The organism is Hydrogenophaga sp. RAC07 (assembly GCF_001713375.1).
Taxonomy (GTDB): domain Bacteria; phylum Pseudomonadota; class Gammaproteobacteria; order Burkholderiales; family Burkholderiaceae_C; genus Hydrogenophaga.
This window is the reverse complement of sequence record NZ_CP016449.1, coordinates 1,400,862-1,456,206: the sequence shown is the minus strand read 5'-3', so window position 1 is coordinate 1,456,206 and position 55,345 is coordinate 1,400,862. Positions and strand designations below refer to the sequence as shown.

55 protein-coding genes (2 of these 55 only partly in view) are annotated in these 55,345 nt (G+C 67.5%); 34 read left to right on the top strand and 21 right to left on the bottom strand.

Annotation, left to right across the window (positions count from 1 at the left end):
* The 12 genes from bchZ to BSY239_RS06790 form a co-directional block, all read left to right on the top strand.
* A protein-coding gene (gene bchZ, locus BSY239_RS06840; protein ID WP_069046186.1) for a chlorophyllide a reductase subunit Z crosses the window boundary here: on the top strand, nt 1-210 show its end. It extends 1,272 nt beyond the left edge of the window; only the last 210 of its 1,482 coding nucleotides appear in the window; the start codon falls outside the window, past its left edge; it ends in the stop codon at nt 208-210.
* Complete coding sequence (locus BSY239_RS22970) at nt 207-329, top strand: hypothetical protein (protein WP_257784874.1); 123 nt, start codon at nt 207-209, stop codon at nt 327-329. The genes bchZ and BSY239_RS22970 overlap by 4 nt, the downstream gene beginning before the upstream one ends.
* 13 nt (nt 330-342) lie before the next feature.
* A complete protein-coding gene (gene pufB, locus BSY239_RS06835) occupies nt 343-486 on the top strand; it encodes a light-harvesting antenna LH1, beta subunit (RefSeq protein ID WP_069046185.1) in 144 nt (47 codons plus the stop codon).
* A 36-nt stretch (nt 487-522) separates the two neighbouring features.
* Nucleotides 523-747, top strand: a complete 225-nt coding sequence (locus BSY239_RS06830; RefSeq protein ID WP_069046184.1) for a hypothetical protein — start codon at nt 523-525, stop codon at nt 745-747.
* A 17-nt stretch (nt 748-764) separates the two neighbouring features.
* A complete protein-coding gene (gene pufA / locus BSY239_RS06825) occupies nt 765-959 on the top strand; it encodes a light-harvesting antenna LH1, alpha subunit (RefSeq protein WP_069046183.1) in 195 nt (64 codons plus the stop codon).
* A gap of 116 nt (nt 960-1,075) precedes the next feature.
* A complete protein-coding gene (pufL, locus tag BSY239_RS06820) occupies nt 1,076-1,900 on the top strand; it encodes a photosynthetic reaction center subunit L (protein WP_069046182.1) in 825 nt (274 codons plus the stop codon).
* 28 nt (nt 1,901-1,928) lie between these two features.
* Nucleotides 1,929-2,903, top strand: a complete 975-nt coding sequence (pufM, locus tag BSY239_RS06815) for a photosynthetic reaction center subunit M (protein WP_069046181.1) — start codon at nt 1,929-1,931, stop codon at nt 2,901-2,903.
* Nucleotides 2,903-4,012 (top strand): photosynthetic reaction center cytochrome PufC, encoded by a 1,110-nt coding sequence (gene pufC, locus BSY239_RS06810; RefSeq protein ID WP_069046180.1) that lies wholly within the window; start codon nt 2,903-2,905, stop codon nt 4,010-4,012. The genes pufM and pufC overlap by 1 nt, the downstream gene beginning before the upstream one ends.
* Nucleotides 4,013-4,055: 43 nt before the next feature.
* Nucleotides 4,056-5,015 carry a 4-hydroxy-3-methylbut-2-enyl diphosphate reductase gene (gene ispH / locus BSY239_RS06805; protein ID WP_069046179.1) on the top strand — a complete coding sequence of 320 codons (960 nt, stop codon included), beginning with the start codon at nt 4,056-4,058 and terminating at the stop codon, nt 5,013-5,015.
* Entirely contained in the window at nt 5,008-5,790 is a 783-nt protein-coding gene (locus BSY239_RS06800; RefSeq protein WP_069046178.1) for a hypothetical protein, read from the top strand. Before ispH ends, BSY239_RS06800 begins: the two co-directional genes overlap by 8 nt.
* Nucleotides 5,783-7,318 (top strand): 1-hydroxycarotenoid 3,4-desaturase CrtD, encoded by a 1,536-nt coding sequence (gene crtD / locus BSY239_RS06795; protein WP_069046177.1) that lies wholly within the window; start codon nt 5,783-5,785, stop codon nt 7,316-7,318. The genes BSY239_RS06800 and crtD overlap by 8 nt, the downstream gene beginning before the upstream one ends.
* Nucleotides 7,273-8,178, top strand: a complete 906-nt coding sequence (locus BSY239_RS06790; RefSeq protein WP_236944149.1) for a carotenoid 1,2-hydratase — start codon at nt 7,273-7,275, stop codon at nt 8,176-8,178. The genes crtD and BSY239_RS06790 overlap by 46 nt, the downstream gene beginning before the upstream one ends.
* A gap of 11 nt (nt 8,179-8,189) precedes the next feature.
* Here the strand turns inward: BSY239_RS06790 and BSY239_RS06785 are convergent, their stop codons facing one another.
* The 3 genes from BSY239_RS06785 to BSY239_RS06775 all read right to left on the bottom strand — a co-directional run bounded on the left by BSY239_RS06785 (nt 8,190) and on the right by BSY239_RS06775 (nt 9,917).
* Nucleotides 8,190-8,618, bottom strand: a complete 429-nt coding sequence (locus BSY239_RS06785) for a DsrE family protein (RefSeq protein WP_069046176.1) — start codon at nt 8,616-8,618, stop codon at nt 8,190-8,192.
* Nucleotides 8,619-8,756: 138 nt separating this feature from the next.
* The gene (locus BSY239_RS06780; RefSeq protein ID WP_069046175.1) at nt 8,757-9,035 is read right to left on the bottom strand and encodes a hypothetical protein; all 279 of its coding nucleotides are present in this window, start codon (nt 9,033-9,035) and stop codon (nt 8,757-8,759) included.
* A gap of 3 nt (nt 9,036-9,038) precedes the next feature.
* A complete protein-coding gene (locus BSY239_RS06775; protein WP_069046174.1) occupies nt 9,039-9,917 on the bottom strand; it encodes an NUDIX hydrolase in 879 nt (292 codons plus the stop codon).
* A gap of 206 nt (nt 9,918-10,123) precedes the next feature.
* Here BSY239_RS06775 and BSY239_RS06770 point away from each other — a divergent pair, with 206 nt between their 5' ends.
* Nucleotides 10,124-10,537: a DUF4148 domain-containing protein gene (locus BSY239_RS06770; protein WP_069046173.1), complete on the top strand. Its 414-nt coding sequence runs from the start codon at nt 10,124-10,126 to the stop codon at nt 10,535-10,537.
* Nucleotides 10,538-10,609: 72 nt separating this feature from the next.
* On the opposite strand, the gene BSY239_RS06765 is transcribed toward BSY239_RS06770, so the two are convergent.
* Nucleotides 10,610-11,611: an NAD(P)H-binding protein gene (locus BSY239_RS06765; protein WP_216637506.1), complete on the bottom strand. Its 1,002-nt coding sequence runs from the start codon at nt 11,609-11,611 to the stop codon at nt 10,610-10,612.
* A 112-nt stretch (nt 11,612-11,723) separates the two neighbouring features.
* On the opposite strand from BSY239_RS06765, the gene BSY239_RS06760 reads away from it, so the two are divergent.
* From BSY239_RS06760 to BSY239_RS06740, 5 genes are all read left to right on the top strand, one after another.
* Nucleotides 11,724-12,260: a chemotaxis protein CheW gene (locus BSY239_RS06760; RefSeq protein ID WP_083240166.1), complete on the top strand. Its 537-nt coding sequence runs from the start codon at nt 11,724-11,726 to the stop codon at nt 12,258-12,260.
* 73 nt (nt 12,261-12,333) lie between these two features.
* A complete protein-coding gene (locus BSY239_RS23010; RefSeq protein ID WP_069046172.1) occupies nt 12,334-14,103 on the top strand; it encodes a methyl-accepting chemotaxis protein in 1,770 nt (589 codons plus the stop codon).
* Between the two features lie 42 nt (nt 14,104-14,145).
* Nucleotides 14,146-14,628, top strand: coding sequence for an EVE domain-containing protein (locus tag BSY239_RS06750; protein WP_069046171.1), 483 nt, complete (start codon nt 14,146-14,148; stop codon nt 14,626-14,628).
* A gap of 95 nt (nt 14,629-14,723) precedes the next feature.
* Nucleotides 14,724-15,020: a type II toxin-antitoxin system MqsR family toxin gene (locus BSY239_RS06745; RefSeq protein ID WP_069046170.1), complete on the top strand. Its 297-nt coding sequence runs from the start codon at nt 14,724-14,726 to the stop codon at nt 15,018-15,020.
* A 2-nt stretch (nt 15,021-15,022) separates the two neighbouring features.
* Nucleotides 15,023-15,424: a type II toxin-antitoxin system MqsA family antitoxin gene (locus BSY239_RS06740; RefSeq protein ID WP_069046169.1), complete on the top strand. Its 402-nt coding sequence runs from the start codon at nt 15,023-15,025 to the stop codon at nt 15,422-15,424.
* 24 nt (nt 15,425-15,448) lie between these two features.
* On the opposite strand, the gene BSY239_RS06735 is transcribed toward BSY239_RS06740, so the two are convergent.
* The 3 genes from BSY239_RS06735 to imuA form a co-directional block, all read right to left on the bottom strand.
* Nucleotides 15,449-18,601, bottom strand: coding sequence for an error-prone DNA polymerase (locus BSY239_RS06735; RefSeq protein ID WP_069046168.1), 3,153 nt, complete (start codon nt 18,599-18,601; stop codon nt 15,449-15,451).
* Nucleotides 18,602-18,716: 115 nt separating this feature from the next.
* The gene (locus BSY239_RS06730) at nt 18,717-20,018 is read right to left on the bottom strand and encodes a Y-family DNA polymerase (protein ID WP_069046167.1); all 1,302 of its coding nucleotides are present in this window, start codon (nt 20,016-20,018) and stop codon (nt 18,717-18,719) included.
* Nucleotides 19,966-20,814 (bottom strand): translesion DNA synthesis-associated protein ImuA, encoded by an 849-nt coding sequence (gene imuA / locus BSY239_RS06725; RefSeq protein WP_069046166.1) that lies wholly within the window; start codon nt 20,812-20,814, stop codon nt 19,966-19,968. The genes BSY239_RS06730 and imuA overlap by 53 nt, the downstream gene beginning before the upstream one ends.
* 166 nt (nt 20,815-20,980) lie before the next feature.
* On the opposite strand from imuA, the gene BSY239_RS06720 reads away from it, so the two are divergent.
* Nucleotides 20,981-22,420: an NAD(P)-binding protein gene (locus BSY239_RS06720; protein ID WP_069046165.1), complete on the top strand. Its 1,440-nt coding sequence runs from the start codon at nt 20,981-20,983 to the stop codon at nt 22,418-22,420.
* Nucleotides 22,421-22,423: 3 nt separating this feature from the next.
* On the opposite strand, the gene BSY239_RS06715 is transcribed toward BSY239_RS06720, so the two are convergent.
* The 6 genes from BSY239_RS06715 to BSY239_RS06690 are packed head-to-tail and all read right to left on the bottom strand — an operon-like array spanning nt 22,424 to nt 29,619.
* The gene (locus BSY239_RS06715; RefSeq protein ID WP_069048835.1) at nt 22,424-23,386 is read right to left on the bottom strand and encodes a Bug family tripartite tricarboxylate transporter substrate binding protein; all 963 of its coding nucleotides are present in this window, start codon (nt 23,384-23,386) and stop codon (nt 22,424-22,426) included.
* A gap of 24 nt (nt 23,387-23,410) precedes the next feature.
* Entirely contained in the window at nt 23,411-24,496 is a 1,086-nt protein-coding gene (locus BSY239_RS06710) for a CobW family GTP-binding protein (RefSeq protein WP_069046164.1), read from the bottom strand.
* Nucleotides 24,497-24,504: 8 nt separating this feature from the next.
* Nucleotides 24,505-24,873: a hypothetical protein gene (locus BSY239_RS06705; protein WP_083239845.1), complete on the bottom strand. Its 369-nt coding sequence runs from the start codon at nt 24,871-24,873 to the stop codon at nt 24,505-24,507.
* Nucleotides 24,870-26,654 (bottom strand): hydantoinase B/oxoprolinase family protein, encoded by a 1,785-nt coding sequence (locus tag BSY239_RS06700; protein ID WP_069046163.1) that lies wholly within the window; start codon nt 26,652-26,654, stop codon nt 24,870-24,872. The genes BSY239_RS06705 and BSY239_RS06700 overlap by 4 nt, the downstream gene beginning before the upstream one ends.
* The gene (locus tag BSY239_RS06695; RefSeq protein ID WP_069046162.1) at nt 26,651-28,729 is read right to left on the bottom strand and encodes a hydantoinase/oxoprolinase family protein; all 2,079 of its coding nucleotides are present in this window, start codon (nt 28,727-28,729) and stop codon (nt 26,651-26,653) included. Before BSY239_RS06695 ends, BSY239_RS06700 begins: the two co-directional genes overlap by 4 nt.
* Nucleotides 28,730-28,755: 26 nt before the next feature.
* Nucleotides 28,756-29,619 (bottom strand): fumarylacetoacetate hydrolase family protein, encoded by an 864-nt coding sequence (locus BSY239_RS06690; RefSeq protein WP_069046161.1) that lies wholly within the window; start codon nt 29,617-29,619, stop codon nt 28,756-28,758.
* Between the two features lie 129 nt (nt 29,620-29,748).
* Between BSY239_RS06690 and BSY239_RS06685 the strand changes: the two genes are divergently transcribed.
* Nucleotides 29,749-30,666 carry a LysR family transcriptional regulator gene (locus BSY239_RS06685; RefSeq protein ID WP_069046160.1) on the top strand — a complete coding sequence of 306 codons (918 nt, stop codon included), beginning with the start codon at nt 29,749-29,751 and terminating at the stop codon, nt 30,664-30,666.
* A 13-nt stretch (nt 30,667-30,679) separates the two neighbouring features.
* Here BSY239_RS06685 and BSY239_RS06680 read toward each other — a convergent pair whose 3' ends face one another.
* Entirely contained in the window at nt 30,680-31,234 is a 555-nt protein-coding gene (locus tag BSY239_RS06680) for a DUF4410 domain-containing protein (RefSeq protein WP_069046159.1), read from the bottom strand.
* A gap of 321 nt (nt 31,235-31,555) precedes the next feature.
* On the opposite strand from BSY239_RS06680, the gene BSY239_RS06675 reads away from it, so the two are divergent.
* The 3 genes from BSY239_RS06675 (at nt 31,556) to BSY239_RS22005 (ending at nt 34,676) form a co-directional block, all read left to right on the top strand.
* On the top strand, nt 31,556-32,005 hold the full coding sequence (locus tag BSY239_RS06675) for a FecR family protein (RefSeq protein ID WP_069046158.1): 450 nt from the start codon (nt 31,556-31,558) through the stop codon (nt 32,003-32,005).
* Between the two features lie 110 nt (nt 32,006-32,115).
* Entirely contained in the window at nt 32,116-32,634 is a 519-nt protein-coding gene (locus BSY239_RS06670; RefSeq protein WP_172823082.1) for an OmpA family protein, read from the top strand.
* A 20-nt stretch (nt 32,635-32,654) separates the two neighbouring features.
* The gene (locus BSY239_RS22005; protein ID WP_083239843.1) at nt 32,655-34,676 is read left to right on the top strand and encodes a TonB C-terminal domain-containing protein; all 2,022 of its coding nucleotides are present in this window, start codon (nt 32,655-32,657) and stop codon (nt 34,674-34,676) included.
* Between the two features lie 136 nt (nt 34,677-34,812).
* On the opposite strand, the gene BSY239_RS06655 is transcribed toward BSY239_RS22005, so the two are convergent.
* Nucleotides 34,813-35,931, bottom strand: coding sequence for a DUF2855 family protein (locus tag BSY239_RS06655; RefSeq protein WP_069046154.1), 1,119 nt, complete (start codon nt 35,929-35,931; stop codon nt 34,813-34,815).
* A 427-nt stretch (nt 35,932-36,358) separates the two neighbouring features.
* Between BSY239_RS06655 and BSY239_RS06650 the strand changes: the two genes are divergently transcribed.
* Nucleotides 36,359-37,096 carry an SOS response-associated peptidase gene (locus tag BSY239_RS06650; RefSeq protein ID WP_069046153.1) on the top strand — a complete coding sequence of 246 codons (738 nt, stop codon included), beginning with the start codon at nt 36,359-36,361 and terminating at the stop codon, nt 37,094-37,096.
* Here the strand turns inward: BSY239_RS06650 and BSY239_RS06645 are convergent.
* Nucleotides 37,093-38,319, bottom strand: coding sequence for a multidrug effflux MFS transporter (locus BSY239_RS06645; RefSeq protein WP_069046152.1), 1,227 nt, complete (start codon nt 38,317-38,319; stop codon nt 37,093-37,095). The genes BSY239_RS06650 and BSY239_RS06645 overlap by 4 nt on opposite strands.
* 84 nt (nt 38,320-38,403) lie before the next feature.
* On the opposite strand from BSY239_RS06645, the gene BSY239_RS06640 reads away from it, so the two are divergent.
* From BSY239_RS06640 to BSY239_RS06630, 3 genes are read left to right on the top strand one after another with little or no spacing between them, the layout of a single operon-like run.
* On the top strand, nt 38,404-39,174 hold the full coding sequence (locus tag BSY239_RS06640) for an ABC transporter ATP-binding protein (RefSeq protein WP_236944148.1): 771 nt from the start codon (nt 38,404-38,406) through the stop codon (nt 39,172-39,174).
* A gap of 7 nt (nt 39,175-39,181) precedes the next feature.
* Nucleotides 39,182-41,551: an ABC transporter permease gene (locus BSY239_RS06635; protein ID WP_069046150.1), complete on the top strand. Its 2,370-nt coding sequence runs from the start codon at nt 39,182-39,184 to the stop codon at nt 41,549-41,551.
* Nucleotides 41,548-42,771, top strand: a complete 1,224-nt coding sequence (locus BSY239_RS06630; RefSeq protein WP_069046149.1) for an efflux RND transporter periplasmic adaptor subunit — start codon at nt 41,548-41,550, stop codon at nt 42,769-42,771. The genes BSY239_RS06635 and BSY239_RS06630 overlap by 4 nt, the downstream gene beginning before the upstream one ends.
* On the opposite strand, the gene garD is transcribed toward BSY239_RS06630, so the two are convergent.
* Nucleotides 42,764-44,419, bottom strand: a complete 1,656-nt coding sequence (garD, locus tag BSY239_RS06625) for a galactarate dehydratase (RefSeq protein WP_069046148.1) — start codon at nt 44,417-44,419, stop codon at nt 42,764-42,766. The genes BSY239_RS06630 and garD overlap by 8 nt on opposite strands.
* Nucleotides 44,420-44,526: 107 nt before the next feature.
* Between garD and BSY239_RS06620 the strand changes: the two genes are divergently transcribed.
* The 5 genes from BSY239_RS06620 (at nt 44,527) to BSY239_RS06600 (ending at nt 49,836) form a co-directional block, all read left to right on the top strand.
* On the top strand, nt 44,527-45,555 hold the full coding sequence (locus tag BSY239_RS06620; RefSeq protein WP_083239842.1) for a LacI family DNA-binding transcriptional regulator: 1,029 nt from the start codon (nt 44,527-44,529) through the stop codon (nt 45,553-45,555).
* A gap of 226 nt (nt 45,556-45,781) precedes the next feature.
* The gene (locus BSY239_RS06615; protein ID WP_069046146.1) at nt 45,782-46,732 is read left to right on the top strand and encodes a Bug family tripartite tricarboxylate transporter substrate binding protein; all 951 of its coding nucleotides are present in this window, start codon (nt 45,782-45,784) and stop codon (nt 46,730-46,732) included.
* A gap of 4 nt (nt 46,733-46,736) precedes the next feature.
* Nucleotides 46,737-48,083: a glucarate dehydratase gene (gene gudD / locus BSY239_RS06610; RefSeq protein ID WP_069046145.1), complete on the top strand. Its 1,347-nt coding sequence runs from the start codon at nt 46,737-46,739 to the stop codon at nt 48,081-48,083.
* Nucleotides 48,084-48,122: 39 nt separating this feature from the next.
* Nucleotides 48,123-48,911 carry an HpcH/HpaI aldolase family protein gene (locus BSY239_RS06605; RefSeq protein ID WP_069046144.1) on the top strand — a complete coding sequence of 263 codons (789 nt, stop codon included), beginning with the start codon at nt 48,123-48,125 and terminating at the stop codon, nt 48,909-48,911.
* A gap of 25 nt (nt 48,912-48,936) precedes the next feature.
* The gene (locus tag BSY239_RS06600) at nt 48,937-49,836 is read left to right on the top strand and encodes a 2-hydroxy-3-oxopropionate reductase (protein WP_069046143.1); all 900 of its coding nucleotides are present in this window, start codon (nt 48,937-48,939) and stop codon (nt 49,834-49,836) included.
* Nucleotides 49,837-49,874: 38 nt separating this feature from the next.
* On the opposite strand, the gene BSY239_RS06595 is transcribed toward BSY239_RS06600, so the two are convergent.
* Nucleotides 49,875-50,426, bottom strand: a complete 552-nt coding sequence (locus tag BSY239_RS06595) for a glycine zipper 2TM domain-containing protein (protein ID WP_069046142.1) — start codon at nt 50,424-50,426, stop codon at nt 49,875-49,877.
* A gap of 76 nt (nt 50,427-50,502) precedes the next feature.
* Nucleotides 50,503-51,222 carry a Crp/Fnr family transcriptional regulator gene (locus BSY239_RS06590; protein ID WP_069046141.1) on the bottom strand — a complete coding sequence of 240 codons (720 nt, stop codon included), beginning with the start codon at nt 51,220-51,222 and terminating at the stop codon, nt 50,503-50,505.
* A 319-nt stretch (nt 51,223-51,541) separates the two neighbouring features.
* On the opposite strand from BSY239_RS06590, the gene BSY239_RS06585 reads away from it, so the two are divergent.
* Nucleotides 51,542-52,027: an acyl-CoA thioesterase gene (locus BSY239_RS06585; RefSeq protein ID WP_069046140.1), complete on the top strand. Its 486-nt coding sequence runs from the start codon at nt 51,542-51,544 to the stop codon at nt 52,025-52,027.
* Between the two features lie 18 nt (nt 52,028-52,045).
* On the opposite strand, the gene BSY239_RS06580 is transcribed toward BSY239_RS06585, so the two are convergent.
* Nucleotides 52,046-54,229 (bottom strand): copper-transporting P-type ATPase, encoded by a 2,184-nt coding sequence (locus BSY239_RS06580; protein ID WP_069046139.1) that lies wholly within the window; start codon nt 54,227-54,229, stop codon nt 52,046-52,048.
* 67 nt (nt 54,230-54,296) lie between these two features.
* A complete protein-coding gene (locus BSY239_RS06575; protein WP_069046138.1) occupies nt 54,297-54,569 on the bottom strand; it encodes a hypothetical protein in 273 nt (90 codons plus the stop codon).
* A 175-nt stretch (nt 54,570-54,744) separates the two neighbouring features.
* Here BSY239_RS06575 and BSY239_RS06570 point away from each other — a divergent pair, with 175 nt between their 5' ends.
* Nucleotides 54,745-55,345, top strand: the 5' portion of a protein-coding gene (locus BSY239_RS06570; protein ID WP_069046137.1) for a formylglycine-generating enzyme family protein. It continues 110 nt past the right edge of the window; the window shows 601 of its 711 coding nt (coding positions 1-601); its start codon is at nt 54,745-54,747; its stop codon lies off the right edge, out of view.

Below are 55,345 nucleotides of genomic sequence, written 5' to 3'. Positions count from 1 at the left end.
GTCGCCGGTCTGTCCACCCCCTGGGACGACAAAGCCCAGGCCCGGCTGCACACGCTCATCTCCAACCAGCCGGTGCTGGTGCAGATCTCGGCCGCCAAGCGGCTGCGCGACGAGGCCGAGCGCCAGGCGCGCGAAAGCGGCGAGGCCGCCGTCAACGAATCGCATGTGAACACCGCCGGCCAGTCGATGGGCCTGGGGGAATTTGCATGACCCTGTTTTCACTCTTCGACCACGGCACGGGTGCCGGGTCCACCTCACGTTGCAGCATGTCGCTGCAGCTGCCCACGGTGCGCGGGCTGGGCGCATCGATGGCCTCACGGCCACATTGAAAAGGAGCATCCCATGTCGACACGGACATCTGTTTCCGGCCTGACGGACGATGAAGCTCAGGAGTTCCACCAGTACTACATCCAAGGCTTCATTGGGTTCACGGCCATCGCCGTTGTCGCCCACTTGCTGGTGTGGTTCTGGCGGCCCTGGCTCTGACCCACAAGGCTTTTTTGTCGTGAAAGGAAAACTGCCATGAACGATATGTCTTATGAGGCTCACAAGCCTTCCCTGAGCGGAGACAAGCTTTCGTTTGTCCTGATCTTTGCTCCCTGCTTCCTGCTGTTGCTGTCACTCGCCTTGCTCGGCCAACTGGTCGGCGTGCAGTGGCAGTTCTGGTTGCCTGGTGCGGAGCACAAGACCAGCATCTTCTCGGGCGTGCATGCCGCGGTCTACACCTTCATGTCTCACATCATCTGAAATTAGGAGATCCCATCATGTGGAGAATCTGGCGCCTTTTCGATCCTGTCCGCACCATGGTTGCGCAGGGCGTTTTTCTGTTCGGCATCGCAGTGATGATTCACCTCATCCTGCTCAGCACGAACAAGTTCAACTGGCTCGACGGCCCCAAGATGGCCCCGGCAAAAACGGCACAGGTCGTGCCTGCGGCCACACCCGCAGTGAAGTCCTGACTTCACCCGAGGTGTGCAGGTGCTGAGACTGGCGTGGGCCAGTGCAGCATCTGCTCCCCTCCCCCATTTGCATCGACGTACGAAGTCCACACCACCTGAGACAGGAGGGCCGCACCATGGCCATGCTCAATTTTGAAAAGAAATACCGGGTTCGAGGCGGAACACTGGTTGGCGGCGACCTCTTCGATTTCTGGGTGGGTCCGTTCTACGTCGGCTTCTTTGGTGTCACAACGCTGTTCTTTGCGTTTCTCGGCACCGCCATGATTCTCTGGGGCGCCTCGCAAGGCCCGACCTGGAACCTCTGGCAGATCAGCATTGCGCCCCCCGACCTCGCCTACGGCCTGCGCTTCGCGCCGCTGATGGAAGGCGGCCTGTGGCAGCTGATCACGGTCTGTGCGATCGGCTCCTTCGTGTCGTGGGCGCTGCGCGAAGTGGAGATCTGCCGCAAGCTGGGCATGGGCTACCACGTGCCCTTTGCCTTCAGCGTGGCCATCCTCGCGTACGTGACCCTGGTGGTGATCCGCCCGGTGTTGCTCGGCGCCTGGGGACACGGTTTCCCCTACGGCATCTTCAGCCACCTCGACTGGGTGTCCAACGTGGGCTACCAGTACCTGCACTTCCACTACAACCCGGCCCACATGCTGGCGGTGAGCTTCTTCTTTGCCACCACCTTCGCGCTGTCGCTGCACGGCTCGCTGATCCTCTCGGCCACCAACCCGGCAGCCGGTGAAAAGGTCAAGGCGCCCGAACACGAAGACACCTTCTTCCGCGACACCATCGGCTACTCCATCGGCACCCTGGGCATCCACCGCCTGGGCCTGTTCCTGGCGCTGGCCGCCGTGCTGTTCAGCGCCTTGTGCATCGTGATCAGCGGGCCCTTCTGGAGCCGTGGCTGGCCTGAATGGTGGGGCTGGTGGCTGAACCTGCCGATCTGGTCCTGAGCATCCGAAGAAAAAGCAGGAGCACACCATGCAATACCAAAACCTCTTCACAACGGTGCAGGCCGTCGGCCCGGTGCACCACGGCGTCGAGCTGGGGGCTGGCCAGGACGCCCGCATCGGCGACAAGCCCGCCATCGTCCATCTGCTGGGTCGCTTCGGCAACGCGCAGATCGGCCCCATCTACCTCGGCACACTCGGTGTGGCCGCGCTGTTCTTCGGCATCCTGTCGATCAACATCATGGGCCTGAACATGCTGGCCTCGGTGAACTGGGACCCGATCCAGTTCGTGCGCCAGCTCTTCTGGCTCTCGCTGGAGCCGCCGGCGGCCGGGGCGGGCCTGGGCCTGCAGCCGCTCAACGCGGGCGGGTGGTGGCAGATCGCCGGCCTCTTCCTCACCGTTTCGGTCATTCTCTGGTGGGCCCGCACCTACCGCCGCGCGCGGGCCCTGGGCATGGGCACCCACGTGGCCTGGGCCTTTGCCGCCGCCATCTGGCTCTTCCTGGTGCTCGGCCTGATTCGCCCGGTGCTCATGGGATCGTGGAGCGAAGCCGTGCCCTTCGGCATCTTCCCCCACCTCGACTGGACGGCCGCCTTCTCGCTGCGCTACGGCAACCTGTTCTACAACCCGTTCCACGCGCTCTCCATCGCCTTCCTCTACGGCTCCACGCTGCTCTTTGCCATGCACGGCGCCACCATCCTCGCGGTGAGCCGCTTCGGTGGTGAACGCGAGATCGAACAGATCGTCGACCGCGGCACCGCGAGTGAACGCGCTGCCCTGTTCTGGAGATGGACCATGGGCTTCAACGCCACGATGGAATCCATTCACCGCTGGGCCTGGTGGTTCGCCGTGCTGTGCCCGCTGGTGGGTGGCATCGGCATCCTGCTGACCGGCACCGTGGTGGACAACTGGTACCTCTGGGCCATCAAGCACGGTGTTGCACCGCCTTACCCCGACGTCTTCCCCGCCGTGATGGATCCGGCGCTTGCACCAGGAGCCAAGTGATGAAAACACCCAACTTCAAGCACCGCAACTGGCTGGGCGCACTCGCCCTGGGAACGTTGGTCTTGCTGGCCGGCTGCGAACGCCCCCCGATGGAATCGACGCAGAACGGCTACCGCGGCACCGGCATGGTCCAGGTGGTCAACCCGCGGATCCAGGCCGACGTGCTGGCAGTCAACCAGGTGCCTGCGGCACAACCACCGGCCGGTGCCGACGGCCCCAAGGCCGGGCAGATCTACCAGAACGTGAAGGTGCTGGGCGACCTGAGCGTGGGTGAGTTCACCCGCCTCATGGTCAACATGACGGCCTGGGTGGCCCCCGAGCAAGGCTGCAACTACTGCCACAACGGCGCCAACTTCGCCGACGACAGCCTCTACACCAAGGTGGTGGCGCGGCGCATGGTGCAGATGACGCAGCACATCAACACCGACTGGAAAGCCCACGTGGCCGAGACCGGCGTGACCTGTTACACCTGCCACCGCGGCAACCCGGTGCCCAAGGAGATCTGGTTCACCGCCGACAGCCAGCCCCAGGGCTCGAACTTCATCGGCAACAAGATGGGGCAGAACACACCGGCCGACAGCGTGAAGCTGGCCTCGCTGCCCTACGACCCGTTCACGTCCTACCTGCTCAAGGACGAGCCGATCCGGGTGAACGCCACCAAGGCCCTGCCCACCAGCGGCGGCCAGGGCGAGAGCATCCAGCGCACCGAAAAAACCTATGCGCTCATGACGCACATGTCGGCCTCGCTGGGCGTGAACTGCACCTTCTGCCACAACACGCAGAACTTCGGCAAGTGGGACGGCGCGCCACCCCAGCGCGTGACGGCGTACCACGGCATCCGCATGGCACGCGACCTGAACCTGGCCTACATGGAGCCGCTGACCGAGGTGTTCCCGACCAACCGCAAGGGCGAACTGGGTGACGTGGCCAAGATGAACTGCGCCACCTGCCACCAGGGCGTCAACAAGCCCCTGCTGGGTGTGCCCATGCTCAAGGACCACCCGGAGCTCGCCGCCTACCGGCCTTACACCGCTGCCGCACCGGCCGCGCCCGATGCGGCTGCCACTCCGGCAACGCCCGCGGACGCTGCGCCGAAACCGGCCCAATGACGCGTTGGCTGGCGGCGTCCCGGCAGCAACGCAAGGTCCCGCCATGCAAGCCGTTCTGGCACAACCGCGCGGCTTCTGTGCCGGGGTGACCCGGGCCATCCACATCGTCGAGCGCGCACTCGAACTGCACGGCACCCCGGTGTACGTGTTCCACGAAATCGTCCACAACCCCTGGGTCGTGGACGACCTTCGTTCGAAGGGCGCGGTGTTCGTGGACGACCTGGCGCTGGTGCCCGGCGGATCGGTGCTGGTGTTCTCGGCGCACGGCGTTTCCAACGCCGTGGTTGCGCAGGCTGAAGGCCTGGCACTGCACACGATCGACGCCACCTGCCCGCTGGTGAGCAAGGTGCACCAGCAGGCACAGCGCTTCGTGCGCCTGGGCCACACCTTGCTCATGATCGGCCACGCCGGCCACGAGGAAGTGGTGGGCACCGTGGGCCGGGTGGACGCACCGGTGCACCTGGTGGGCACGGTGGCCGACGTGGCCCGGCTTGAGTTCCCCTCTTCCACCCCGCTGGCGTATGTGACCCAGACCACGCTGAGCCTGGACGACACGCGCGAGATCATCGCGGCGCTCACAGCCCGTTTCCCGCGCATCGTCGGCCCCGATGTGGACGGCATCTGTTACGCCACCCACAACCGGCAGATCGCCGTGCGCCGGCTCGCTGCGCAGGTCGACCTGGTGCTGGTGGTCGGCGCGCGCAACAGCTCCAATTCCAACCGCCTGCGCGAAGTGGCCGAGCGCAGTGGTGTGCCGGCGCACCTGGTGCAGGACGAGCACGAACTCCAGGCCGCATGGCTTGACGGTGCTCCCCGCGTGGGCGTGACCTCGGGCGCCTCCACGCCCGAGCTGCTGGTGCAGCGCGTGGTGTGTGCATTGCAGTCACACACCGGCGCAGAGCCGCTTCAGATCGTGCACCTGGCCGGCGCGCGCGAAGACGTCACCTTCCGGTTGCCCGCCGAACTCGGTGGCGCCCGCAGCCCGGCACTTGCGCATGGCTGAGACCGTACCCGACGTGATCACCCTCTCGGGGGTGGTGGTGGTGGTGCTCGTGAACTACCTGCGCGAACACCAGGCCTGGGGCTGGATGCGCATGGTGCAGGGCTCCGCTTCGCTCAAGGGCGTGCCGGGTGTGGTGTTTGCCAAGGTCATGGGCAGCGGCCACGGTGGCGGCTTCAGCATCCGGCCCAGCGCCAGCCACCAGGGACTGATCGTCATGTTCGACCACGCCGAGCAGGCCGATGCCTTTCTCGCCGGCCCCATCGTGCAGGCCTACCGACAGCGCGCCGAGCACTTCTGGAGCGGCGTGCACGAGGTGCTCTCGTCGCGTGGCCAGTGGGACGGCGAAGCCTGGGGCCCCACACCGGCCACCCACCTCAAGCCCGACCACACGGTGCACGACGACGCCGGCGCGGCGCGGCCCCTGGCCGTGATCACGCGCGCCAGCATCCGCCCGGCCAAGGCCATGGCCTTCTGGCGCAACGCACCCGCCACGCAGGCCGCCATGCAGTCGGCGGCCGGCTGCACGCTGGCCATGGGCCTGGGCGAAGCACCGCTGGTGCGCCAGTGCACCTTCAGCTTGTGGAAAGACACCTCGTCCATGCTCGATTACGCGCACCAGGGCGCACACCAGGCCGCCATCGAAGCGGCCTACCGGCACAACTACTTCTCCGAATCGATGTTCGTGCGCATGCGCCTGCTGGAACATCACGGGCAATGGACACCTCCCAACGCGATGAACACGACCGAACCGGTCGACGGGCAGCCCCATGGCTGAACACCGCGTCGTCGTCATCGGCGCCGGCATGGCGGGCCTGGTGTCTGCCCTGCAACTGGCGCAGCAGGGACTGGACGTGACCGTGGTCGAGACCGCCGCCACACCCGGTGGCAAGGTGCGCCAGCTGGTGGTGGACGGCGCGGCCATCGACAGCGGCCCCACGGTCTTCACCATGCGCTGGGTGTTCGACCAGATCCTCGCCTCGGTGGGCACGACCCTGGAGGCCGAACTGCGCATCCGCCCACTGCCGGTGCTGGCGCGCCACTGGTGGGACGATGGCAGTTCGCTCGACCTGTTTGCCGACCCGGCGCGTTCGTTCGATGCCGTGGCGCAGTTCGCCGGGCCGGACGAAGCCAGGCGCTTCCAGGGTTTCTGCGCGCAGGCGAAGTCCGCCTACCAGTCGCTCGAAGGCCCCTACATTCGCAGTGCTTCGCCCAGCATGCTGGGCATGTCCATGGGGCTGGGCCTGCGTGGCCTGGCCACACTCGCTGCCTTGGGGCCCATGCGCAGCCTCTGGCACAGCCTGGGCCGGCACTTCACCGACCCGCGCCTGCGGCAGCTGTTTGGCCGCTACGCCACCTACACCGGCTCGTCGCCGTGGGAAGCCCCCGCCACGCTGATGCTGATCGCCCAGGTGGAGCTCGACGGCGTGTGGGCCATCGACGGCGGCATGCACGCGCTGGCGCGCTGCCTGGAGCGGCTGGCGCGCGAGCGCGGCGCCGCGTTCCGCTACCTGAGCCCTTGCGAACGCATCGCGGTGAAGAACGGCCGTGTGAGCGGTGTGACGCTGGCCAGCGGTGAAACCCTGCCCGCCGACAGCGTGGTCTTCAATGGCGACGTGGCTGCGCTGCGCACCGGACTGCTGGGACAGCCCGTGCGCCGGGCCGTGAAAAGCAAAGCGCCACCGCGCTCGCTCTCGGCCATCACCTGGTCCATCCACACGCGCACCAGCGGGCTAGCACTGGACCGCCACAACGTGTTCTTCCGCAACGACTACGCCAGCGAGTTCCGGGACATCTTCCAGCACGGTGAACTGCCGCAGCAACCCACGGTGTATGTGTGCGCGCAAGACCGCGGCACCGACCTGGCCGCGCCCTCCGGGCGCGAACGCCTGCTCTGCCTGGTGAACGCACCGGCGGAGGGCGATCTTCAAACCATCACACCCGAGGCCATCGAAACATGCGAGAACTCCAGCTTTGCCCTGCTGCGCCGCTGTGGCCTTCGGATCGAGAGCGCCGAACCCCCGTCGATCCGCACCACACCGGTGGACTTTCACCAACTCTTTCCGGCCACGGGGGGCGCCCTCTATGGACAGGCGACCCACGGCTGGACCTCGGCCTTCGCCCGCTCCAGCGCCAGCACACCGGTCACGGGCCTTTTCCTGGCGGGGGGGAGCGTCCACCCGGGCCCGGGGGTCCCGATGGCGGCTCTTTCGGGCCAGCTGGCGGCCGCGGCCGTGATGGCGAGCCCCGCTTTGACCAGGTGGTCCCCTCGGGTGGCTATCTCTGGTGGTACGTCGACGCCCTGAGCGACGACGGCCGGTTCGGCCTGTCCATCATCGCGTTCGTGGGCAGCGTGTTCTCGCCCTACTACGCGTGGGCGCGCAGACGCGGCCCCACCGATCCCGACAATTTCTGCGCGCTCAACGTGGCGCTTTACAGCGCGGGCGCGCGCCGCTGGTCCATGACCGAGCGCGGTGCCCCGCACAACCGGCGCGACGCCACGCATTTCAAGATCGGCCCGAGCCAGCTCGAATGGCACGGTGACGCACTCACCATCCACATCGACGAGGTGGGCGTACCGATTCCGCGGCGCATCCGCGGCACGGTGAAGTTGCGCACGCATCAGTTGTTCAAGTTCAGCACCGCGCTCGACGACGCCGGCCGCCACCGCTGGGGACCGATCGCGCCCCACGCGCGTGTGGAGGTGAAGCTGCAGCATCCCGAACAACGCTGGAGCGGGCACGCCTACCTGGACAGCAACGAAGGCGATGAGCCGCTGGAGCGCGCGTTCACCGAATGGGACTGGTCGCGCAGCGCCATGAAGGACGGCAGCACCGCCGTGTTGTACGACGTGGAGCCGGGCAAGGCCCGGGGCAAGCTGCTCGCCTTGCGCTTCGGGCGCCACGGCAGCGTGCAGCCCTTTGAAGCGCCGCCCCTGCAAACCCTGCCGCGCACGGCCTGGCGCATCGAGCGGCGCATGCGCAGTGACTCGCGTGTGCGGGTGACACAGCAGCTGGAAGACACGCCGTTCTACCAGCGCGCCATCCTCCAGAGCAGCCTGCTCGGGGAGAGCGTGTCGAGCTTTCATGAAACGCTGCGGGTGCCCCGGCTGGTCTCACCGCTGGTGCAAGCCATGCTGCCCTGGCGCATGCCCCGACGGGGCTGAACCGTTGCGCTTCAGGGGCGCACGTAGGCCCAGCCTTGATGCTGGCGCTGCATGATGTGGACCACACCGGCCGGCACGTAGCTGACGGCAGGGTTCATGTCGGCCTTGACGATCTTCTGGGCCGTCATGGTGTTCTCACAGGCCACGATCTTCACGCCGTTCTTCACCGCCTCGCTCACGCGGTTGGCGGTCACGGCGTCGAACTTGAGCATGTTGATGCCCGGGCCGTAGGCCACGATCTCGATGTCCACCTTGTCGGCACCCAGATCGACCTGCGCGTTGCGGGCGTTGTTCAGCGCCAGGTTCCACTTGGCCGGATCCGGGTCGCTCACCTGCAGCACCACCTGGGTTTTCTGGCGGGCGGGGGTGTAGGCACAGCCGGTGCCGAGCAAGGCGGTGGCACCGAATGCCAGCGCGAGAGCGAGGGTGCGTCGTTTCATCAAAAGTCTCCTGTGAAAGCATTCAATGCGTGAATCCGAATATTCCAGTACATGACTATCCCGCCCTGGCCGGCGCACGCCTATCGTGGTTTGCCCTGTGGTTCAGTGCAAAAAAAACCGGCGACTTCCGGCTGCGCTTCAAGGCGCGGTGGTCCTGTTCATTGGCCGCCGGGACCCACGGCGCGCGCCCAGTGCCGCCAGCAGGGCCAACAACCACAGCACCACCGCGAGCACGCCGTACGCAACCGCCGTGCCTTCGTGGTGAACCACGAGGCCGTCAAAGTGGTTGCCCTCTTCGTTGTAGGGCAGGCGGGCCTTGGCCACCGCAAGCACGGTGAGCCAGGCGGCGGGCACCGCGGCGATCACGGCCAGCGCGCCGAGCGCCCACGCTGCCCATCGGGAAGGCACGCGCTGCATGGGTCAGGCCAGCAAGGCCGCAAGGCCTCCGTCGGCCTCGAAGCGCTGGTTGCGGTAGGCCAGGCGGGTCGGGCCAGGCCACACGCGCTGCGCGATGCTGTGGGCCGGATCACCGGGGTAACAGATCACGCGCACACCGTCCTCGTCAAACGGTTCGGGCTCGATCAGCGTGGGCGGGCGGCTTTGCGCCAGGGCCATCACCTGGGCAGCGGTGTGCAGGTGGCTCAACTCGCTCAGGCTCATGATCTGCGGCGGCGCCAGATCGATCTCGCCCGCCCAGTAACGCTCCAGCCCCAGGCGCGGCGCCATCCACACGGCTTCGGTGGCTTCAAAGGTGCAATGCTCGGCCAGCTGGCCGTGGGGCGCGGCGGCCACAAAGAAGCGCGTGTCGAAACGCTTGTTGGTCACCGAGGGCACACGCGGTGTGATCCAGCGCGACCACGGCAACACGCTGGCGGTGGACACGGGACACCCGAGCTGCTGCAGGGCTGCGGCGAAACCGGTGCCCGCCGCGGTGAGCTCGCGCACGCGCTGCGCCAGCTCGGCGCGGTGCACCTGGCCGAGCAGCAGGCCGCATTCTTCAAAGGTCTCGCGCAGGGCGGCCACGTGCAAGGCCAGCGCGGTCTGGGCGTCCAGCCCCGGCTCGTTCAAGGTCAGGGCGCAATCGGCGGCCGTTCGGTCCAGTGCCGAAGGGTCCACCTCGCGGTCCGCGGCATCGAGCTTGCCGCCCGGAAACACGTGCACGCCGCCGAGCACAGCCGAGTTGCCGTGCCGGCGCACCAGCAACACCTCGAGCCCCTGCGGCGCATCGCGCACCACGATCACGGTGGCCGAGGGCACGGGGGGTGTGAGAACGGTGTCGGAGTTGATCGCAAGGGCCATGCGTGGATTGTCCGCGAGGGCCTGCGCAGCCGCTGTCGCCATCAGGGCCCGGGGTCGATCCCCCGGCGCCTGCGGGTAACCCCTCTGTAAGAAAGTGTTCTTTTTGAGGCCGGGTTGAATCCAATCGCGAACTTGCCCCGTATCCAGTGTGTCCCGATTGAAACGCCAGGCTCTCTGGCTCCAACCCATCTCACCAAGGATTCACCATGAAAAACGCTCGCAACTCCATCATCGCCCTCGCCCTGACCGCACTCTCCGCCGGCTCCGTGTTCGCCGCCGACATGACCCCCAAGACCCGCGACCAGGTGCGCGCCGAACTGGCACAAGCCCAGCGCGACGGCACGCTGATCGCCGACGGCCAGACCGGCGCCACCTTCCGCCAGCTGTTCCCGGGCAGCTACATGCAGCCTGCGGCCGCCAGCACCACCTCGCGTGACCAGGTTCGCGCCGATCTGATGGAAGCACAGCGCAACGGCACCCTGATTGCCGATGGCCAGACCGGCGCCACCTTCCGCGATCTGAACCCCAGCCGTTACCCCATGAACAACATGCAGGCGGCGAGCAACAACGGCACGACCGTGGGCATGGGTCAAAGCAACAGCACGACGAAGTCGAACTGATCGGCCCACGTTTTCTGAAACCCCCGGGGCCGCGTGTCGGCCTCGGGGGTTTTTGCGTTGTGCCGCAGGCGCTCAGAACACCGCGTGATCGCCGCGTTCGGGCGCGGCGGTGCCGTTCACCACGTCGGCGTAAAAGTCGAACAGCGTCTGGCTGCCGGTGGACGGCGTGGCCGCCGCATCAAAGCGCCCGGTGGCGGGGTCCAGCACCAGCATGGATTCGGTGGCGTAGTAGCGCCCGATGCGGGCCAGCTCGGCCTTGTCCGCCAGGGCGGGCACCACGCGCCCCGCCGCGCCCAGCACCGCAATGATCGCGTCGAGCAAACCCACGGGCACGCTCTTGAAGCGCGGCGGCCGACCGAGCAGCGCAAACAGGTGTTCGCCCTGCTGGCGCGGCGTGATCGCCTCGCCAGGTCCACCGATGGGCAACACGCGGTTGTGGCGGCTCGCGTCGGTGAGGCAGTCGGCAATGAAGGCGCCCAGGTCGTCGTCGCTGATGGGTTTGCAGGCCGTGGCCGTGCCGTCGCCAAACACCAGAAACGGCTTGCCCCGACGCACCCGCTCGATCTGCCCTGAGAGCGATTTGAAGAACGCCGTGGGCCGCACGATGGAATACGTCAGGCCCGAATCGACCAGCACCTGTTCGAACGCCAGCTTGGCTCGTTGAAATGCCAGCAGGGGCTTCTGCACGCAGATGGCCGAGAGCAGCACCACATGCGACACACCGGCCTGCCGCGCGACATCCAGCGCAGTGACATGGGCCTGGTGGTCGATGGCCCAGGCGTCTCTGGGCACACCGGTGCGCGAGGCCAGGCACGACACCAGCACGTCAAAATGTTCTCCCTGGAAACCATCGCGCGCCAGCGACACGGGGTCTTGCACGTCACCCACACGCACCACCGCACCCGGGAACAGGCGCGCCATGTCGCCGCCCTGCAGCCTGCCGCCCACACCCGCCTGCGGCCGCACAAAACACACCACCTCATGCCCCCGGGCCAACAGGGCGCGCACCGTGGCCTGGCCGATGGTGCCGGTGGCACCGAGCATGAAAACGCGTTGGGGATTCTGGCTGGGCATGGTGGCATCTTAGTAAGCGTGTCCTGGACTGGACTGTCACCGGTTGTCCAGTCCCCTCAAGAACCCCGGGCAGGTGTCGATACGCAGATATCAACCCCCAATGCACGGACCCATGGACGCCCTCAACACCCCCTCCGCCGCCATCCCCTCACCCAATCTGGCCACCCGTGGCCGAGCGCCGGCGCTGGCCAGCGCCGGTGAGTTCCTGAGCTTTCGCCTGGGCGCCGAGGAATACGGCATCGACATCCTGAGCGTGCAGGAAATCCGCTCCTACGAGGAGCCCACGCGCATCGCCAATGCGCCCGACTTCATCAAGGGGGTGGTCAACCTGCGCGGCGTGATCGTGCCGATCGTCGACATGCGCATCAAGCTGGGCTGCGCCAAGGTCGACTACAACGCGCTCACCGTGGTGATCGTGCTCAGCGTGCACGACCGCGTGGTGGGCCTGGTGGTCGACTCGGTGAGCGACGTGATCCGTCTCAGCCATGACCACATCAAGGCCGCACCGCAGATCAGCACCACCCTGGACGCCGGCTTCATCACCGGCATCGCCAGCGTGGGCGAGCGCATGCTGATCCTGGCCGACATCGAAGCCCTCATCGGCAGCGCCGACATGGGCCTGGTCACCCAGCCCCCTTCCGTTCAGTAACCCCTCCCCCCCGCTTTCCGCCGCACGCAGCCCACGAGGCCGCGCGCGGCTCAACACGCCTGTTGGAGTCACCATGAAACTCTTCCGCAACCTGTCTGTCGGCGCCCGCCTGTGGGTCGGTGTCATCGCCATCATCGTGGCCCTGTTTGTCGTGGTGGCCACCGCCGGCGCGCGCTCGGCCTCGCTCAACGCCGAGTCCGAGCGGGTGCTCTCCGCGCTGGCCCACAAGACCACCATCGCCACCGAATGGGCCGGCCTGACCGAGACCAACGTCACGCGCGTGCAGGCATCCATTGCGAGTTCGGACCCGACCATTGCCGCGATGTACAAGGACCTGATTCCCGCCGGCATCGCATCCATCTCCGCCCTGCAGAAAGAGCTGGAGACCATGGACATGAACGACGCCGAAAAGGCCCAGATGGCCAGGATTGCCGATCTGCGCAAGGGTGTGCTGGCCTCGCTGGGTGTGGCCAACGACATGAAAAAGGCCGGTGACACCGCCGGCGCTGCGCAAGAAATCGCCACCCGCTTCAACCAGGCCGTGCCACCCTACCTCGATGCCTTGCGCGGCTTCGCCCGCATGCAGGCCGACATCCGCGTGGAAGCCCAACAGCGGCTCACCGAGCAGCGCTCGACCAGCCTGACCATTGCAAGCATCCAGGTGGGCGCACTGGTTGCCGGCATCATCGCCGGCGCGTTCTTCCTGATCCGCAACATCCGCAACCCGCTGCGCGAAGCCATGGCGTTCGCCGAGCAGATCGCCAGCGGCGATCTCACGGCGCAGATCCGCAACGACCGCAAGGACGAGTTCGGCGCCATGACGGCCGCCCTGCTCGGCATGCGCGACCGACTCGTCAACGTGGTGGCAGACGTGAAGCGCGGCACCGACAACATCACCGTGGCCGCCAAGGAAATCGCCACCGGCAACAACGACCTCTCGGCCCGCACCGAACAGACCGCCTCCAACCTGCAGCAAACCGCCGCCAGCATGGAGCAGATGTCGGGCGCGATCCGCCAGTCCGCCGACTCGGCGCGCGTGGCCAACCAGTTGGCCGACGTGGCCGGCCAGAGCGCACAAAAAGGTGGCGAGGTGGTGCACCAGGTGATCACGACCATGGAAGAGATCAACCAGTCCTCGCGCAAGATCAACGACATCATCGGCGTCATCGACGGCATCGCGTTCCAGACCAACATCCTCGCGCTCAACGCCGCTGTTGAAGCGGCCCGTGCGGGCGAACAGGGCCGCGGCTTTGCGGTGGTGGCGGGCGAGGTGCGCAACCTGGCCCAGCGCAGCGCGCAGGCCGCCAAGGAAATCAAGATCCTCATCGGCACCAGCGTCGACAAGGTCACCGCCGGCACCGAGCTGGTGAACCAGGCTGGCAAGACCATGGGCGAGATCGTCGACAACGTGGTGCGCGTGCGCGACATGATCGGCGAGATCGCCAGCGCCTCGGGCGAGCAGGCCGACGGCGTGAACCAGATCAACGCAGCCGTGGCCAACCTCGACCAGCTGACCCAGCAGAACGCCGCGCTCGTGGAAGAAAGCGCGGCGGCCGCATCGAGCATGAACGACCAGGCCGACCGCCTGGCCGAAGTGGTGCGCGTGTTCCGCGTGGACGCGCACAGCACGTCGCAAAGCTCGATCACCCAGATCCGTTCGACCGACCTGCACAAGCCCGTCAGCACCGCTGTGGGCAGCACGGCGCTGAAGAAGCCTGGGGTTGCCAACGCCAAGCCGGCGTCGGTGGCGCCGAAGAAGCCGGCGCTGGCCAAGCCCGCTCCACAGCCGGTGGCCAAGGTGGCCGAGAAAGCCGGCGCTTCGGACGAGTGGGAATCGTTCTGAGGACCTTGCCCCGCCGGCGGGTCATCGTCGCAAAATAGCGCGATGACCGCATCCCCCGCACCCCGCTACTGGTTGATGAAATCCGAGCCCGACGAGTGCTCGATCGACGACGCACTCGCCGCACCCGGCGCCACCGTGCCCTGGACCGGCGTGCGCAACTACCAGGCGCGCAACTTCATGCGCGACGGCATGCGGATCGGCGACGGCGTGCTGTTCTACCACTCGAGTTGCCCGCAGCCCGGCATTGCCGGCATCGCCGAGGTCGCGTCCACCACCCGCCCCGACCCCACGCAGTTCGACCCGCAGTCGCCCTACTTCGACGCCAAGTCCCAACCCGAGGAACCGCGCTGGCTGCTGCTGGATGTGAAGGCGCTGCGCAAGACGCGGCTGCTGGGCCTGCCCGAGTTGCGCGCGAACCCCGCACTGGCCGACATGACCCTGCTGCAGCGTGGGAGCCGGTTGTCCATCACGCCGGTGAGTGAAGCGCATTGGCAGCTGATCACCGGGACCCTGCTGAAGACCTGACACGGCCGATGCTCCTCCTTGGAAGCAACAAACAACAATAACCTACTTGCCAAAATAAACCTACAAGGTTAATCTTCCGCCAGGGAGGTTCAGCCATGGAAAAAGGCAAGCCGCACTGCAAGTTGCAGACGGTCAAGACGCTGGTTGCATCCGGTCATGTGAGATCCACGTTCTCTGCGCTGGCCGGTGGTGCGGCGCTGGGGCTGGATTTCGACGGCATCGTGGCGGTGGTGATGTCGCTGACATCAAAGGACTTCCACAAAAGCATGACCACGCATGCCGACCACCGCATCTGGCAAGACGTGTACCGCCCGTCAACCCCGGTGGGCGATCTCTATCTGAAACTCACCGTCGTTGACGACGTGCTCATCGTGTCATTCAAGGAGCTCTGACCATGAAATGCCCTCACTGTGGTGCCGCGAAGCTGGTGCACGACACCCGCGACATGTCCTACACCTACAAGGGCGAAAGCACCACCATCCCCGCCGTCTCGGGCGACTTCTGCCCTTCGTGTGACGAGGTTGTTCTCAATGCTGCCGAATCCGCCCGACTGAGCGCGGCGATGCTGGATTTCAACAAACAGGTGAACGCCGCCATCGTGGATCCGGCCTTCATCGTCAACGTGCGCAAGAAGCTCGCACTGGACCAGCGCGAAGCCGCCGAGATTTTTGGCGGTGGGGTCAACGCGTTCTCCCGCTACGAGAACGGCAAGACCAAGCCACCGCTGGCGCTGGTGAAACTGCTCAGGGTGCTGGACCGGCATCCGGAATTGCTGGATGAGGTGCGCGCTGTCTGACACCCGGTTGTTTGCACCCACCCCTCAATGAAAATCCCGGCTCACCGTCGACAGCCCGTGCAACAACGGCGTGAGGTCTTCCAGGTGGCCGGCGATGAGGTTTTTGGCTTCGCCTTCGCGTTGCCACACGCCATGCACCGCCAGCAGGCGTGACTGCGTGAGCACCGTGCGCTGGCGTTCGCGCAGGTGTTTCCACACGATGACCTGCACCACGCCGGTTTCGTCTTCCAGGCTCACGAACACCACGCCCGAGGCGGTCTCGGGTTGCTGGCGCAGGGTGACGATGCCGCAGTGGCGCACCAGCCTGCCGTTGGGGGCTTTGTTCAGCTCTTCGGCGCTCATGAGCCGGCGTTTCGTGAGTTGTGGCCGCAGCAGCGCCAGCGGGTGGCGGCGCAGGGTCAGGCCCAGGCTGTCGTAGTCCCACACGATGGCTTCGCCTTCGGGCGCTTCGGGCAGGGCCAGCGGGGCTTCGTCGATCGGGGCGTCCTTCATCAGCGCGGGTGCGGTCCGGAGTGCGGCGGCGTCCCACACCTGCTGGCGGCGGTGGCCGCTCAGGCCTGTCAGCGCATCAGCAGCGGCGAGCAGTTTCATTTGCGGTTGGTCGAGGTTCGCTCGGCGGGCGAGGTCTTGTGTGGTGGTGAAGGGTTTTTTTGCTCGCGCATTCACCAGGCGATCGGCGGCTTCACGCTTCAAGCCCGAGATCAGACGCAAGCCCAGGCGGACAACAGGCATGGTTGGCGGGCGGGCCCTCACCCCAACCCTCTCCCAGAGGGAGAGGGGGTCAGACCCTTCCAGCGTGCAATCCCAGTCGCTGTGCACCACGTCCACCGGCCGCACCTCCACCCCATGGCGCTTGGCGTCCTGCACCAGCTGGCTGGGGGTGTAGAAACCCAGCGGCTGGCTGTTGAGCATGGCCACCAGGAACTCGGCGGGGTGGTGGTGCTTGATCCAGCAGCTCACGTAGACCAGCAGCGCAAAGCTGGCGGCGTGGCTCTCGGGAAAGCCGTAGCTGGAAAAGCCCTTGATCTGTTCAAACACGCTTTGGGCGAATTCGGCCTCGTAGCCGCGCGCGGTCATGCCGTCGACCAGGCGGCGTTCGTACTGCTGCAGGTTGCCGCCGCGTTTCCACGCCGCCATGGCGCGGCGCAGGGCGTCGGCCTCGCCGGGTGTAAAGCCCGCCGCCAACACCGCGATCTGCATGCACTGCTCCTGGAAGATGGGAATGCCCAGCGTGCGGCCCAGCGCTTCGCGCAGGTCGGCGCCGTCGCGCGGGCCCGGGTAGCTCACCGGCAGCTTGCCTTGCCGGCGGTCCAGATACGGGTGCACCGCGCCGCCCTGGATGGGGCCGGGGCGCACCAGCGCGACCTCGATCACCAGGTCGTAATAACAGCGCGGTTGGAGGCGCGGCAGCATGCTCATCTGCGCGCGGCTCTCGATCTGGAACACGCCCACGGTGTCGGCGGCGCAGATCATGTCGTAGGTGGGCCCGTCGCCTTCGGGAATGTCCTGCAGCGTGACGGTACGGCCCAGCTTCGCGCTGATGAGTGTCAGGGCCTTGCGGATGGCGGTGAGCATGCCCAGGGCCAGCACGTCCACCTTGAGCAAGCCCAGGGCGTCGAGGTCGTCCTTGTCCCACTCGATCACGGTGCGGTCTTTCATGCTGGCGTTCTCGATCGGCACCAGGCGCGAGAGCGGCAGCTGGGTGAGCACGAAGCCGCCGGTGTGCTGCGAGAGGTGGCGCGGAAAACCCATGAGCTGCGTGGTGAGCTGCAGCAGCTGGCGCACCGCCAGATCCTCGGGGTCGAGCCCGGCTTCCAGCAAACGCTCGGGCTCGATCGCTTGGCCGTCCCACCAGCGTGTGCTCTTGCTCAATACATCGAGCGCGCCGTCGGCAAAGCCCAGGGCCTTGCCTACGTCGCGCAGGGCGCTGCGCGGGCGGTAACTGATGACGGTGGCGGTGAGCGCGGCGCGTTCACGGCCGTACTTGCTGTAGAGGTACTGGATGACCTCCTCGCGCCGCTCGTGTTCAAAGTCCACGTCGATGTCGGGCGGCTCGTTGCGCTCGCGCGAGATGAAACGCTCGAACAGGAGGTTGGTGCGCTCGGGGTCCACCGCGGTGATGCCCAGGCAGTAACACACCACGCTGTTGGCCGCCGAGCCCCGCCCCTGGCACAAGATGTCTTTGGAGCGCGCGAAGGTCACGATGTCGTTGACCGTCAGAAAGTAGTGCTCGTACCGCATGTCGGCGATCAGTTCGAGTTCGTGCTCGATCTGCTTCGCGAACCGCGGCGGTGTGCCCTGCGGCCAGCGCCAGGCCGCACCCTCCAGGGTCAGTTGCCGCAGCCAGGACGACGGCGTCTGCACCTCGGGCACCACCTCGCTGGGGTACTGGTAGCGCAGCTCGTCGAGCGAAAACGCGCAGCGCGCCGCCACGGCGAGTGTTTCGGCCAGCAGCTCGGGCGGGTAACACCGGCCCAGCGTGAGGCGCGAGCGCAGGTGCTGCTCGGCATTGGGCTGCAGCGCCAGGCCGCAGGCGCTCAGCGGCTGGCCGATGCGCGTGGCGGTGAGCACGTCCTGCAGCGGCTTGCGCGAGCGCACGTGCATGTGCACATCGCCCACGGCCACCAGCGGCACGGCGGTGAGTGCGCTGCTCTGGCGCAGCTTGTGCAGCAGCATCTCGTCGTCGAGCCGGCGCAACTGCGTCACACCCAGCCAGCAGCGGCCGATGAAATGCTGCAGCAGCCAGCGCGCTGTGGTGTCCATCGGGTCCTGCGCGCTGTCGCGATCGGGCACGGCGATCACCACGCAATCGGCCAGCGCTTCGGCGCGGATGGCGTCCAGCGTGAGGTGGTAGCTGCCCTTGGGCGACGTGCGCCGCAGATGTGTGATGAACTCGCACAGGTTGCCGTAACCGTTGAGGTTGCAGGCCAGCACGATGAGGGTGAAGGGTGTGTCGCACTGCACCCGGAACTGGCTGCCCACCAGCAGCGGCAGGCCGTGTTTTTTGGCGGCCACGTGGGCCCGCACCACCCCCGCCAGGGAACATTCGTCCACCAGCGCGAGCGCGCGGTAGCCCAGCGCCTGGGCGCGCTCCACCAGCTCTTCGGCGTGGCTGGCGCCGCGCAGGAAGGTGAAGTTGGAGATGCAGCGCAGCTCGGCGTAGTCGGGCAGCTTCATGGCCGGGGAGCCCCCATCCCAACCTTCCCCCAGGGGGGGAAGGGGTCAGACACGCACGCCTGAGCAACGTCTTGCTCCTTCCCCCTCTGGGGGAAGGCTGGGATGGGGGCCCACCTCATGCGAAATGTCCATGCAAATACCACGCGGGCGTTTCTTCCAGCCGCGTCTGGAAGATCCACAACACCCCCGCCTTCGCCGACAGCGCCACCCAGTAATCCCGCACCACGTTGCGCGTGTTGCTCGCCCCATCCACCCGGTCCCACCAGCCGCCCTCCACCCGCTGCGGGCCCGCGAGCAGTTGCAACTCGCCCTGGTAGATCGGCCGGTTGCCGCGCACCAGCAGCCTCAAGGGCTCGGGCAACACAAAGGTGGGTTGTGGCATGCCGGTGTCGGGTGCCGGCTTGCGCGGCAGCGGCTCGGGTGCGCTCTGCCAGCGGCACATCCATTCCTGGCGGTGGTCTTGCAACACCACCGGGCGCAACACGCGCCCCGGCCCCAGGCGCGCGGCCAGGCGCTCCAGCACCAGGTGCAGCGTCTCGCCCTGGCGCACGGTGTCGGGCAGCAGCGAGGCGCTGCGCTCCACCAGCGGCTGCACGTCGGTGGCCAGCAGGTGCAGGTCGCCCACGGGCGCGAGCAGCTGCACATGGGCCAGGTGCTCGGCCAGCAGGCGGCAGAGGTGTTCGGTGTCGCGCGTGGGCTCGGCCGTGCGCACCGTGATCTCGCCGCCCTCGCCCGCGTCGCGTGCGCGCATGGCGTCGTGCGCCCAGCGCAGCGTGAAGGCCGTGACACCCGCGCGCCGCGCCGCCAGCCAGCCGCTCATGACCAGCAGCAAACGCCGCGCGCCCCACAGCAGGGCCGGCGCCTGCTCCACGCGCGCCATGAGCTCCAGCCGCTCCTCGAACCGCTCGGGCAGCGCCACCCACACATGGGCCTCGGGCTCGGCGCCGTAGGCCTGGTCGATCGCCTGCAGCAAGTGCTTGTCGAACCGCCGCCCCACCCCACCCCGCGGCAACGCGCGCACGTCGCCCAGCGTGCGGCAGCCGATGTGCGCGAGCGTGGTGAGATGCGGGTGCACCGCGCTCAACACCTGCATGGGCAAGGCATCGAGCAGCAGCGGCAGCGCTTGCCTGAAACCGTTCTCCAGCCCCGCGCGCGCCAGCGCCAGCGCGGCCAGGCTGTTGGCCGCCCAGGCCACCTGGGTCACACCCACGTCGGCGCTCTCGGCCACCACGCGGTCGCGCAACGCGCGTTTGCCGCCAAACAGGCGCACGCTCCCCGCCACCTCCATGAGCACCGCACCGTCGGCCAGCGCCACGCGGGGCGTGAACTGCAACGCCCAGGTGGCCACGGCCCGGCGCGCCGCCTCAGTGGACGGCGCGGTGGGGGCGGTCGGGAGCAGGAGTGCTGACCACAACATGGTCGGCCTCTCGGGACAGATCGGAGGGCAACAGACGGCTGGGGAAACGCAGCCGCGGCGTGAGGATGGCGCGCAGGCCGCCGGGCACCGAGCCCAGGCGCAGCGTGTCCTGCAGCGGCGGACCCTTGCGTTTGAAGATGTCCAGCTGCAGTTCCCAATCAAGCCCCACGCGGGCCTGCAGCCGCAACGGCGCGGCCGACGATTCGCGCGCCGCCGCGCTGGGGCGGCACAAAAACACCGGGCCTTCGCAACTGGCGGCCAGCACCTGCAGGCGGCGCACCTGCTCAGACCGCGCCTGCGGCAGCCACACCACCAGCGCACCGCAGGCGTTGGCCTTGATGAGTTGTTCGGCCGACCACAGGCGCTCGGCCGCCGTGTCGGCCCGCACCCAGACCAGGTGGCGCTCGTCGATGCCCTCGAAGCGCAGGCCCGGCAGGTGCGGCGCCTTGGGCGGCCCCACCACCACCACCGCGCGGCCGGCGGCACACACCTGGCGCAGCGCCGGCCCGAGCAGGCGCCACTCCAGCATGCCGCTCTGCGAGGCCAGGATTTCAATGACGCCGTGGCAGGGCCAGCCGCCGCCGGGCAGTTGCGCGTCCAGTGCCTCGAAGCCGCTGGACAGCACGGCCGAGACCGGGCCACCCAGCTGGTCGCCGCGCCAGATGGCGGCGGCCACGGCCATGGGCAATTCACCGGGCAGGCGCACTGGACGTGCCGGGCGCGGCGGGTCGGGCGGGGTTGAAAACATCAGCGCGGAAGACAGGTCGTCCTCCTGCCAGTCGAGGGCGGGATGCATGGCGGGGTGTTCGGGTGGGGTTGGGAAGGCCGATAAATACTGTATGTCTGTACAGTATATGAAAGGCCGGTCGGTGTCCAGCGGCAACACAACCCGCATGGTTTGCCCCCATTGCCGCCACCGCCCAAGCCCCTCACGATGCGGGCACCACTTCAAGGGCAGCGCCATGGCCGTGCACGACACCGACTACCTCATCGTGGGCGCAGGCGCCACCGGCCTGGCCTTTGCCGACACGCTGCTGCAGGAGAGCGATGCGCACATCACCCTGGTGGACATGCATGGTCAGCCCGGCGGCCATTGGAACGACGCCTACCCCTTTGTCTCACTGCACCAGCCCTCGGCCTTTTATGGGGTGAACTCGCTCGCGCTGGGCACCGGTCGCCAGGACACGGTGGGCCACAACGCCGGCCTGCACGAACTGGCCAGCGGCGCCGAGGTGAGCGGTTATTTCCAGCAGGTGATGCACCAGATACTGCTGCCCAGCGGCCGTGTGCGCTACCTCCCCATGAGCCGCTTCGAGGGCCTGGACGCCGGCACCGCCCGCGTGACCTCCCTGCTCTCGGGCGCGGGGTCCGGCATCAGCGTGCGCAGGAAACTGGTGGACGCGCGCCACTTCAGCCCCAGCGTGCCCGCCACCACAAAGCCGAAGTTCAGCGTGGCCGAGGGTGTTCGCCTCGTCACACCCACGCAGCTCACCCAGCTCTGGCAAAGCGCTGCCGAGCGCCCTGCCCGCTTCTGCATTCTGGGCGCCGGCAAGACGGCCATGGACACGGCCGTTTGGCTGCTCGAATGCGGTGTGCCGCAGGACGCCATCAGCTGGGTGATGCCGCGCGACTCGTGGGTGGTGAACCGGCTCACCACGCAACCCGGCGAAGCGTTCTTCAAACACTCGATGGGCGGGCAACTGGCGCAGATGAAGGCATTGGCCGAAGCCACCAGCGTGACCGACCTGTTCGAGCGCCTGGAGGCCAGCGGCCAGATGCTGCGCATCGACACGCAGCACACGCCCCGCATGTTTCACTACGCCACGCTCTCCGAAGGCGAGGTGCAGGTGCTGCGGCAGATCCAGCACGTGATCCGCAAGGGCCGTGTGTTGGCCATCGAGCGGGATGCGCTCGTGCTCGAACAAGGCCGCGAGGCCCTGGCCGACAACACGCTCTGCATCAACTGCACCGCCTCCGCCGTGGAGATGCGCGACAGCGAACCCATCTTCCAGCCTGGCAAGATCGTGCCCCAGCTCGTGCGTGCCCCGCTGGTGACCTTCAGCAGCGCCGTGTGCGCGTATGTGGAAGCGCACTACGACGACGACGCAACGAAGAACGCGCTGTGCACCCCTGTGCCCTTTCCGCGCAACGTGGGCGGCTACGTCCAGTCCACCCTGGTCAGCCTGGCCAACCAGATGCGCTGGAGCCAGGACAAGCCCCTGCGCCACTGGATGCGCGAAAGCCGCCTCGACGGCTTCGGCAAGATGACGGCCAGCATCGACCCTGCAGACACAGAAAAAAACGCCATCGTGGCCGAGCTGCGTCAGCAGGCGATGGCGGCGGTGGGCAATGTGAAACGGCTCATGGCCGGATCAGCGGCTGGACCGGACCCACGGTGCTGACGGTCATTCCGGCTTGAAGCCCGACTCCTTGAGCAGTTCGGCGCTGCGCGACACGTCGGCAGCGATGTACTTGCGGAACTGTTCCGAGCTCTCAATCACCGGCAAGATGCCCAGCGTGGTGAACGCACCCGTTTTGGCCAGCTCGGCCACCGCCTTGTTGACGGCCTTGTTCAGGAACTGCACCCGGTCTTTGGGTGTGCCCTTGGGGGCCCACACGCCGTACCAGGAGTTGTAGACCATGCCCGGGTAGCCGCTTTCAACGGCCGTGGGCACGTCGGGCGCCACGCCGCTGCGCTGGGCCGAAGTGGTGGCGATGGGCTTGACCTTGCCGCTGCGGGCCATGCCTTGCAGCGAAATGATGGAGTCCATGAGGACCTGCACATGGCCGCCCGCCACATCGGCCAGCGCGGGCGCGGTGCCCCGGTATGGCGTCATGGTGATCTTGACGTTGCCCTGCTTGGCCAGCAGCAGCGTGGCCAGGTGGCTGGGTGCGCCCAGAGCTGGCAAAGCGGCGGTCCACTTCTCGGGGCTCTGACGGGCTGCGTCCAGCACTTCCTTGAGCGTTTTTTGCGGTGCATTGGGCGGGATCACCAGCAGCAGCGGCGCTTCACCCACGCGCGCGATGGGTTCAAAGTCGGTCTGCGGGTCGTAAGGCGGGTTGGCCAGCACCTGCTGGGCCAGCACGTGCGTGGCGGCGGAGAACAGCAGGGTCTGCCCGTCGGCCGGTGAGGTCTGCACCGCCTTGCCGCCGATGGTGCCGCTGGCGCCGCCCTTGTTCTCCACGATGACCGACACGCCCAGATCGGTCTGCAATTGCCGACCGAGCAAACGGGCCGCCTGGTCCACACCGCCGCCAGCGGCGAAGGGCACCACCAGCTTGACGATGCCGTCGGGGAATTTGCCTTGCGCCAGCGCGGGCGAAAGGCTGCAGGCACCGAGCACGGCGCAGGCGATCAGTTGTTTCATCATGGTGTTGTCTCCTTGTGTGATTCAAACGGGTTGGGAGGGGCGTGGGCCGCGGCTGCGGCGTCTTTCAAAAATGCTCAGGGTCGCGTCGATCTCTTCGGCGTCCATGTTTCGGGTGATGAACACGATGCGGGTGCGCCGGTCCTCGCTGGGCCATCGCGCCAGCGTCTCGGGTGGATGGAACAGGTGCTGCACGCCGTGGATCACCATCGGATGCTCCGGGTCGTCGGCCAGGTGCACGATGCCTTTCACGCGCAACAGGTCGTCACCGCGCATGGCCGCGATCATGTCCAGCCAGGCCATGAAGCCTTCGCGCGAGAGCGGTTGCTCGCGCACGATGACGTGCGACCGGATGTGGTCATCGTGCCGGTTCGGGTCGTGCTGCCCCGGCGCACCCACCGGGAAGAAAAACGACCGCTCATTGTCTTTGGACACCGGCAACCACAGCGCGGCGCTCGGCCGGTCCAGCAGGCCTTGCAACGCGTTCAAGGCGTCGGCAGCATCGGTCGTCACCACCGCCAGCGGGTTGATGCCGCGCAGCCGCTCCAGCAAGGGCGCGACGTGTTCGGGCTTCACCAGGTCGGACTTGGTGAGCAGCAAACGGTCGGCCACGGCGGCCTGCTTCACAGCCTCGGTGTGCTGGTCCAGCGTGGCCATGGCGTTGAAGGCGTCCACCGTGCAGGCCACGCCGGCGAGGCGCCAGCGCTGTGCCAGACGCGGGTCGCCCATGAGCGTGTGCAGGATGGGCGCGGGGTCGGCCAGGCCGGTGGTTTCCACCACCACGTGGCGCAGGGCGCCGCGTTGTGCTTCGGGGCTTTGCGCCAGGCGCTCGAAGGCCTCGACCAGATCGCCGCGCACGGTGCAGCAGATGCAGCCGTTGGCCAGCAGCACCATGTTCTCTTCGGTATGGTCCACCAGGTCGTGGTCCAGCCCCACCGAGCCGAACTCGTTGATGACCACCGCCGTGCCGTGCATGTCGGGCTGGCGCAGCAGCCGGTTGAGCAGCGTGGTCTTGCCGCTGCCCAGAAAGCCGGTGAGCACGGTGATGGGAATCCGTGCGGCCGGCCCGGCGGCATCGCTGGTGTTCAGAGGGGGCAGGATGAAGGCCATGGGCAGACTCAGATGCTGGAGGGGCCGTGCAGCTTGGCGAACGAGTCGAGCGTGCGCGCCAGCCGCGTGAGCAGCCAGTCGGCCACGACCTCGTCGGCTTCGCCCTCTTCCAGGCGGGTCAGCAGGGTCATCACCGGCTTGACCTGCTGCTCGATCGGACCCGGCTGCAGCAGCCAGGCCACCACCTCGGCCTGGCCCAGGCGTTCGCTCTCGGCCCACAGGTAGTCGGCGATGTCGAGTTCAAAGTCTTCCAGCGAGACACTGACGCCACCCGTCATGCAACCGCAGCCTGCGCCCAGCGTCACGTGCTGGGCCGAGAGTCGGCTCCACAGGTTCGCAAGGCGTTCGGCGCGCGGGTCGGCCACGGCGGTGCTCACTGGCCGTCCCAGGCCACGTCTTCCACAGCAGCCGCGGCCTTGCCACTGCGCAGTGCCTGCGTCGCGGGGTGGTCCACCTGGCCGTGGCCATCGAGCGCCACCTTGTAGACCTCGCGCGCCACCTGGGCGCTCACATAACCTTCGCGCACGTCTTCGGCCACCAGATCGAGCTCGCGTTCCAGCGGGCTGCCGAAGCCCCCGCCACCACCCGAGAGCATCTTGTAGGCGTCGCCGCGCTCCAGCCGCACGTTGAAGATCTTGGCGTTCAAATGGTCGGTCTTCCACTCGCCCTTGTGGCGCACGGCCAGGCCGTTGCCCATGGCGTCGCCGCCACCGTCCAGGCCCCAGGGCTTGCAGTGCACACGGTCGATGCGGGTGGTCACGGTGAAGGGGCTGAGCGCCTGCACCACCATTTCGGCGCCCAGGCCACCGCGGTAGCGGCCGGCACCGGCGCTGTCGCGGCGGATCTCGTACTTCTCCACCAGCACCGGGTACTTGGCTTCGAGCTGTTCGGTCGGGCTGTTGTGGGTGTCGCCGTCGTTGATGCAGACCGTGACCGACACACCGTCCTCGGTGCTCTTGGCGCCCCAGCCACCGCCCAGCGGGCCGATGCCCACGATGAACAGGCGGCCGTCCTCCGGCGAGATGCCGTGGATGTTGGGGAACACCAGGTCGGCGTGGTGGCCGGCAATCGAACGGTCGGGAATCGCAGGCGCCAGCGCCTTGAAGATGGTGTCGATCACCGTCATCGGGAAAGTCATCCACACCCGCATCGGGTAGGGGCGCTCGGCGCTGATCACGGTGCCCATGGGCATGATCACTTTCAATGACCGGAAGCTGCCATCGTTGACCGGGTAGTCGGTCGGCGTGGTCAGGCACTTGTAGGCCACCTGCGCACAGGCGATGCCGGTGGTGAAGCCCGAGTTGTAGAAGCCGCGCACCTGCTTGCTCACGTCCGACAGGTCCACCGTCATCTCGTCACCCTTCACCGTGACCTTCACGCGGATCGGGATGCGCTTGCCGATGTCCAGGCCGTCGTCGTCCATGTAGGACTCGGCTTCGTACACGCCATCGGGGATCGACAGCGTGTTCTTGCGCGCCACGGCCTCGCTGGAGTCCATGATCTGGCGGATCGACGCGTTCACCGCCTCGGCGCCGTAGCGCTGCAGCAGCTCCACGTAGCGGCGCTCGCCGGTGGTGATGGCGGTGATCTGCGCGCGCAGGTCGCCCAGGGCGCGCTCGGCCAGGCGCACGTTCATGGCGATGATGTCGATCAGGTCCTGGTTGACCACGCCTTCGCGCTGGTACTTCAGGATCGGGATCTGGATGCCTTCGCTGAAGATGTCGGTGGTCACGTTGCCCAGCGTGCCCCCCACGTCCAGCCAGTGCGCCATGCAGCAGGTGAAGCCCTCCAGCTGGCCCTCGTGGAAGATCGGCATCGTGAACGTGAAGTGGTTCAGGTGGCTACCGGTGGTGTAGGCATCGTTGGTGACGAGGATGTCGCCCGGCAGGATGTTCTCGTAGCCGAAATGGCGGATCTTCGCCTTGACGGTTTCAGACATGCCGCGGATGAACATCGGCAGGCCCAGGCCGATGGAAACCGTGTCACCTTCCTTGGTGAACAGACCCACCGTGAAGTCCAGCGCCTCGTAAATGATGAGGTTGTAGGCGGTGCGCGTGAGGTTGGTCTTCATCTCCTCCGTCACGGCATAGAGACCGTTGCGGATGATCTCGACAGTGACCGGATCGACGGCCGGGTTTTGCAGGTCTCGCGTGTTCATGAGCGGTCGCTCCCGATGTTGATTTGAAGGTTGCCCAGTTCATCCACGCGCAGGTCGTCGCCCGGCTGGACCACGGTGGTGGAGGCGTGTTCCTCGATCAGTGCCGGCCCGGCGATCTGGTTGCCGGCGCGCAGCAGGTCGCGCTTGTAGACCGGTGTGTCGGCCCAACCGCCCAGGCGGAAGTACACCGGCTTGACGCCTCGCAGCGCCGCCTTCTCGGGTGCAGCCACGCCCACATCCACGCTGTGCTTGGGCGGCTTCTTCATGGTGCCCAGCACGGTCACGCGCAGGCTCACCAGATCGGCCGGTTCCTTGGGCGCCGAGGTGCCGTAGCGCACCTTGTGCAGGTCGTCGAACTGGCGCTTGATGGCCGAGCGGTCCTTGTCCACGAAGAAGGCGCCGGGCAGGTCCACCGTGACCGCGTGTTCCTGGCCCACGTAGCGCATGTCGGCGGCGCGTTCGATCACCACGTCTTCGGCCTTGGTGCCCGATTGCGTCAGCGCCGCGCGGCCTTCGTCTTCCATCGATTGGTAGAGCGCTTCGATCTCGTCGAACGAGACCTCGTCGAGCTTGCGGAACACCGAGCGCACGTAGTCGTAGCGGCGGTCGGAGAACAACATGCCGTAGGCCGAGAAGTAGCCCGGTGCGTATGGAATCAGCACCTTGCGAATGCCCAGTTCGCGGGCAATGGCCGAGGCGTGCAGTGGGCCGGCACCGCCGTAGACCACCATGGTGAAACTGCCGGCGTCCAGGCCGCGCTCGGTGGTCACGGCCTTCACGGCGTGCGACATCTGCGTCACCGCGATGCGCAGGATCCCGTCGGCCGCGGCCGTGGGTTCCAGGCCGAGCGGGCCGGCGATGCGCTCCTGCATCTGGCGCTGGCAACCCGCCAGGTCCAGCTTGAGTTCACCCCCCAGGAAGTGGTCGGCATCCAGGCGGCCGAGCAGCAGGTTGGCGTCGGTCACGGTCGGCTCGGTGCCGCCGCGGCCGTAGGCCACCGGACCGGGAATGGAGCCCGCGCTCTGCGGGCCCACGCGCAGCGCGTTGCCGGTTTCCACGCGGGCAATCGACCCGCCGCCGGTGCCCACCTCGTGGATGTCCATCATGGGAATCTGGATTGGCAGCGCGCGCTCGTAGCCACCGATCAGCGCCGAGCCGGTGGTGAGCGGTCGGCCTTCGCTGATGACGCCGGCCTTGGCCGTGGTGCCGCCCATGTCGAAGGCGATCGCATCGCCCATGCCGAGTTGCGCGCAGATGGCCTGGGCGCCGATCACCCCCGCCGCGGGGCCGGATTCGAGCATGCGCACGCAATCGCGCCGCGCATGGGCGCTGGGGAACAGGCCGCCGGTGGACTGCACCACATAGAAGTCGCCTTTGAAGCCCTGGGTGCTCAGGTGCTGTTCCAGTTCACCCAGGTAGGCCGAGACGCGCGGACCCACATAGGCATTGGCGACGGCGGTGGAGACACGCTCGAACTCGCGGTACTCCTGGCTCAGCTCGTGCGAGGCGCAGACGAAGGCGCCGGGCAACTCGTCTTGCAGGATTTGCTTGACGCGCTGCTCATGCGCCGGGTTGCGGTACGAGTGCAGCAGCAGCACGGCCACCGCCTCGATGCCCTGTCCGCGCAGCTCCTTGGCCAGCTCGCGCACGGCCGCTTCGTCCAGCGGCTTGTGCGTGCTGCCGTCGGCGCGCAGTCGCTCGGCCACTTCAAAGCGCAGCGAGCGCTTCACCAGCGGCTGGTGCTTGTTGAAGAACAGGTTGTAGGCGTCGGGCCGGTTGACGCGGCCGATCTCGTAGATGTCGCGAAAGCCTTCGGTGATCAGCAGCGCGGTGTTGGCGCCGTTGCGCTCCAGCAGGGTGTTGATCGCGATGGTGGAGCCGTGCAGGAACAGGTTGCCGTCCTTCAGGTCGATGCTGGCGCTGTCCAGCGTGGCCTGGATGCCGTTGACCAGCTGGCCGTGGGTGGACAGGGCCTTGCCGAACAGCAGCTTGCCGGTGGCTTCGTCAAAAGCCGCCATGTCGGTGAAGGTACCGCCGATGTCGACGGCGACCCGCAGTTGGGGGATATTGCTCATGAGGAGTTCTCTCGGTGGGGGTGCGTTCAGGAGGCGCTGTGGTCGGTGCCGATGCGGTTGCGCAGCACGCCCAGGCCGGTGATCTCGACCTCGGCCACGTCGCCTTCCTTCATGTACATCGGTGGCTCGCGGCGGTCGCCCACGCCACCCGGGGTGCCGGTGGCGATCACGTCGCCGGGCGACAGCGGCGTGAAGCGCGAGACGTAGGCCACGATGGTCGGGATGTCGAAGATCAGGTCGCCCACGCTGGCGTGCTGCACCACCTGGCCGTTGACGCGTGTCTCCAGCGTGAGCGCGGTCACATCGGGCACCTCGTCGCGGCTCACCAGCACCGGGCCGAAGGGCGCGGTGCCGGGGAAGTTCTTGCCGGGCGTGAACTGGTGCGTGTGTTTCTGCCAGTCGCGCACGCTCACGTCGTTGAAGCAGGCGTAGCCGGCGATGTGCTCGAAGGCCTTCTCCTTGGCGATGTGGCGGCCCCCCTTGCCGATGACAAAAGCGAGTTCACCCTCCCAGTCGAAGCGCTCCGAGAACGCCGGGCGCAGCACCACGTCGTCGTGCGCGGCCAGGCTGTCGTTGAAGCGCAGGAACAGCGAGGGGTACTCGCTGTCGGCGCGTCTGGTTTCGGCCACGTGGCTCTTGTAGTTGAGGCCGACGCAGATCAGCTTGCCAGGGTTGGGAATCACGGGCAGCAGCCGAACCTGTTCGGGTTTCAGCTGCTCGCCGCCGGCCATGGCAGCTTCGGCCAGGGCAACCAGTGCATCGGCCGCGATCACGTCCTTCAGGTTGGCGTACCGCGCCTGGAAGGCGACGGGCACACGGCGGTATTGGCCCGCACCGTCCACCACGCCGTAGCTGGCCTGTCCATTGATCTCAAAGCTTGCATAGCGCATGGGGTGCTTCTCCGGTAGGTCTCGTTGTGATGGAGGTGGAGTCTAGGGAGGCACCAGGCATCTGAATAGAATGCAAACTGAGATTTCAGACATGCCTTATGTGGCATACCAGATCCGCAGGAGAACCGCATGAACCCGAACAACTTCCGGCTCTTCCTCGAAGTGGCCGAGCTCGGCAGCTTCACCAAGGTCGCCGCGCAGCGCCAGACGGTGCAATCGCACATCAGCCGACAGATCAGCGAACTGGAAGCGGCGTGCGGCGGCGCACTGTTCCGGCGCACCGGGCGCGGCGTGGTGCTCACGGATCTGGGCCAGCACATCGAAACCCGCGTGCGCAACTGGGTGCGCGACACCGACCAGTTGCTGGCCGCCATCCGCACCGATGCGGGCGAGCCCATGGGTGAAGTCAAGCTCGGGATCCTGCCCTCGGCGGCCCATCCGCTGATGACCCGGCTGTATCAACGGTTGAAGGCCGATTTCCCGAAGATCAAGCTGAACATCCGCGAGGGACAAGGCGGCGAGCTGGACGCACTGCTCGACACAGGCAGTGTCGACATGGCCATCCTGTTTCGCTACCAGAAGCCCGCCAGTCCCGACGAGCATCTGCTGGCAACGGTCGGGACCTACCTCGTGTCACGCGTGGGAGATGCCCTCACCCGCCACGAGACCGTCGACTTCAACAAACTGGAAGGCCTGCGCCTGGTGCTGCCGCGCAGACCCGCGCACTGGCGCTCGGTGCTGGATGAGACCGCCCGTGGCAAGGGCTTCACCCTGCAAGCCGAGGTGGAAGCCGACTCGCTGCGCGTGCAGAAGGAGCTGGTGGCCCACACCGACCACCTGTACTCGCTGCTCGGCCCGTTTTCCATCGCAGACGAACTGCGCTCAGGGCGCCTGCAGGCCGCGCGCATCGTCAACCCAGACTGCCGACGCCACGTGACCTTGTCTTTGCCCAAGCAAGGCCAGCTCACGGCGGCCAGCAAGATCGTCGCCCGCTTGCTCAGGGACACGGTGGAAGGCTGGGGGAACCAGCTGAGCCAGCTCGAATGAGCGGCCCCACGCCCTACTTCGCTGGCGCCGTCGAGGCTACATCCTTGACGATCAAGTCGGAGACGGTCCGAACCTGCTTCGGCGTCACGGCCGAGAAGATGCCCTCCCAGGCACTGGACGAGGTGTTGAACTTCTTGGATCCGAACGGCTTGTTCGCGGGAAGTTCGATGTACTGGGCATCCACGTCCATGTAGGCGTTGCCGGCGATGACGCCCAACATGTAGCGCTTGGTCGTGGACACGTAGCGGAAGTCATTGACCGTCAATCGCACGAGGATCGATGACCTGGACGGAATGGAAGCCTCGTCTTTGACGAAAACGAAGGGCATCCTGGCGCTTTCTGCGGAAGCCGCCAACGATTCCTGCCACTCCGCCAGAAACGACGACCAGTCGCTGCTGGCCTGCATGGCCGGACTGCCCGTGACCACCGCAACGAGCGTTGCGCCTGCCGCCTGCGGCGCCGCGCCGGGTGAGGACGACGAGGTGGAGGTCTGGCTGACGGTGGCGGCGCAGCCCGCAAGGAACAGCACGGCGGCGATGAGGAGAGATCGGTTGAACAGGTTCAGCATGGGGGTGTTGAATTCGTTGAGGAGGTTGCTTGCAGAGCGCTGGACGATACGCGATCCCAAAGCACGAGCGGGCTGCCATGCCGGGACAGGCGAATGCAGACATTCATCACGGTCCTGCCCTGAAAGATGCGTTGCGGCTTTGTTGTGCGCGGTACCGAACATACAACCGGCGGGCCAGACCTTACTGTGACCCATGGTCACAGCGCGCGGCCTCTGTGTCCTTCGACATGGAGGGCCCAAGGGCCTGCGCCTGCATTGCTGCTCGTGTTTCGCGAGGCGACTGTCCGAGCGCTCACCACGCCTCAAACCAAAGGATTTCCGATGAAGCGCTTGAAACTGACCTCGCTGCTGGCGGCCGTGGGTGTGTTCGTGTTGGCCGGGGCGGCCCACGCCGCCGGTGAATCCGTCGCCACGTTCAACAACGTCTCGGGCGACATCGGCATTGCCCGCAACGGCACCACGATGAACGCCGTGTCGGGCTCGACGCTGTTCGTGTCGGACCGTATCGTCTCCGGCGCCGGCTCCTCGGCCGGCATCGTGTTCAAGGACGGCACGCAGCTCACGCTCGGACCGTCGACCGACATCCAGGTGCGCGACTACGCCTTTGAGCCCAAGCAGGCGAAGTTCGAGTTCTTCGTCTACCTCGCCCGGGGGGCTGCGGTCTATTCATCCGGAATGATCGCCAAGCTCTCGCCGGAATCGGTCAAGGTGGCCACGCCCACGGCAACCATCGGTGTTCGCGGCACGCGCTTCATCATCGAGGCAGACTGAGGCCCATGGGGGCCACACACATCCGGTGCGCCCGGTTCGCGGCGCCGCTCCTGATCTCCATCGCGCTCCTGGCGGGTTGCGCCACACCGACCAGCACGCGTACCACGGTCGTGCTGCTGCCCGAAGAAGACAACACGTTGGGCGCCGTGGCGGTTGCGTCGGGATCGAGCACGCAGCGGCTGGACAAGGCCTTCAGCTACACGACCGTCAACGGCAACAACGCAACCCCGTCCAACGCCAGGACGGTCGGTCGCGACACGGTCAACGGCGCCTATGGCGACCTGCTCAAGGCCAACGCACCGGCGCCCCGGATCTTTGTGCTGCAGTTCCTGCTGGACAAGACCGAGCTGACGGAAGAGTCCAGGTCCCTGGTGCCCGCCATGCTTCGGGTGGTGCGTGCGCGCAAGCCCGCCAGGATCACGGTCTTTGGTCACGCCGATGCCACCGGCACCCATGAGTCGAACCTGAAGCTGTCGTCCGACCGCGCCGAAGCCGCGGCCGACCTGCTCCGCGCGAGCGATCCCTCTCTCAAGAACATCGACCTGCAGTACTTCGGCGACACCAAGCCCTCCACGGGCTTGCGCGCGTCAGACGGGAAAAACAGGCGGGTCGAAATCCTGATTTTCTGAAGGCAGGGACAATCGGCCGCATGCAGCCCAAGACAGCCCCTCCCGCGCGCAAGAGCTCCGAGCGCCGGCGCATGGGGACGGCATTGCTGCTGTCGCTGCTGTTCCATGCGCTGCTGCTGAGCCTCACCTTTGGTGGCCAGGGCATCGGCTTGCCGGGTCTGGGCTTCCCTTGGCAAGACCGGCGGATCGAGGTGCCGGACCTGCGCATCGTGCTCGCGCCAGCGCAGGGCCCGGCGCCTGAACCAGCCGTTGCACCTGCTGCGCAGCCCTCGCCGCCACCGCCGTCGCAGCCGGCCGCCCGCCGATCAAACCCTTTGCCTGCCCAGCCCCCGGCACCCAGCCCCGAGTCAGTCCCCATGCCCAGCGCCCAGGCGGCTGTGCCCTCGCCTGCCGCGCCGGTCGAGCCCGTGGCCGAGGTCCCTGTGCCGCCGGCCGCCGTGGTCCCCGAACCTGTGGCAGTGCCCAGCGCACCACCCGCCCAGGTCCAACCCGCCGAGGTGGCCCTGCGGGCGCGCAGCGCGCAGGAGGAAGAGCAACAGAACGCCGAGCGCCGGGAAACCGAACGCCTGGAGGCCGCTCGACAAGAAGCCGCAAGACTGGCCGCTGCGCAACAAGAGGCCGACCGGCAAACGGCTGCGCGACTTGAGGCCGATCGGCTGAGCGCGGAGCGCGAGCAGGCCGCGCGTGAAGAGATCGCACGACAGACATTGGCTCAGGCCGAAGCCACGCGCGCTGAAGCCGAGCGACAAGAAGCCGCTCTGCAGGAGGCCGCGCGCCAGGAAGCCGCGCGTGTTGAAACCGCGCGGCTCGAAGTCGAGCGCCAGGGTGCCGCCCGGCGCAAGGCGGCCGAGGTGGAGGCAGAACGACAACGGGAGGCCGAACGCGAGGCGGCTGCGCGACTCGACGCCGAGCGCCAGGCGGCGGCCCGGCAAGCCTTGGCACAGCAGGAGACCGCCCGCCAGGAAGCGGCGCGCGCCGAAGAGGCCCAGCGCCTGGAATCCCAACGGCAAGCGTCGGCGCGCGAGCTGGCGGAGCGGGAGCAGACCGCGCGCCGTTGGGCAGCGGAGCAGGAAGCGGCTGCGCAGCAAACCCTGGCGCAACAAGCGGCTGAACGCGAGGCCGCAGAGCGCCAGGAAGCCGAGCGTCGAGCCGCCGCACAACAGCAGGTCGATCGCGAACAAGCCGCACGCGCCGAAGCCGAACGCCAGGCGGCGGCGCAGCGTGCAGTCGCCCAGCAGGAGGCCGCGCGCCAGCAAGCGGCACAGGCCGAAGCCAACCGACTGGAAGCCGAACGCGTGGCGGCGGCGCAGCAAGCCGCAGCCGAACAGGAAGCGACCCGCCAGCAGGCCGCTCAAGCTCAAGCTCAAGCTCAAGCTCAAGCCCAAGCCCAAGCCCAAGCCCAAGCTCAGGCTCAGGCTCAGGCTCAGGCTCAGGCTCAGGCCGCACAACAGGCGGCCGAACGACGGGAGGCCGAACGCCAGGCGGCGGCCCAGCAAGCGGCCGATCAACAAGCCGCGGCCCGCCAGCAAGCCGTTGCGACCGAAGCCGCACGCTTGCAGGCCGAGCGGCAGGCGGACGAGGCGAAACGCGAAGAGCGCCTGCGCGCCATCGGGCGTCAGCTCAACGAAGAAGCCGATCGCCGCGATGCTGCTGCGGCCGCCGCCAACCTGTTGCCCTATTCCCTGAGCACCGCGCGCCGCGCCCGGCTGTTCGGGCGCGCCGACCCCAACACCGATCTCATCCTGTACGCCGAGGCCTGGGCCCGCAAGATCCAGATGAACATGACCATCGAGCTGGTGCGCGAGGCCGCCAAACAGCCCCACACCCAGCCGGTGGTGACGGTGGCGATCCGCAGCGATGGGTCGGTGGAGAACGTGACCTTTGTGAGCTCCAGCGGCGTGGCGGCCATCGACGAGGGCATCGAGCGCATCGTGCGCAGCCAGGCAAGTTACCCGGCGTTTCCGCCTGCGCTGGCCCGCCAGTACGACGTGGTCGAGATCCGACGCACCTGGCACTTCGACGTGGCGGTGCGGCTGTACTGAGCCTCCGGTCAGCGCCTGATTTTTGAGCACATCCCGCAGCGTGAGGCGGGCAGCGGGCTGTGGCGGTTGTCCACCTGGTTATCCACAGCGTAGGGCACAGTCTCTGTGTGCAATGTCACGCGCCAGGGTCACGCGCTCAGGACAGCGACAGCATGTGCCCCGCACGCGCGTCGCCACGCCCGCCCAGCACCAGTGCGTGGGCGGCCTGCACGGCGTCGGGGCCGCTGTGGTGCTGCACCACCACCCAGGGGGCGGCAGGATCGTTTACCTGCGCGATGAAGGCGTGCCAGGCCTTCGCCATGCGTTCGTTGAAACCGGCCACGCCCCAGTCGCCTTGGCGCTTCTTGGCCTGCGCCGGCGCAAAGAACAGCACCGGGCGCGGTCCGTCCAGGTCGCGGCCACCCGCGAGCTGGTCCACATGCGTGCCGCCGATGGAGCAGCTGTAGGCCAGCGCACTGAAGCGGCTGTGGATGGCCTTGCGCAGCGCGCCGTTGCCGGCGAAGTCCACGTACACACAGGGCGTTTCTGGCGGCAGCTGGTCGAGCTGGTCGTAGGTGAGCACGCGGCTGTACACCCCCAGGCTTTCACAAAACGCCACGTTGGCCGGCGAGGTGAGGCCCACCACCTCGACCTCGGGCCGCAGCGCCAGTTGCGCGGCGGTGGCGTACGCGGTCTTGCTGCTGGCCGACGAGAGCAGCATCACGCCACGCTGGCCACCTGCGTTCGTGCCGAAGAAATCGTTGTCGGCCAGAAAGTCGTCGATCAGCCAGGCGGTGAGGAAGAGCGGGCGCAGCAGCGCCTGCAGCGGTTCGGTGGCGGGGTCGAACAGCGGGTCCGCCGCGCAGCGCAGGTAGTGGTTGTAGACCGGGTGCAGCGCAGCACGGTGCGGCGCACCGTCAAAGAAACCTTCGGGCGAGATGCGCGCGGGGGTGAGCACCGCATGCGAGGCCATGGGCCAGTAGCCGTACAGCCGCTCGCCCTCGGCCACACCGTCGCACCGGCTCTGGGCCACCACGCCAAAGCCCCACACCGGCACCAAGCCCCAGGTGGCGGTGTCATCCGCCGCGGGCGCCACCGGAAAAAACTGCCAGTAGTTCATGGCGTCGCCAAACGCGGCGTACGTGATGTTGTTCGAGGTGTAGGCGAAATGCTCGATGCGCACGCGAACCTCACCCTCGGCCAAGGGTGTGTCGGGCAGCTGCACGGTGCGGGTGGTGGCGAGCTGGTCTCTGCGAACCTGGAACTGTGTGGTCATGGTGGGCCTGCGGTGTGGTGACGGGCAAGGGCGGGACGGCCACATGTTGCACCGAACAGGCCACGGCGCTTGTCACGCGCGTTTGTGGGCCGCTCCCGACCCTGGAGCACGCACGCCCTTGCACACCCGGGCCACTGACGAAGAGGGGCCTGGACGCTGTGAAGCAGCGTCAGGGGCTGTGCCTCAGGCACGCACAACGGCGCGAAGACCCACACAAGCATGTGTGAGCTTCGCGCAGTGTTTCAACGAAACACGAGAAACAGGATGATGATGAGCAGAATTGCGCCGCCGCCGATGTACATGGTCTTCTCCTGAGCAATGCCGGCCCTCGGCGAAGGCCCAATGCAGCTGCTTGTGAACCCATCTGACCACCCACGCGGGCCGCGGTCTGTTCGCCATCCAACACTTACACCCTCCCACCTGGCCGATGTGCAACCTCTACAACATGACCCCCAAAGGCACGGCCGAGCGCTATCTCGGCAGCGTGGGCGCCACAGTCGACGTCGAAGACTTCATGCCCGCCACCGTGGGACCGTTTCAAACCGGCCTGTTGGTGCGCCCGGGCCAAGCGGGTGAACACGCCCAACTGGTCGGGCGGCTGGGTCAGTGGGGCATGATCCGCCCCGGCAGCACCACGCGCCGGCCCGCCTCGCGCGCGGTGCTCACCAACAACGCGCGCATCGAGGGCATTGCCGAGCGTCCGACCTACCGCAGCGCCTGGGCGCAGGGCCGGCGCTGCCTGATCCTGGCCGACTGGTACCAGGAACCCAACTGGGAAACCGGCAAGAACATCTGGTGGCGCCTGCGCCGCGCCGATGGCGAACCCTGGGCGCTGGCGGGTCTGTGGTCCGAGTGGACCGATCCGCAGACCGGTGAGCTCGTGCCCAACTTCACCATGATCACCTGCAACTGCGATGGCCACCCCCTGCTCGGGCGCCTGCACAAGCCCGATCCGACGTTGCCCGCCGACCAGCAGGACAAACGCGCCGTCGCCCACATCGATCCCGCCGACTGGTCCACCTGGTTGCATGGCCCGGTGGCCGAAGCCCAGGCCTTGGTGAGGCCACAGGCCACCGGGGTGTTCGATCTGGCCGATGCGCGCGCCACCGATGCGTTGCTGGACTCGAAGGAGCGCGGTGGTGGCGTCCAGGGCAGCCTGCTCTAGGGGTCCGAACGCACCGGCGCGGGTTTGACACCCCGGCGCTGGTTGAGCACCACCTGCGCCACCAGCCCCGCGCTGCACAGACCCAGCATCAGCCAGCCCAGGTTCACCGCGCCGTCGTGGGGCACGAGGCCCACGGCGTAACCGCCCAGCGCGCCCATGAACTGCTGCGCCACACCCGCCACCGCGGCGGCCGAGCCGGCCAGCGCCGGCAGCAGCCCGACCGTGCCGGTGAGCGCCGGGGGCACCAGGAAACCGTTGCCCAGGCCCAGCAACATGAGCGGCAAGGCGAAAGCCAGCGGGGTGTCCACGTTGGCCAGCGCCAGCACCAGCATGAGCACGATGCCGCCCACCGAGAACAGCTGACCCGCCATCATCATGGCGCGCTCCCCCGTGCGGTGCACCAGACGCGTGGTGAGGAAGTTGCCCACGATGTAGGACAGGGGCACGACCATGATGTAGTACCCGATGCCCGCCGGCCCCACGCCGTAGCTGCCCAGCACGATGGGGGCGCCGGCGAGGAAGGCATAAAACGTGGCGGTGGCCATGGCGAGGATCAGCACAAACAGCAGGAACGACGGCTCGCGCGCCAGCCGGGCATAGGAGGCCAGCATGGCGCCCAGCCAGTGGGGCTGCACGGTGGTGGCCGGTGGGTGGTCGGGCAAACCTTTCCACGCCGCCACCAGCAGCACGACCGCCAGCACGGCGATGAGCACGAAGTTGGCTTGCCAGCCCAGGCGCACATGAATCTGCCCGCCCAGGATGGTGGCGGTGGGCGGAATCAGCCCCATGGCCATGCCCACGTAGGCCATCACGCGCGTGCGCTCGGGGCCGGTGAACAGGTCCTGCACCATGGCGCGGCCCACCACCATGCCGGCCGCGCAACCCGCGCCCTGCAGCACGCGCGCCGCCGTGAGCCACGCAAGGCTGGGCGAGAGCGCCGCCAGCACCGAACCGAGGCCGGCGAGCGTCAGGCCGAGCATCAACACCTTCTTGCGTCCCCAGCGGTCGGACCAGGGGCCATAGAGCAGCTGCAGGCCGCCGTAAGCCACCACGTAGCCGCTGAAGGTGAGCTGCACGCTGGCCTGGTCGGAGCCGAACAGCGCGCCCCACTCCTGCATGGACGGCAGGCAGATGGTCATGGCGAGCAGGCCGAAGGCCAGCTGCGCGATCAGGTTGGCGATCAGCGGGGCGTGGGAAGGGGAGGGAGAGGAGGAGGCAGACATAAGGCGAACAAGCGGAGGCGGGAGTCTAAGGCAAGGCCCGGAACTTGACCCGCGTCAAGGTCGCGCCGCAGCCGAGGTGGTCGAATGCACGCTGGCCACTTTGGCTCCATTCACCCGATGAACGCCGCAGCACCCGACGCCGAACCCGTCTTCATCGCCCAGGGCCTCACCAAGGTCTACGGCGAGGGCGTCACGGCCGTGCAAGCGCTGCGAGGGGTCGATCTGTGCATCGTGCGCGGCGAGTTCGTGGTGTTGCTCGGCGCCTCGGGCAGCGGCAAGTCGACCCTGCTGAACATCCTGGGCGGGCTGGACAGCGCCAGCGCCGGCACGGCGCGCTGGGTGCACGCGGGCGAGTCGCACGAACTCACCGGCGCCAGCGACGCCGAGCTCACGCGCTACCGGCGCGAGCACGTGGGCTTCGTGTTCCAGTTCTACAACCTCATTCCCAGTCTCACCGCGCTGGAAAACGTGGCCCTGGTCACCGACCTGGCCGAGGACCCCATGCCGCCCGAAGAAGCGCTGGCGCTGGTGGGTCTGGGTGAACGCATGAACCACTTTGTCTCACAACTCTCCGGCGGCGAGCAACAGCGCGTGGCGATTGCACGCGCCATCGCCAAACGCCCCGCCGTGCTGCTGTGCGACGAGCCCACCGGTGCACTGGACTGCGCCACCGGCGTGATGGTGCTGCAGGCCATCGAGCACGTGAACCGCACGCTGGGCACGACCACGGTGGTGATCACGCACAACGCACCCATTGCGGACATGGCCGACCGTGTGTTGCGCCTGGCCGATGGCCGCATCGTGGACGCGCGGATCAACGACCACAAGGTGGCCGCGTCCACCCTGAAGTGGTGAGCCAGCCATGAAAGTCCTCGACACCAAACTCTGGCGCGACCTCCAGCGGCTGCGCGCGCAGGTGATCACCATCGCGGTGGTCGTGGCCATCGGCGTGGCCGGTTTCGTGGGCATGTTCTCGGTGCACGAGTCCCTGCAGGGCTCGCGCGACAGCTTCTACCGCGACAACCGCCTCGCCGACGTGTTCGCCAGCGTCAAGCGCGCGCCGGTGCACCTGGGCGCGCGCCTGGCGGCCATCCCGGGTGTGGCCGAGGTCAAGCTCGATGTGGTGATGGACGCACAGATCGCCCTGCCCGACGCCGACGCACCCGTGACGGGCCGCTTCATCGGCCTGGACCTCGCTCGGGCCCACGCACAGCGCCAGGGTCTGAACGCGCTCACGCTGCGCAGCGGCCGCTGGCCAGAGCGCGGTCGCGCACTGGAGGCCGTGGTGAGCGACCGGTTTGCGGTGGCGCGCGGCCTCAAGCCCGGCGACCGGGTCAACGCCATCCTCAACGGCCGGCTGGAACAGGTGCACCTGGTGGGCACCGCCATTTCGCCCGAGTACGTGTTCGCCTCGCGCGGCGGCGCGCCCGACGACCAGACATTCGGCATCTGGTGGATCGACCACGAGCGCATGGCCCACGCGTTCGACCTGCAGGGCGCGTTCAACCAGGCCGCGCTGCGGCTGGACGCCGGCGGTTCAGAGCCCGCCGTGATCGAACAGGCCGACCGCCTGCTCGACGCCTACGGCACGCTGGGTGCGGTGGGTCGCGACAAGCAGCTCTCGGCCAAGATCGTGTCCGACGAGCTCTCGCAGCTCAAGGTCATGGGCACGGTGTTGCCGTCCATCTTTCTCGCGGTGGCCATGTTCATCCTCAACGTGGTCATCAGCCGCCAGGTGGCCACACAGCGCAGCCAGATCGCTGCACTCAAGGCACTGGGCTACAGCGATGGCGGCATCGCGTGGCACTACATCAAGCTTGCCCTCGTGATCGCCGGGTTGGGCGTGGTGGCCGGTCTGGCCCTGAGCCTGGTCATCGGCCAGCTGATGCTCGGGTTGTACGACGAGGTGTTCCGCTTCAACCACCTGGCCTACGTCACCACACCGTGGCTGGTGGTGGTGGCCACGGCACTCGCCTTTGCCGCCGCCGCCGCGGGAACCTGGACGGCCATCCGCGCCGTGGTGCGCCTGCGTCCCGCGCAGGCCATGCAGCCACCGGCCCCGCCGAGCTACCGGCAGACGCTGATCGAACGGCTGGGTCTGGGCCGGCGCGTGAGCACCGGCGCGCTCATGGTCATCCGCAACTTCGAACGCCGCCCGCTGCGCGCAGCCTTCACGGTGACCGGCATCGCGCTGTCGGTGGCGCTGCAGATCTCGGGCGCCTTCTGGCTCGACGCCATCGCCCACATCGTCGACGTGCAGTTCCGCCAGGTGCAGCAGGGCGACGTGCTGGTGAACTTCCACCGCCCGGTGCCGCTGACGGTGGTGCAAGACCTGCAACGCCTGCCCGGTGTGATGGATGCGGAGCCCTACCGCAGCGAGCCGGTGCGCGTGCGTCTGCATGGCCTGACCGAAGACGCGTCGCTCATGGGCCTGGTCGACGGTGCACAACTCCTGCGCGCGGTGGACGACGCGCGCGGCCCGGTGGCCATGCCCGCCAGCGGGATGGTGATGTCGTCCCTGTTGGCCAACGCCGTGGGTGCGCGCGTGGGCGACCGCGTGGAGCTGGAGTTCCGCCTCTGGAACCAGACCCGCACCACGGTGGAGGTGGTTGAGATCGTGCACACCCTGATGGGCAAACAGGCCTTCATGAACCTGCACGCCATGAACGGATTGGCGCGCGACGGCGCCGGTGTGGCCGAGGCCGCGCTGCGGGTGGATCCGCTGGCCATGGGCGAGTTCTGGTCGGCGGTCAAACGCGCGCCGGTGATCAACGCGGTGTTCGACAAGGCCGGCTCCATGGCCAGCTTCAACGAGACCACCTCGCGCAACATGGGCGTGTTCAGCGGCATCCTCACGCTGTTCGCCGTGGCCATGGCGGTGGGCATCGTCTACAACGCCGCGCGCATCACCCTGTCGGAACGCGCCTGGGAACTCGCCAGCCTGCGCGTGCTGGGCATGACGCGCGCCGAGGTCTCGGTGCTGCTGCTCGGCGAACTCGGGGCCGAGCTGCTGCTGGCACTGCCCATCGGCGCGGTGGCGGGCTGGGCGCTGGCGTCTCTGATGATGCGCCTCATGTCCTCGGACAACATCGATTTTCCGGTGGTGATCGAACCGTCCACCTACGCCTGGGCCGCGCTCATCGTGCTGGCTGCGGGTGTTGTCAGCGCCTTGATGGTGCGTCGCCAGATCGACCGGCTCGACCTGGTCGCTGTTTTGAAAGTCCGCGAATGAACAACACGAACCTCAACCACCGCTGGCGCCGCTGGGCGCCCTGGGCCGCTGCAGCGCTGGCGGTCGCCGCCCTCGCCTTCTGGGCCTTTCAACCACGCCCCTTGCTGGTGGAGGTGGCGCCGGTCACCACCGGGCGCTTCGAACAGGCGATCGAAGAAGACGGCCAGCTGCGTCTGAAGCACCGCTATCTGATTTCTGCCCCCACCCAGGCCGAGCTGGCGCGGCCCACGCTCAAGGTGGGCGACACCGTGCGCGCGGGCGATGTGGTGGCCACGCTCACACCCGTGGCGCCGCAAATGATCGACGCGCGCACACGGCTGGTGCTGCAGCAGCGCGTGGGCAGTGCCGACGCGGCGCGGCGGGCCGCGGTGGCCCAGGTTCAGCGTCTGGACACCGCACTGGCCCAGGCCAACCTGGAGGCCGAACGCGCGCAGAAACTGGCGCGCGAGAACTTCATCGCGCCCTCGGCGCGCGATGCGGCGGTGCTGGCGCGGCGCTCGGCCCAGCAGGCGCTGGACGCGGGTCGCGCCGAGCAGCGCGCGGCCGAATTCGCGCTGGCCGAGGCCCAGGCCGCGCTGTCGCGCGCGGAGCCCGGTGCGGGAGCCCGCGTGGAAGGCCTGTGGACGCTCAAGAGCCCGGTGGACGGCCAGGTGATCAAGCTGCACCTGGACAGCGCCTCACCCGTGACTGCGGGCCAGCACCTGCTGGAGATCGGCGACATCGCCGCGGTGGAAGCCGTGATCGACGTGCTCTCCAGCGAGGTGCAGCAGATCGCACCGGGCGCGCCCGCCACGCTCACGCTCACCAACGGCGCGCCACCGTTGCCGGGCCATGTCACGCGCATCGAGCCGGTGGCCTTCACCAAGGTCTCGGCCCTGGGCATCGAGGAGCAGCGGGTGAACGTGATCGTGGACCTGGACACGACCACAGCCCAGGCGCAGCGCCTGGGAGACGGTTTCCGGGTCGACGCGCGCATCACCGTGTCCTCGCAGAACGGTGCGCTTCTCGTGCCCAGCGCGGCCTTGGTGCGCGACGGGACGGCGTGGCGGGTGTTCGTGGTGGAGGGCCAGCGCGCTGTGGCCCGCGCGGTGACGCTGCGCGAGCGCAACGCCGACGTGGCCTGGATCACTTCGGAGAACGGTGGTGTGCGCGAAGGTGAGCAGGTGCTGCTCTACCCGGGCAGCACCATCAGCGATGGCCAGGCGGTGAAGGTCAGGTGACCGGCGCGGGGTTGAACAGCACCAGGGCGTTGTGCAGCTTCCAGTGTTCGGCCCAGGTTTTCTTGCGGCCGCTGGCCACGTCGAGCATCAATCGAAACATCTCCCAGCCCACGTCTTCGATGCTGGCCGAGCCGTCGGCGATCGTGCCGGCGTTGATGTCCATCAGGTCGTGCCAGCGGCGCGCCAGGTCGCTGCGCGTGGCGACCTTGATCACCGGCACAGCGGCCAGGCCATAGGGCGTGCCGCGCCCGGTGGTGAACACGTGCAGGTTCATGCCGGCGGCCAGCTGCAGCGTGCCGCAGATGAAGTCGCTCGCGGGCGTGGCGGCGTAGGTCAGGCCCTTGGACTTGAGCTTCTCGCCCGGCGCCAGCACGTTGGCAATCGGTGCGCTGCCCGACTTCACGATCGAGCCCATGGCCTTCTCCACGATGTTCGACAGGCCGCCCTTCTTGTTGCCCGGCGTGGTGTTGGCGCTGCGGTCCACGCTGCCGCGCTGCAGGTAGGCATCAAACCAGGCCATCTCGCGCACCATGGCCTGTGCCACCTCGGGCGTGGTGGCGCGCGCAGTGAGCTGGGCGATGCCGTCGCGCACCTCGGTGGTTTCGGAAAACATCACACTGGCACCGGCGCGCACCAGCAGGTCGGTGCAGAAACCCACCGCCGGGTTGGCGGTGACGCCGCTGAACGCATCGCTGCCGCCGCACTGCACGCCCACCACGAGTTCACTGGCGGGCACGGTCTCGCGGCGGCGCGCGTTGAGGCGCTGCAGGTGTTCTTCGGCCTGGCGAACGATGGAGTCGACCATGCTCATGAAGCCCACGTGCGCATCGTCCTGCAAACAGACGGTGTCTAACCCCCCTGCGCCGCTGCGCGTCTCCCCCCCTGGCAGGGGGGGCACACCCTGTGGCCCGGCAAAGCCGGTTCCACGGGTGTCCTGGATCGGGATGGCGTTGGGCGGGAAGAGCCGCTCGGGCTGCAGCTTCTCGCAACCCAGGCTCACCACCATCACCTCGCCGCCGAAGTTGGGGTTCAGGCTGATGTGGCGCAGCGTGCGGATGGGAATCACCGCGTCGGGCGCGTCGATCGCCACGCCGCAGCCGTAACCGTGTTCGAGCGCCACCACATCGTCCACGTTGGGAAAGCGCGGCAGCAGCTCGGCCTTGATGCGCTGCACGGCAAAGTCGGTGACGCCGGCCACGCACTGCACGGTCTGGGTGATGGCCAGGATGTTGCGTGTGCCCACCGAACCGTCGGCGTTGCGGTAGCCCTCGAAGGTGTAGCCCTCCAGCGGCGGCAGCGGCTCGGTTTTGACGGTGGCCATGGGCAGGTTGTCCAGACCACGGGCATCGGGCATCTGCAGCAGGCGCTCGTGCACCCAGCTGCCGGCGGCAATGTCGGCCAGCGCGTGACCGATGGGCACGCCGTAGCGCAGCACCACCGCGCCCTTGGGAAGATTCACCAGCGCGACCTTGTGGCCTTGCGGCACCTTGTCGCGCAGCACCAAGCCGCCGGGCAGCTCGGTGCCCACAGGCAGGCCACCGTCGTTGGCCACGATGGCCACGTTGTCGCTGGCGTGCATGCGGATGGTCAGTGGCGCGGCCGGGCGTGTCGCCGGGGGTGGTTGGGTTGCGTGAAGGGCTTGTGACATCCCTGTCTCCTAAGATTGCGGGGTTCAGCGTGCGTCGGTGGCCATTTCGGCATACGATCGTCATGCATTTGGTACCGGTACCATTTCAAGCCTCGATTAAGCCTCAAATGAAAGAAACCGACAACTCCCGGCGCGCACGCCGTGGCAGCGGCGCCATCACCCTGCGCGACGTGGCCAAGCTCGCCGGCGTGGCCCCCATCACCGCCTCGCGCGTGCTCAACACGCCCGAGCAGGTGTCGGTGGACGTGCGGCAGAAAGTGCTCGATGCGGTGCAACGGACAGGCTATGTGCCCAACCGCATGGCGGGCGGTCTTGCGTCGTCGCGCAGCCGTTTGATTGCGGCGGTGGTGCCGAGCACGGTGATGTCGGTCTTCATGCCCACCATCGAGGCGCTGAACGACACGCTGTTCGACGCGGGTTACCAACTCATGCTGGGCCAGTCGAGCTACTCGGCGAGCCGCGAAGAGTCGTTGCTCGAGGCCATCATCGGCCGCCGGCCCGACGGCATTTTTCTCACCGGCATCCTGCGCCCGGGCCTGGGTCGCACGCGCCTGATGGCCTCCGGCATTCCGGTGGTCGAAACCTGGGACCTCACACCCACCCCCATCGACATGCTGGTGGGGTTTTCACACGCCGACATCGGCCGCGAGGTGGCGCGTTTTCTCCTGGGCAAGGGCCGCCGCAAGCTGGCCTTGATCCGCGCGGAAGACGAACGCGCAGACCGCCGCGCCAGCGCCTTCACCGACGCGGTGGTGCGCGCCGGTTTCGGACCGGTGGCGGTGGTGAACGTGGGTGCTTCGCGCTCCCTGCTGAGCGGGCGCAAGGCGCTGGGCGAGTTGCTGGCACAGGCGCCCGATGCAGACGCGGTGTTCTGCAGCTCCGACCTGTTGGCCCTGGGCGTGTTGACCGAGGCGCGGGAGCGCGGCATTGCCATCCCCGACCAACTGGCGATCATGGGTTTTGGCGACGTGCCCTTTGCCGCCGACATGGCGCCTGCGCTCAGCACGGTGCACATCAACGGTGTGGACATCGGCCGCCTGGCGGCGCGCCACCTGATCGATCGGGCCGAGGGGCGAGAGGTGGCTCAGCGGGTGGTGGACGTGGGGTTCTCGATCGTCGAACGCGAAACTTCCTGAAGTTTTTCTCGGGCTGGTCGGGTTGTTTTCGCCGGCGGGTCCGGACATCGGCGACCACGTTGCGCTCGCTCGCGAGCCCGCGAGGTGCAGCCCCCACGACTCACCCGACAAACAACCGTTGACGCCACCATTTGGTACCGGTACCATGCAACCCAGCGAGCGTTGGTACCGGTACCATTTCGAGGCGATCACGCCATCAGACCTCATCCACAGAAGGAGACATGCAATGAAAAAACTGTTGTGCGCCCTCGGCGCATCCATGACTGTTGCCACCGCCATGGCCTGGCCCGACAAGACCGTCACCATCGTCGTGCCGTTTCCACCCGGCGGCTCCACCGATCTGATCGCCCGCACCCTGCAGCCACGCCTCCAGGAAAAACTCGGCGGCACCTTCGTGGTGGAAAACAAGGCCGGCGCGACCGGCACCATCGGTGCCACACAAGTCACCCGCGCCGCGCCCGATGGCCACACCCTGTTTGTGTCCTCGCTCGGCCCGTTCGTGATCGCGCCGCACCTCATCAAGGTGCCCTACGACGCCACCAAGGACTTCGACTACATCACCGTGGCCGTGCAGGCGCCCAACGTGCTGGTCGTGCCCGCCGTCTCGCCCCACAAGACCATGGCCGATGTGATCGCCTTTCAGAAAGCCAACCCCGGCAAGATGACCTTCGCCTCCTCGGGCGCCGGCAGCAGCGACCACCTCACCGCCGAACTCTACTGGCAACAAACCGGCACCACCGGCGTGCACGTGCCCTACAAGGGCGGCGGCCCTGTGATGACCGACCTGCTGGGCAACCAGGTGGAGTCGTCGTTCATGAACATCAACACCGCCATGCCGCAGATCACCGCCGGCAAACTGCGCGCCCTGTCCATCACCAGCGCCGCTCGTTCGCCACTGCTGCCCAACGTGCCCACACTGCAGGAGCTCGGCATCAAGGACGCCAACGTGTATTCGTGGCAAGCCGTGGCCGGACCCAAAGGCCTGCCCGCTGACGTGAAAGCCAAACTGCACAAGGCGATCTCGGAAACGCTCAACGACCCGACGGTGAAGCCCAAGCTGCTGGACCTCGGCTTCGAGATCGTGGCCAACACGCCCGAGCAGTTCACCGCCTTCCAGGCCGCTGAACACGCTCGCTGGAAAAAGCTCATCGAAACCCGCAACATCAAGGTGGAATAAACCCATGCTGCATCCCGTTCCCGTGACCGCAACACCCCGGGTCACCACGCTGCGTGTGATCCCGGTCGCGGGGCGCGACAGCATGTTGCTCAACCTGAGCGGCGCGCACGCGCCCTTCTTCACCCGCAACCTGCTCATCCTCACCGACAGCGCCGGCAACACCGGCGTGGGTGAGGTGCCCGGTGGCGAGAAGATCAGGCAGACACTGGAAGACGCGGCCGAGCTGGTGGTGGGCCAATCCCTGGGCAACCACCAGAAGCTGCTGCAACAGCTGCACGCCCGCTTCGCCGACCGCGACGCGGGCGGGCGGGGCCTGCAGACCTTCGACCTGCGCACCACCATCCACGCCGTGACCGCGGTGGAGTCGGCCCTGCTGGATCTGCTCGGCCAACACCTCGGTGTGCCGGTGGCCGCCCTGCTGGGCGAAGGCCAGCAGCGCGACGCGGTGGAGATGCTGGGCTACCTGTTCTTCGTGGGCGACAAGGCCAAGACCAACCTGCCCTATGCGAGCGAGCCCGACGCCGACAACGCCTGGAGCCGCCTGCGGCACGAAGAAGCCATGACGCCCGGGGCCGTGGTGCGCCTGGCCGAGGCCGCGCGCGAGCGCTACGGCTTCAACGACTTCAAGCTCAAGGGCGGCGTGCTGCGCGGCGACGAGGAAGTGGACACGGTGACCGCACTGCACGAACGCTTTCCCGACGCGCGCGTGACGCTGGACCCCAACGGCGGCTGGCTGCTCAAGGACGCGATCCGCCTGGGCCAGCGCATGCGCGGTGTGGTGGCGTACGCCGAAGACCCGTGTGGTGCCGAAGACGGTTTTTCGGGCCGCGAGGTGATGGCCGAGTTCCGCCGTGCCACCGGCTTGCCCACGGCCACCAACATGGTCGCCACCGACTGGCGCCAGCTGACCCACGCTCTGTCACTGCAGAGCGTGGACATTCCGCTGGCCGACCCGCATTTCTGGACCATGGCCGGCAGCGTGCGCGTGGCACAGACCTGCCGCGACTGGGGCCTGACCTGGGGTTCCCACTCCAACAACCACTTCGATGTGTCGCTCGCCATGTTCACGCATGTGGCCGCGGCCGCGCCCGGCAAGGTCACCGCCATCGACACGCACTGGATCTGGCAGGACGGCCAGCGCCTCACCAAAGACCCGCTCCAGATCGTGGGCGGCCACGTGCAGGTGCCCACAGTGCCCGGGCTTGGCGTGGAGCTGGACATGGCCGAGGTGGAGAAAGCCCACCAGCTCTACCTGCAACACGGACTGGGCGCACGCGACGACGCCACTGCCATGCAATTCCTCGTTCCCAACTGGACCTTCAACCCCAAGCGCCCCGCGCTTGATCGATGACACGCCGACGATGACACAACGAACCTGCAAGGACCCCTCATGAGACCCAACCGCCTGCGCGAGATCTGGGCCGCCGGAGGCGCTGTCGTCAACGGCTGGCTGGCCATTCCCAACAGCTTCTCGGCCGAGACCATGGCCCACCAGGGCTGGGACTCGCTGACCATCGACCTGCAACACGGCGTGGTCGACTACCAGGCCATGGTCACCATGTTGCAGGCCGTCAGCACCACCGACACCGTGCCCGTGGTGCGTGTGCCCTGGCTGGAGCCCGGCATTCTCATGAAGACACTGGACGCCGGTGCCTACGGGGTCATCTGCCCCATGGTCAACACGCGCGACGACGCGCAGAAGCTGGTGGCGTACACGCACTACGCACCGCGCGGCACCCGCAGTTTCGGCCCGGTGCGCGCCCTGCTCTACGGCGGCGCCGACTATCCCCAACACGCCAACGACACCATCGTGACCTTCGCCATGATCGAAACGGCGCAGGCGCTCGACAACCTCGACGACATCCTCTCGGTGCCCGGCCTGGACGCGATCTACATCGGCCCGTCCGACCTGTCGCTGGCGCTCGGCTGCAAGCCCACCTTCGACGACCTCGACCCCAAGGCCGCGCAGGCGGTGGAACACATCCTCGCGCGCGCCAAGGCGCACGGCCTGGTGGCCGGCATCCACAACGGCTCCCCCGAAGCGGCGCTCAGGCGCATCGCCATGGGTTTCCAGTTCGTCACCGTGAGTTCGGACGCACGCCTCATGGCCGCCGGAGCCCAGCAGGTGATGGCCACCATGCGCGCCGCCCAGGCTCCCAAAACCGAAGGCGGCTACTGAGCCCGCCCCACCACAAGGACAACAGATGAAGATTGGATTTATCGGACTGGGCATCATGGGCACGCCCATGGCCCTGCACCTGGCCAACGCCGGCCACCAGCTGTTCGTGCACACGCGCAGCCAGATCCCGCAAGCCATTCAGGCGGCCGGCGCCGTGCGCTGCGACAACGCGGCGGGTGTGGCGCGCGAGGCCGAGGTGGTGTTCACCATGGTGCCGGACACCCCCGATGTGGAAGCCGTGCTGTTCAACGAGAACGGCGTCGCACAGGGCCTCAAGGACAGCGCCGGTGCGGTGCGCAAGGTGGTGGTCGACATGAGCTCGATCAGCCCCATGGCCACCAAGGCCTTCGCCCACAAGATCAACGAGCTCGGCGCCGACTACATCGACGCGCCGGTCTCCGGTGGTGAGGTGGGCGCCAAGGCGGGTTCGCTCACCATCATGTGTGGTGGCGACGAGGCCGTGTTCGAACGCGTGCGTCCGCTGCTGGAGCTGATGGGCAAAAACATCACGCTGGTGGGCGACAACGGCGACGGTCAGACCACCAAGGTGGCCAACCAGATCATCGTGGCACTCAACATCGCGGCCGTGAGCGAGGCCCTGGTGTTCGCCAGCAAGGCCGGCGCCGATCCGGCCAAGGTGCGCCAGGCGCTCATGGGCGGCTTTGCTGCGAGCCGCATTCTGGAAGTGCACGGCGAACGCATGATCAAGCGCACCTTCAACCCCGGTTTCCGCATCAAGCTGCACCAGAAAGACCTGAACCTGGCGCTGCAGGGCGCGAAGGAAATCGGCGTGTCACTGCCACAAACCGCGAACGCCGCGCAACTCATGCAGGCCTGCGCCGCGCACGGCATGGGTGACCTGGACCACTCGGCCCTGGTGAAGGCGCTCGAACTGATGGCCGGGCACCCGGTGTCGCCCGACTGAGTGGCCCAATGAACAACGGCCCTTGACGGGCCGCTGGTTCAAGACTTGGCGTCGGCGGGTGGTGTGGTCACCACCTGGCCGTCTTTCACCGGCAAGGTGTCACCGGGTTTGAAGCTGGTGCGCACCGTGCCGTCCTTGCCGTCGAGGCGGTAGGTCACGTTGTAGCCCACGAGCTTTTGCGACTTGTCCTGCACGGTCCTGCAGCGCTGCTCGTTGGTCGTGACCACGTCCTTCTGCTGCATGTTTTTCTGCACCTGGTTGCCGGCATAACCGCCGGCCGCCGCACCCGCCAGGGTGGCCACGGTCTTGCCGCTGCCGTTGCCCACCGCACTGCCCAGCAGTCCACCGGCCAGACCCCCCACCACCGTACCGGCAATGCGGTTCTGGTCTTTCACCGGCGCCGTGCGCTGCACCGCCACGGTTTCGCACACCTGGCGCGGCGTCGTCACGGTCTGCATGATCTCCTTCACAGCCACCACGTCGGCCACCTCGGGCTGCGTCAGTGCCTTGTAGCCGGTCACACCGCTGGCGCCCAGCACCACCATGGCCAGACCGCCCACAGCAATACCTTTGATCATCGACTTGTCCATGTGTTTCTCCTTTTGGGTTGACGCAATCTAACCGGGTTCGACCCGACACCGGTGACAAAACGTGTCTATTTCTGGATCACCGCCTCTGCATGCTGGTGCGCTGGGCGGTCAAGAGCTGGGCCGCGTCCGGAGCGGCTTGCGGCAGCAAACGGTCGCATTCGTGCTTTACCACCGCATAACATTCACAGGCCCGTTCTTCGAGGCCGCCGCGGTCCAGCACCTCGATGCGACCTCGCGCATAGCGGATGAGGCCGTCGCGCTGCAGCGCCAGCGCTACCAGCGTCACGCTCTCGCGCCGCACGCCCAGCTTGCCCGCCAGCAGCTCCTGCGTCATGAACAGGCAGTTGCCCTGCACACGGTCCAGGTTCTGCAGGATCAGGCGGCTGACCTGCTGTTCCACGGCGTGGTGGCGGTTGCACAGCGCGGTTTGTGCCACCTGCGTCAGCAAGGCCTGCGTGTAGCGCAGCAGCAGTTGCATCACCGCGCCGCCCGCATTGAGTTCGTCGACTAGGACCTGGCGGTTGAGCCGGTAACCGTGGCCCGCGCTCTGCACCACCGCGCGGCCATTGGTCGACACGCCGCCCATCAGCAGTGGAACACCCACCACACCGTCGTTGCCCACGGTGGCGAACTCGGCGCACGCACCGTTGGCCGCGAGGTTGAGCAACGAGACGATGGACGTGGTGGGAAAGTACACGTGGTTCAGATCGTCGCCCGATTCGTAGAGCACCTGACCCAGCGGCATTTCGACCAGCTCCATGTGCTGCGACAAATGCTCCCAGTCGCACGCGGGCATCGCCGCGAGCAAGCGGTTGTCGGGTCGATTGGCACAAGGCAGGCCCAGACTTGCGCAGCAGGCGCGCGGCGACGCTGCTTGTGCCGTCGGTGCGACGAACGTTGAAGATTCGAGTGCGATGTACATGGTTGTGCCCCTTCAGAAAACGGATGTCTCCAGTTTTCCGCGCACCGCAGACCGGGTATGTCGGTCGTCAGGGCAATTGGCGGTAGGACTGCGCCTACAGGCCGCCACCGCGCGAAGGCCTGGTCGCGGTCCGACGATGAGCGGGCACAATGCCCGGCTGCAGCGCCGTGCTGCGCTTGAGCGAGAGCCCACCATGGACCTGCCCACCCACCAACTCACCATGACCGTGCTCATGACGCCGGACATGGCCAACTTCTCGGGCAATGTGCACGGCGGCACCATCCTCAAGCTGCTCGACCAGGTGGCCTACGCCTGCGCCAGCCGTTATGCGCGCAGCTACGTGGTCACGCTCTCGGTGGATCAGGTCATGTTTCGCCAGCCCATCCATGTGGGCGAACTCGTGACCTTCATGGCCTCGGTGAACCACACCGGCACCTCGTCGATGGAGATCGGCATCAAGGTGGTGACGGAGAACATCCGCAACCAGGTGGTGCGCCACGCCAACAGCTGCTTCTTCACCATGGTGGCCGTGGGCGACGACGGCAAACCCGTGGCCGTGCCGCCGCTGCAGCCCACCACCCCCGACGAGCGCCGCCGCCATGCTGCTGCCCAGGTGCGCAAACAGCTGCGCCAGGAATTCGCGAGCCGCTTCGACGAACTGCGAAACACCTCGGCCTGATTCGCCCTGCGCTCGCGGTCAGGTCTCCCGGATCGATGCGGCCCGCAGACGCAGCGCGTTGCCGATCACCGAGGCCGAGCTCAGGCTCATGGCCAGGGCCGCGATCATGGGCGAGAGCAGCCAGCCGGTGAAGGGATACAGCAAGCCGGCGGCCAATGGAATGCCCAGCGCGTTGTAGACGAACGCAAACAGCAGGTTCTGCTTCATGTTGGCCACCGTGGCCACCGAGAGCGCACGTGCCGTGGCGATGCCGCGCAGGTCGCCCTTGACCAGGGTGAGCTGGGCGCTGTTCATCGCCACGTCGGTGCCTGTGCCCATGGCAATGCCCACGTCGGCGCGGGCCAGGGCCGGCGCATCGTTGATGCCGTCGCCCGCCATCGCCACCACGCGGCCCTCGGCCTGAAGCCGTTCCACCAGTTTGAGCTTGTCGGCCGGCTTCACTTCGCCGTGGACCTCGTCGATGCCCAGGCGCTGGCCCACCGAGCGCGCGGTGGTCAGGCCGTCGCCCGTGGCCATGACCACGCGAATGTTGGCCTGGCGCAGCGAGCCGAGCGCATCGGCCGTGGTGGCCTTGATCGGGTCGGACACGGCCAGCAGACCGGCCAATGTCTTGTCCGCCGCGAGGTACATCACGCTGGCTCCCTGCGCGCGGAGTGCTTCGGCCTCGCTGGCCAGTGGTGAGACGTCCACATCCAGTTGCTGCATCAGCGCCGTGTTGCCCAGGGCCAGGCCCTGGCCACCCACCCGGCCCCGCACCCCGATGCCGGATTCCGAGTCGAAATGCTCGGGCTCGTCCAGCGCAAGCCCCTGTTGCTTCGCCGCGGCCACGATGGCGGCGGCCAGCGGGTGTTCACTGCCCTGGTCCAGGCTGGCGGCCAGGCGCAAGACCTCGTCTTCGGCAAAGCGCCCGAAGCCGATGGCTCGCTCGAAGGTCGGTCGCCCTTCGGTCAGGGTGCCGGTCTTGTCGACGATCAGCGTGTCGACCTTGCGCAGGTTCTCGATGGCGGCGGCGTCGCGAAACAGCACACCGTGGGTGGCGCCACGACCGGTGGCCACCATGATCGACATGGGCGTGGCCAGCCCCAGTGCGCAGGGACACGCGATGATCAGCACCGCCACGGCGTTGATGAGCGCATGCACCCAGCTCGGCTCGGGCCCGAACCAGCCCCAGACGAAAAAGGTGAGCAAGGCCGCCACCACGACCCCCATCACGAAGTAGCCCGCCACCTGGTCGGCCATGCGCTGCATGGGCGCGCGCGAGCGCTGCGCCATGGCCACCATCTGCACGATCTGCGACAGCACGGTGGCGGAGCCCACATGCTCGGACTTCATCACCAGGGCGCCGTTGGTGTTGAGCGTGGCGCCGATCAGCTTGTCGCCGATCCGCTTCGTCACCGGCAGCGGCTCGCCCGTGAGCATGGATTCGTCCACCGCACTGCTGCCCTCGACCACCGTGCCGTCGGTGGGCACCTTCTCGCCCGGGCGCACGCGCAGCAGATCGCCCACATGCACGTGGGCCAGCGGCACGTCTTCCTCCTGCCCGTCGGCCGTGATGCGCCGCGCGGTCTTGGGCGCCAACCCCAGCAGCGAACGGATGGCAGCCGAAGTTTGCGAGCGCGCCTTGAGTTCCAGCAGTTGCCCCAGCAGGGTGAGCGAGATGATCACCGCAGCCGCTTCGAAGTACACCGCCACCCGCCCCATGGAGACGAACGAATCGGGGAACACCTGCGGCGCCACCGTGGCCACGACGCTGTAGACGAACGCCGAACCTGTGCCCAGGCTGATCAGCGTCCACATGTTGGGGCTGCGGTTCAGCACCGACTGTGCCCCCCGCACGAAAAACGGCCAGCCGGCCCAGAGCACCACCGGCACGGTGAGCACCAGTTCGATCCAGCTTTGCGTGGCCATCTCGAACCAGCCGAGGTTGTGGCCAAACATGGCCAGCACCGCCACCACCACGGTAAGTGGCAGGGTCCACCAGAAGCGGCGCTGGAAATCCAGCAGTTCGGGATTCTCGGCCTCGTCCAGCGCGGGCATGACCGGCTCCAGCGACATGCCGCACTTGGGGCAGTTGCCCGGTTGGTCCTGTCGGATCTCCGGGTGCATGGGACAGGTGTAGACAGTGCCGGGCGCGGCTGGCACCGGAGCCTGGGTCGGGCCATGGGCATGGCCGGCGTGGACATGGTGGGTGTGCGCATCCATGGGTGTTCTCCTGTGTGAAAGACAGGCGCATGAGCTTGATCATTGCCGCCGTGGCAAGGTCAAGTGCTCATCGGACGGGCGGTGCGGCCATGCCGCAGTCCACGCTCTTCATGTGTGCGGCCATCAGCGCCTGGCGCTCTTCGGGCGTGTTCGCGATTTTCATCTGCTCGTGCATCGCCTGCATGCCATGCATGGAATGGCTGTGTTCCATCATCGCCATGGGCGCAGCACCCGGGTGGTGCGCGCCCGCAGCGTGGGGGCCGCGAGGGCCCCCGGGACTCGCGCAGGCGGTCAGCAGTGCGAGGGTGGACAGTGCGGTCAAGGTCTTGAGTGCAATCATGGTGTTCTCCTGCTTGGGACATTCCCAAGGGCACCAGCATGCGCCTCATGGCGCACGGCGGGTTGTGCCAGATCAAGGACTGGCCGAGCAACGCCGGTGGCTTCACCGCAGGCCTGCGGGCTGTCGGGTGGCGATCGTTGTGAACCACCTCGGGCTGGCTGGATCACACACCCTTATGAATCAACCACTGCGCGTCCTTGCAACGTTCCTTTTCCTCGCAGCGTCGGCAGTCTCCGCCCTTGCCCAAGCCGCGCCCACCGACCGCGTCCAGCTGGGCCGCATCGCGATCGACCGCACCGAGGTCACCATCGCGCAGTTCAACCGCTTTGCCCAGGCCACGTCCACCGTCACACGCGCGGAAGCCGAAGGCGGTGGATTCGAGTTTGACGGCGGCTGGCAGCGCAGGCCCGGCTGGACCTGGCGCACGCCCGACGGCGTGGCGCCCTCTTCCATGCAACTTCCCGCCGTGCACCTCACGCACGCCGAAGCGGCGGCCTACTGCCGATGGGCTGGTGGACGCCTGCCCACCGCCACCGAATGGCTGAGTGCTGCCTTCACCGAACAACGCACCGCCCCACCCGCGCCCTGGCAGCGCGGCACCACCTACCCCTGGCCCACGGGCCACAGCCCGCAGGGTGCCAACACGAGCGAACCCGACCGCTGGCCACGCGCCGCACCCGCGGGTGAAACGGCGGCCGGGGTCAATGGCCTGCACGACATGGGCGCCAATGCCTGGGAATGGGTGAGCGACGCCCAGGGCAGCGAGCGCCGCACCA

Bases quoted from the DNA above. Each gene is read 5' to 3' on its own strand.
- imuA (WP_069046166.1), bottom strand. From the start codon at position 20,814: ATGCATCCCGCCCTCGACTGGCAGGAGGACGACCTGTCTTCCGCGCTG.
- BSY239_RS06750 (WP_069046171.1), top strand. From the start codon at position 14,146: ATGACCGCATCCCCCGCACCCCGCTACTGGTTGATGAAATCCGAGCCC.
- BSY239_RS06640 (WP_236944148.1), top strand. From the start codon at position 38,404: ATGCACGCTGGCCACTTTGGCTCCATTCACCCGATGAACGCCGCAGCA.
- ispH (WP_069046179.1), top strand. From the start codon at position 4,056: ATGCAAGCCGTTCTGGCACAACCGCGCGGCTTCTGTGCCGGGGTGACC.
- BSY239_RS06600 (WP_069046143.1), top strand. From the start codon at position 48,937: ATGAAGATTGGATTTATCGGACTGGGCATCATGGGCACGCCCATGGCC.
- BSY239_RS06715 (WP_069048835.1), bottom strand. From the start codon at position 23,386: ATGAAACAACTGATCGCCTGCGCCGTGCTCGGTGCCTGCAGCCTTTCG.
- BSY239_RS06740 (WP_069046169.1), top strand. From the start codon at position 15,023: ATGAAATGCCCTCACTGTGGTGCCGCGAAGCTGGTGCACGACACCCGC.
- BSY239_RS06590 (WP_069046141.1), bottom strand. From the start codon at position 51,222: ATGCCCGCGTGCGACTGGGAGCATTTGTCGCAGCACATGGAGCTGGTC.
- BSY239_RS06605 (WP_069046144.1), top strand. From the start codon at position 48,123: ATGAGACCCAACCGCCTGCGCGAGATCTGGGCCGCCGGAGGCGCTGTC.
- pufB (WP_069046185.1), top strand. From the start codon at position 343: ATGTCGACACGGACATCTGTTTCCGGCCTGACGGACGATGAAGCTCAG.
- BSY239_RS06645 (WP_069046152.1), bottom strand. From the start codon at position 38,319: ATGTCTGCCTCCTCCTCTCCCTCCCCTTCCCACGCCCCGCTGATCGCC.
- BSY239_RS06830 (WP_069046184.1), top strand. From the start codon at position 523: ATGAACGATATGTCTTATGAGGCTCACAAGCCTTCCCTGAGCGGAGAC.
- BSY239_RS06635 (WP_069046150.1), top strand. From the start codon at position 39,182: ATGAAAGTCCTCGACACCAAACTCTGGCGCGACCTCCAGCGGCTGCGC.
- BSY239_RS06700 (WP_069046163.1), bottom strand. From the start codon at position 26,654: ATGAACACGCGAGACCTGCAAAACCCGGCCGTCGATCCGGTCACTGTC.
- BSY239_RS22970 (WP_257784874.1), top strand. From the start codon at position 207: ATGACCCTGTTTTCACTCTTCGACCACGGCACGGGTGCCGGGTCCACC.
- BSY239_RS06685 (WP_069046160.1), top strand. From the start codon at position 29,749: ATGAACCCGAACAACTTCCGGCTCTTCCTCGAAGTGGCCGAGCTCGGC.
- BSY239_RS06765 (WP_216637506.1), bottom strand. From the start codon at position 11,611: ATGCCCAGCCAGAATCCCCAACGCGTTTTCATGCTCGGTGCCACCGGC.
- BSY239_RS06650 (WP_069046153.1), top strand. From the start codon at position 36,359: ATGTGCAACCTCTACAACATGACCCCCAAAGGCACGGCCGAGCGCTAT.
- BSY239_RS06720 (WP_069046165.1), top strand. From the start codon at position 20,981: ATGGCCGTGCACGACACCGACTACCTCATCGTGGGCGCAGGCGCCACC.
- BSY239_RS06630 (WP_069046149.1), top strand. From the start codon at position 41,548: ATGAACAACACGAACCTCAACCACCGCTGGCGCCGCTGGGCGCCCTGG.
- BSY239_RS06760 (WP_083240166.1), top strand. From the start codon at position 11,724: ATGGACGCCCTCAACACCCCCTCCGCCGCCATCCCCTCACCCAATCTG.
- BSY239_RS06735 (WP_069046168.1), bottom strand. From the start codon at position 18,601: ATGAAGCTGCCCGACTACGCCGAGCTGCGCTGCATCTCCAACTTCACC.
- garD (WP_069046148.1), bottom strand. From the start codon at position 44,419: ATGTCACAAGCCCTTCACGCAACCCAACCACCCCCGGCGACACGCCCG.
- BSY239_RS06575 (WP_069046138.1), bottom strand. From the start codon at position 54,569: ATGATTGCACTCAAGACCTTGACCGCACTGTCCACCCTCGCACTGCTG.
- BSY239_RS06780 (WP_069046175.1), bottom strand. From the start codon at position 9,035: ATGCAGCGCGTGCCTTCCCGATGGGCAGCGTGGGCGCTCGGCGCGCTG.
- BSY239_RS06580 (WP_069046139.1), bottom strand. From the start codon at position 54,229: ATGGATGCGCACACCCACCATGTCCACGCCGGCCATGCCCATGGCCCG.
- BSY239_RS22005 (WP_083239843.1), top strand. From the start codon at position 32,655: ATGCAGCCCAAGACAGCCCCTCCCGCGCGCAAGAGCTCCGAGCGCCGG.
- BSY239_RS06785 (WP_069046176.1), bottom strand. From the start codon at position 8,618: ATGAAACGACGCACCCTCGCTCTCGCGCTGGCATTCGGTGCCACCGCC.
- BSY239_RS06695 (WP_069046162.1), bottom strand. From the start codon at position 28,729: ATGAGCAATATCCCCCAACTGCGGGTCGCCGTCGACATCGGCGGTACC.
- pufC (WP_069046180.1), top strand. From the start codon at position 2,903: ATGAAAACACCCAACTTCAAGCACCGCAACTGGCTGGGCGCACTCGCC.
- BSY239_RS06730 (WP_069046167.1), bottom strand. From the start codon at position 20,018: ATGTTGTGGTCAGCACTCCTGCTCCCGACCGCCCCCACCGCGCCGTCC.
- BSY239_RS06710 (WP_069046164.1), bottom strand. From the start codon at position 24,496: ATGGCCTTCATCCTGCCCCCTCTGAACACCAGCGATGCCGCCGGGCCG.
- pufM (WP_069046181.1), top strand. From the start codon at position 1,929: ATGCAATACCAAAACCTCTTCACAACGGTGCAGGCCGTCGGCCCGGTG.
- BSY239_RS06680 (WP_069046159.1), bottom strand. From the start codon at position 31,234: ATGCTGAACCTGTTCAACCGATCTCTCCTCATCGCCGCCGTGCTGTTC.
- BSY239_RS06620 (WP_083239842.1), top strand. From the start codon at position 44,527: ATGAAAGAAACCGACAACTCCCGGCGCGCACGCCGTGGCAGCGGCGCC.
- BSY239_RS06745 (WP_069046170.1), top strand. From the start codon at position 14,724: ATGGAAAAAGGCAAGCCGCACTGCAAGTTGCAGACGGTCAAGACGCTG.
- BSY239_RS06655 (WP_069046154.1), bottom strand. From the start codon at position 35,931: ATGACCACACAGTTCCAGGTTCGCAGAGACCAGCTCGCCACCACCCGC.
- BSY239_RS06615 (WP_069046146.1), top strand. From the start codon at position 45,782: ATGAAAAAACTGTTGTGCGCCCTCGGCGCATCCATGACTGTTGCCACC.
- gudD (WP_069046145.1), top strand. From the start codon at position 46,737: ATGCTGCATCCCGTTCCCGTGACCGCAACACCCCGGGTCACCACGCTG.
- BSY239_RS06770 (WP_069046173.1), top strand. From the start codon at position 10,124: ATGAAAAACGCTCGCAACTCCATCATCGCCCTCGCCCTGACCGCACTC.
- pufL (WP_069046182.1), top strand. From the start codon at position 1,076: ATGGCCATGCTCAATTTTGAAAAGAAATACCGGGTTCGAGGCGGAACA.
- BSY239_RS06775 (WP_069046174.1), bottom strand. From the start codon at position 9,917: ATGGCCCTTGCGATCAACTCCGACACCGTTCTCACACCCCCCGTGCCC.
- BSY239_RS06690 (WP_069046161.1), bottom strand. From the start codon at position 29,619: ATGCGCTATGCAAGCTTTGAGATCAATGGACAGGCCAGCTACGGCGTG.
- BSY239_RS06595 (WP_069046142.1), bottom strand. From the start codon at position 50,426: ATGGACAAGTCGATGATCAAAGGTATTGCTGTGGGCGGTCTGGCCATG.
- BSY239_RS06675 (WP_069046158.1), top strand. From the start codon at position 31,556: ATGAAGCGCTTGAAACTGACCTCGCTGCTGGCGGCCGTGGGTGTGTTC.
- pufA (WP_069046183.1), top strand. From the start codon at position 765: ATGTGGAGAATCTGGCGCCTTTTCGATCCTGTCCGCACCATGGTTGCG.
- BSY239_RS06585 (WP_069046140.1), top strand. From the start codon at position 51,542: ATGGACCTGCCCACCCACCAACTCACCATGACCGTGCTCATGACGCCG.
- BSY239_RS06800 (WP_069046178.1), top strand. From the start codon at position 5,008: ATGGCTGAGACCGTACCCGACGTGATCACCCTCTCGGGGGTGGTGGTG.
- BSY239_RS23010 (WP_069046172.1), top strand. From the start codon at position 12,334: ATGAAACTCTTCCGCAACCTGTCTGTCGGCGCCCGCCTGTGGGTCGGT.
- crtD (WP_069046177.1), top strand. From the start codon at position 5,783: ATGGCTGAACACCGCGTCGTCGTCATCGGCGCCGGCATGGCGGGCCTG.